Raw genomic sequence first — 57,013 nt, 5'->3', positions numbered from 1 at the left:
ACCAATGCCTTCCGCCTGCCCAGCGTCAACGAGATGGTGGCACGACTGGAACCGGCGGAACCGATGCACTGCATCCGCCCGGCCACGCTGCGCGCCACGGCCGGCCGCTTCATCGACCTGTTCGGCCAGGCCACGGGCGGCAAGGGCGATGTGCTGTATGCCGTGAAGTGCAATCCGGACCCGGCCTTCCTGCGCGGCCTGTATCATGGCGGCGTGCGCCATTTCGACTGCGCCTCGCCGGCGGAAATCCGCGTCGTGCGCCAGATGTTCTCCGATGCCGAAATCCATTACATGCACCCGGTGAAGAACCGCGCGGCCATCGCCAAGGCCTATGGCGAATATGGTGTGCGCGACTTCTCCCTGGACAGCATGGAAGAGCTGGAAAAGATCGTCGCCGTCACCGGCGGGGCCGATCTGGGCCTGTTCATCCGGCTGGCCATGCCCAAGGGCAAGGCCGCGTACGACCTGTCGGGCAAGTTCGGTGCCGGTTTCGACGATGCCGTCACCCTGCTGCGCCGCGCCCGCAATGTGGGCACCCGCGTCGGTCTGTGCTTCCATGTCGGCAGCCAGATGATGGAACCCGCCGCCTATGGCCGTGCCTTGGAACTGGCCGGCCGGGTGATCGCGGCGGCGGATGTTTCCATCGACGTGCTGGATGTCGGCGGCGGTTTCCCCGTGGCCTATCCGGACATGGACCCGCCCGACCTGACGCTGTACATGGACGAAATCGCCCGCGGCCTGAAGGCCCTGAACCTGCCCGCCACGACGCGCGTCTGGTGCGAGCCGGGCCGCGCCCTGGTGGCCGGCGGCGGGTCGGTGGTGGTGCAGGTGGAACGCCGTCGCGGGTCGGACGAGCTGTTCATCAATGACGGCGTCTATGGGAGCCTGTCGGATGCCGGCGTGCCGGGCTTCCTGTTCCCCTGCCGTCTGGTCCGCCGGTCCAGCGCGCCCCTGGCCGCGTTCAGCTTCTGGGGTCCCACCTGCGACAGTGCCGACCGCATGAAGGGCCCCTTCCTGCTGCCCGCCGATGTGCGCGAGGGTGACTGGATCGAGATCGGGCAGCTGGGGGCCTATGGCGCCACCCTGCGCACGGAATTCAACGGCTTCGATCAGGCGCATCTGGTGGAGGTCTGCGACGGCCCATTACTGGAGACGGCAGGACATGGCGTCAAGGCGCCCCTGTCCGTGGCGGTGGCCTGAACCAATCCGGTGTGGGCCGAAATATATCGCCGCCCACACCGGAAATAATGAATTCCGTGTCCGCAACGATCAGGGGCACTGCGCCGCGATCCCTAAATTCATGTGCCGCACCATGGAGATGATGCGGCAGCACGAGCAGGTGATGCGCTCGCAATTAACCAAACTGTTTCGGCGCAAGACACGAGTATTTCATAAGGATGCCATGGCGACGCATGGCACCAACGTGATACCTCTTGCTCACACCATCTTCACTAAACGCGATGCCTGATATAGCATTACGGTAGTGCCAAACCGGGCGCGGTCCCATGCGAATGGGCGGGACCGTGCCTTCAAGTTGTCCTGCATCTCGTCTGAAGCACGTCAACCCCACAAGCCATGAGGCCCCCATAGGCGGGTAATAGCCCCGGAGTTTCCACGAAAATGACCCAGTATCAGAAGCATTGTGCCCTTCCCGGGCGTCTTGTGATGGTAGGATTCGGCAGCATCGGACAAGGTGTCCTGCCGCTTATTCTGAGGCATATCGACATCAAGCCCCAGAACATCACCATCGTCACGGCGGACGAGCGCGGCCACGGTGAGGCTGACTATTTCGGCATCAAGTTCGTCAAGGAGCCGCTGACCCGGCAGAATTACCGGGCCATGCTGGAACCCCTGCTCTCCAAGGGCGATTTCCTATTGAACCTGTCGGTGGATGTCTCTTCCACCGCCCTGGTCGAGCTGTGCGCCGAACGCGGCGCGCTCTATCTCGACACCTGCATCGAGCCCTGGCCCGGTGGCTACACCGATCCCAACCTGTCGCCCAGCATGCGGTCCAACTACGCGCTGCGCGAACAGGCATTGGCCCTGCGGACCAAGCTGGGGACCAAGGGTCCCACGGCCGTGCTGACCCATGGCGCCAATCCCGGCCTGGTGTCGCATTTCGTCAAGCAGGCCCTGCTGAACATCGCGGAGGATACCGGCCGCGACGTGACCGACGTGCCGGCCGACCGCGCCGCCTGGGCCAAGCTGGCGCAGGAACTGGAGGTCAAGGTCATCCATGTCGCCGAGCGCGACACCCAGGTCTCCTCCATCCCCAAGAAGCGCGGGGAGTTCGTCAATACCTGGTCGATCGACGGCTTCATCTCCGAAGGCTGCCAGCCGGCGGAAATGGGCTGGGGCACGCATGAGGCGACGTTCCCGCCCGATGGCATCCGCCATACCTTCGGCGGTCAGGCCGGCATCATCCTGAACCGGCCCGGCGTGACCCAGCGCGTGCGTACCTGGACCCCGATGGAAGGCCCCTTCCACGGCTTCCTGATCACGCATAGCGAGGCTTTGTCGATCCCCGACTATCTGACGGTGCGCGACGATGCCGGCCAGGCGGTGTACCGCCCGACCTGCCACTACGCCTATCACCCGTGCGACGACGCCGTCAAATCGATCCACGAATTCGCCGGCAAGAACTTCGTGCAGCAGGAGACGCAGCGCCTGCTGATGAAGGAGATCATCGACGGCGTGGACGAGCTGGGCGTGCTGCTGGCCGGCCATGAGAAGGGCGCCTACTGGTACGGCTCGCAGCTGACCTGCTCGGAGGCCCGCCAGTTGGTGGAATTCAACAGCGCCACCAGCCTGCAGGTCACGGTCGCGGCATTGTCCGGCATGATCTGGGCCATCGAGAACCCCGACCGCGGCATCGTCGAAGCCGACGACATGGATTTTCAGCGCTGCCTGGATATCTGCATGCCGTATCTGGGGCCGGTGGTGGGGGCCTATACGGACTGGAACCCGCTGGAAGGGCGGAACAAGCTGTTCCCGGAGGACGTGGATACGACTGATCCGTGGCAGTTCAAGAATATTCGGGTGGTGTGAAGGCATGGGGTGTGAGGGGCGGGAGCCGAAAGGCTCCTGCTTCCATTTGCACTCAATTATGCTACATGATAGCTAAGTTAGACTATAATTTTCTTCGATGGGGAAGAGGACAGTAGACATGCCGATTAGGAATCGACGTGCAACAAAGCCCGTTAACCCTCTCACCAAATTGGACACATCAATAAAAGAAGCAATTAAGGCGCATGGACCAACAGCGATTTGTTTTTTCAATAATAAGGGCGGTGTCGGAAAGACGACATTGGTCGCAAATTTAGCCGCGGAATTGGCTCTAAATTTTGGCATGAAAGTTTTGGTCATTGATGCTGACCCACAATGTAATTTAACCCAATACGTTCTCGAAGAAGAAGAATCATTTGATATATATAGTGAGGTTAACGGTGATTTTGGCAGTATTTATAGTATTATACGACCGTTGGCTTTAGGAAAAGGATATGAAAGTGTACTACCCGTTCGCGGTTCGAAAAATTTTGGATTTGACGTCATAATCGGCGATCCTCGTCTTGCACTTCAAGAGGATTTACTTGCAAATGACTGGCGTGACGCCAAAGGCGGAGGGATGAGAGGAATCCGTACAACCTACGTCTTTGCTGATGTGGTTAACAAGGCGAAGGACATGGGATACGATTTCGTCTTCTTCGATATGGGACCGTCTTTAGGCGCGATTAATAGATCCATATTACTAGCCGTAGATTGTTTTGTTGTGCCTATGTCTATAGACATTTTTTCCCGTTGGGCTGTACGAAACATTGGCACTACTGTAGCCCATTGGCAGAAAGAGTTACGCACTGGGATTACGTTAGCAGAAGATCCATCTGAGCTTCCAGATTCCGGAAAATTGTCTTCGCTAAGATTCCTCGGCTACGTTACTCAACAGCACAAAGAAAGAGCCAAATTAGAGGAAGATATCACTTTTATCGAAACTGAAGAAAACGGCAAAACAGAGATTGAGGTTGAGTTTTCGAGCGTAAAAAAGAAAAGGATTGTACAGGCATATGAAGACATCAATGCTCAATTTCCCGCCGAAATTGCAGACAGCCTAAAGTCGTTCTATAAAAAGACTAAGATTAACCCTCATCTTGGAAATATCAGGCATCTTGGTTCCCTTGCCCCAATGTCACAAAGCCAACATACGCCAATGATCTCCATTCGAGGAAAAGGAAGCTACACACAGTTGCGAAAACAAGCACGCGATATATATAGAGAAATTGCCAGGAGATTTGGCCAGAACCTTATTGCAGATTAATCAAATGTCTATCCATAATTTCAATCAAGATTTGGTCGATGATCTTGCCAGAGGAAGAGTTGCACTCTTCCTTGGCGCAGGAGTTTCTGCCAGTGCCGTCACCACTACCGGAAATCGGATTTCTGGATGGACAGATTTTCTGGAGAAAGTTTGTACAAAGGCTCCTAAATCAATCCAGAAGACTGCGAAGAAACTAATAAAGTCAAATGATTTACTATTGGCGTGCGAATTACTCAAATCCTCTATGTCTGAAGAATGGGAATCCATTCTCATGGCGGAGTTTTCTCAAAATGCTGACCCCTCCCCATTGCATAAGTCTATCTTAGATCTTAATCAGAGAATAATAATAACAACAAACTTTGATAAACTCCTAGAGCGAGCATATGAAACTTTTAAAAATGATACTAGATTTTCTCTTATAACCCTACAATCAGTGGAAGAAGATGCTTTCCGAGCACTAAAAGATCATGATAGAAACTATATTATAAAACTACACGGAAGCATTGACCGATCCGAATCGATAATTTTTACAAAATCCGAATACATTGGGAAGGCAATATGGAATTTTCACTATAATTCTTTTTTAGAATCCATTCTATTAAATTTTACGGTTTTATTCATCGGATTTTCAATGAATGATCCGGCCGTCTCCTCCATACTTGAAATGTATGCAACGAAATACCCCAAATCTCGCCCACATTATTTGTTTACCCCAGAAAAATCAGACAAAAGTGTCGATTCCATAATGAAAAAACTCAGAAAGACTTCGATGATTTACTATGATGGCTCGGGAGGTCATGAAAAATTGCCAGCCGTCATCCAAGAACTCGCCAGAAAAATGACAGAGAGGAGAAAGGAAATATTAGCGGAAATGATTGCTCGATAACACGACGAGCCAAATCATATTAAGGATAATGTTTTGTATTTTACAACTAAATCTTGCAAAACTGATGGAAATGTAAGCGTCTCTGCTATCAGCGAATAGCCCCAAAATCCAAACAATCCCAACCCCTTCTTACCCACCAACCCCATTGCGCCCATCCCAGCCTCCTGTCACCCTCCTGCCCCAAACAAGCATCCATGCGGAGAAAAGCAAATGCGGGTCGCGGGTCGGACGATGATGAAGCGGGGACGTTTGGGGTTACTGGCGGCACTGGTGCTGCCGATGCTGGTGCCGGGGGCCCATGCGCAGACGGCGGCCACCGCTGCACCCGACATCCCCGCCTATATCAAGTCCGACGTGAAGGCGCTGGAGCCCAAGATCGTGGCCTGGCGGCGCGATATCCACCAGCATCCGGAGCTGGGCAACCGCGAGACCCGCACCGCCAAGCTGGTCGCCGACCATCTGAAGAAGCTGGGCATGGAGGTACAGACCGGAGTGGCCCATACCGGGGTCGTCGCCGTGCTGAAGGGGGCAAAGCCCGGTCCGGTCGTGGCGCTGCGCGCCGATATGGACGCGCTGCCGGTGACGGAACAGGTGGACCTGCCCTTCGCGTCGAAGGTGAAGTCCACCTATAATGGCCAGGATGTGGGCGTCATGCATGCCTGCGGCCATGACGGGCATGTCGCCATCCTGATGGGGGTGGCGGAGCTGCTGGCCAAGCGCAAGGGGGAGCTGCGGGGGACCGTCAAGTTCATCTTCCAGCCGGCCGAGGAAGGCCCGCCGGAAGGTGAGGAGGGCGGGGCCGAGCTGATGATCAAGGAAGGGGTGCTGACCAAGGACCCCAAGCCGGACGCCATTTTCGGCCTGCACCTGTTCTCCGCCGGGCGTGCCGGCACGCTGAGCTATCGTTCCGGGCCCGCCATGGCGGCGGCCGACAGTTTCCATATCAAGGTGAAGGGGCGGCAGACGCACGGCGCCTATCCCTGGGCCGGCACCGACCCGATCGTCACCGCGTCGCAGATCGTCACCGGCCTGCAGACCATCGTCAGCCGCAATGTCGAGTTGATCAAGGAGCCGGCGGTGGTGTCGGTCGGCGCCATCCATAGTGGCGTGCGCAACAACATCATCCCCGACAGCGCGGAGATGATCGGCACCATCCGCACCTTCGACCCCGCCATGCGCGAGCAGATCCACCGCCGCATCAAGGAGATCGCGGAGAATATCGCCGAAAGCCAGGGGGCGACGGCGGAGGTGAAGATCGAGCTGGGCTATCCGGTCACCGACAACAATCCCGACCTGACCGCCTGGGCCGCCCCGGTGCTGGAGAAGGTGGCCGGTGCTGCGAATGTCACGATCGGGCCCAAGGCCGGCGGGGCGGAGGATTTCAGCTATTTCCAGCAGAAGATCCCCGGCTTCTATTTCTGGGTCGGATCCACGGGGCCGGAGGTACCGCTGGACAAGGCGCCCAGCAACCATTCGCCGCTGTTCAAGGTGGATGAGGCATCGCTGCTGACCGGGGCGGAGGCGCTGGCCGCCGTCACCGTCGCCTATCTCAACAGCCATTGAGCGGAAGGGCGGCGATGCGCGGCAACCTGTGCGCGGGGGCGGCCCTGGCCGCCCTGCTGTTGACCGGCGGGGCGGGGGTGGCGGCCGAAGGGCCGACGATCCCGGCCTTCGTCAAGGGGGACGCCAAGGCGCTGGAAGACAGGATCATCGCCTGGCGGCGTGATATCCACCAGCATCCGGAGCTGGGCAACCGCGAGACGCGGACGGCCACGCTGGTCGCCGACCATCTGAAAAAGCTGGGGCTGGAGGTGCAGACCGGTGTCGCCCATACCGGCGTCGTCGCCGTGCTGCGCGGTGCCAAGCCCGGCCCGGTCGTTGCCCTGCGCGCCGATATGGATGCGCTGCCGGTGACGGAGAAGGTGGACCTGCCCTTCGCATCCAAGGTGCGCACCACCTATAATGGCCAGGAAGTGGGCGTCATGCATGCCTGCGGCCATGATACCCATGTCGCCATCTTGATGGGCGTGGCCGAACTGCTGGCCAAGCGCAAGGCGGAGATGGCCGGCACGGTGAAGTTCATCTTCCAGCCGGCCGAGGAAGGGGCGCCGGACGGGGAGGAAGGTGGGGCCGAGCTGATGGTCAGGCAGGGCGTGCTGTCCAGCGACCCCAAGCCGCAGGTGATCTTTGGCCTGCATGTCGGGTCGGATGCGCATGCGGGCGAGGTGTCGTACCGCCCCGGCCCGGCCATGGCCTCGTCCGACGAATTCAAGATCGTGGTGAAGGGGCGGCAGACGCACGGCGCCTATCCCTGGGCCGGGACCGACCCGATCGTGGCGGCGTCGGCCATCGTCAACGGCTTGCAGACCATCGTCAGCCGCAATGTCGAACTGATCAAGGAACCGGCCGTGGTGTCGGTCGGGGCCATGAATGGCGGGGTGCGCGACAATATCATTCCCGACAAGGTAGAGATGATCGGCACCATCCGCACCTTCGATGCCGGCATGCGTGCGCAGATCCACACCCGTGTGAAGGAGATCGCCACCGGCATCGCCGCTGCCCATGGGGCCACGGCCGAGGTGTCGGTCAATCTGGGCTATCCGGTCAGCGTCAATGACCCCACCCTGTCGGCCTGGGCTGTGCCCGTGCTGGAACAGGTGGCCGGCAAGGACAAGGTCAGCCTGGCGCCCAAGGCCGTGGCGGCGGAGGATTTCAGCTACTACCAGCAGCAGATCCCCGGCTTCTTCTTCTATATCGGCGTCACCGATCCGGCCACGCCGGTGGACAAGGCGGCATCCAACCATTCACCGCATTTCAAGGTGGATGAAAGCGGACTGCTGGTGGGTGCCGAATCCATGGCCGCGCTGACGCTGGCCTATCTCAATTCGCATTGACGGGGGCCGTGATGGCGGGCGTGACGAGGAAGTTGCTGCTGGGCGGTCTGGCGGTTTTGACCCTGCTGGCACCGGGGGCCGGCGCGGCGGACGTGCCGGCCTATGTGAAGGCGGACGTGAAGGCGCTGGAGCCCAAGATACTGGCTTGGCGGCGCGATATCCATCAGCACCCGGAGCTTGGCAACCGCGAGACGCGGACGGCCAAACTGGTGGCCGACCATCTGAAGAAGCTGGGGATGGAGGTGCAGACCGGGGTGGCCCATACCGGGGTCGTCGCCGTGCTGAAGGGGGCCAAGCCCGGCCCGGTCGTGGCGCTGCGCGCCGACATGGATGCCCTGCCGGTGACGGAGCAGGTGGACCTGCCCTTCGCGTCCAAGGTGAAGACTACCTATAATGGCCAGGAGGTGGGCGTCATGCATGCCTGCGGCCATGACGGGCATGTCGCCATCCTGATGGGCGTGGCGGAGCTGCTGGCCAAGCGCAGGGCGGAGCTGCCGGGCACGGTGAAGTTCATCTTCCAGCCGGCCGAGGAAGGCGCACCGGATGGCGAGGAGGGCGGGGCCGAACTGATGATCAAGCAGGGCGTGCTAGAGAGCGAGCCCAAGCCGCAGGCGATCTTCGGCCTGCATCTGGGCTCGGCCTATCATGCCGGCACCATCGCCTATCGCCCCGGTCCGGCCATGGCGGCGGCGGACACGTTCAAGATCATCGTGAAGGGGCGGCAGGCCCATGGCGGGCGGCCCTGGACGGGTGTCGATCCGCTGGTGACCTCCGCCCAGATCCTGGTGGGGCTGCAAACCATCGTCAGCCGCAATATGGAAGTGATCAAGGAACCGGCCGTGGTGACGGTGGGTGCGCTGAATGGCGGTGTGCGGTCCAACATCATCCCCGACAAGGCGGAGATGGTCGGCACCATCCGCACCTTCGACGAGGAGATGCGCAAAGAGGTCCATGCCCGCATCCGGCAGGTGGCCACCAACATCGCCGAAAGTGCCGGAGCCACGGCGGAGGTCAGCATCGAGACGGGATACCCCGTCACCGACAATGACCGCGACCTGACCGGCTGGGCCGCCCCCGTGCTGCAGCAGGTGGCGGGGCCGGGCAAGCTGGTGGTCGGCAGCAAGACGACGGGGGCGGAGGATTTCAGCTTCTTCCAGAAGAAGATCCCCGGCTTCTTCTTCTGGGTCGGGGCGACATCGCCGGATGTGGGGCTGGACAAGGTGCCGTCCAACCATTCGCCTCTGTTCAAGGTGGATGAGAGCAGCCTGACCATCGGGGCGGAGGCGCTGGCCAGCCTGACGGTGAGTTGGCTGGAAAGCCACTGACCATCAGGTCCGGTAGAAACTGAACCCCGCCAGCAACGCCACGGGCGTGCGGCTGGCGGCCCAGTCGGGCAGGGCCGCCCCTTCGTCCAGGAAACGATCGGCACCGGCCACGATCCGGTCCGGCCCCGCCACGGCGCGGCGCGCCACACGCAAGGCGGCGGCGAACCCCGCGTCGCCGGCTTCCACCGCCAGCATCGGGCCGTGGCGCGGGTCGGCCGGGTCCCAGGCGGCGAACAGGGCGGGATCGCGCGCTACCGACAGCAGCGACCGGCCCGGCGACCGGTGGCGGGCATTCACCGCCATGGCGGCCAGCGCCTCCATCGCGCGCACACCGCGATCATGGCCATGCGCCCAGATGGCGCGGGCCAGCGCGTCCAGTCCGGCATCGGGCGGCAAGGTCGCGGGGCGGTCGGGTTCGGGGACCAGTATTGGGCGGGTCATCAGTCATTCTCCATTCATGTCAGGGGATCGAAATCGGTCTGGGCCATCACCGGGCCGGCGCGGGTGGTGTGGTCGGGGCGCTGGCGCGCGCAGGCCGCAATGGCGCCGGCCAGGGCATCCAGCCCATCATCATGGCCCCGCCCGCGCGGCCGCCATTCCCGCATCTCCCGGCCCAGAGGACCGGCCACGACGCTGTCATGGGCGTAAAGCAGGCTGGCATGCAGGGGGGCGTCGATAGCACCCAGGATGCGGTCCACCTTGGGCCGGGTTGATCGTTCTTCGATCACCGAGACGCCGGATAGGCCCCGTTCCTTCAGGACCTTGCGCAGGGTTTCGGGCAGGAAGGCGCCGACGCCGTTGACCTCCAGATGGAGGATACCCACGCCCGTCTCTGCCACCATAATGGCCAGTTCCCGGCACTGCGCCTCTCCCGCCGCCAGTTCCGACCCTTTCGGCACGGTCAGGTACAGGGCGCGGTGGATGAAGAAGCGGCCTTCCCCATCCTCCCCCAGCAGCACCGCCACCGACCCGTCCCCGGCCCGGCGCCGCTTCTTGTCGCGCAGGCCAAGCGCCGGGTCCCACCAGACGCGCAAGGTCCGCAGCCGGTGGGGACCCAGGCGGAAGTCGGGCTTTGCCAGTTTCGGCCGTTCCAGCGCCCAGTCATAGGCAACCAGCTTGTCGGCATCCAGGCGCCCATCCTCCAGCGACACCGGCGTCAGCAGCATCTGGCTGATGAACTTGTTGACCGGGCTGCGCCGGCGGATGCGCTCGATCGCCTCCAGGGAAAACCGCTCGGGCCAGGCGCTGCTGCCATCGGGCTGATAGACCGGCTTTTCCAGCCGTTCGAACCCGTCCAGGAGGGGCGCCTCCTCCCCCTCCTCCACACAGGCGCGCAGGCTGTAAATCGACTGGAAACTGTGCGGCGTGCCGATATAGAGCTGTGTGCCGCCGGGGGAGAGGACATAGGCGATTTCCGCCAGACGCTCGCGCAGTTCCGACCGTTTCTCCGCCGTGTCGCAGGTATTGGGCACCTCGACATCGTCGCAGACGACGATATCGGCATGGCTGCCGGTGACGTTGGCGGTGATGCCCTTGGCCTGCATCGACGGATCGCGCCCCACCTTGTCGCGGGCAATGGCGAATTCCTCCGCCCCCCACAGTTCCGGCTTGGCGGGCTTCATGCCCAGGCAGAGCGGATGACGCTCCACGATGCGCTTGACCGTGCGCACCATCTTCTTGGCCAGATGGTTGTCGGCCGCCAGCACCATGACCCGCCGGTTGGCATCCAGATACAGCAGCCAGGCGCAGAACAGCCCGACCAGGGTGGATTTGCCGCTGTCGCGGAAGGCCAGCAGCAGCAGTTCCTTCGACCCCGCCCGCCAGCGCGCCTCCAGCCAGTCGGCCATATCCCTATGCAGGGCCGGCGTCGCCATCCCCTGTTCGGTGTTCCAGCGTTCCAGGAAGGCGATGAAGCCTTCCTTGTCATCGTCAACCACCATCAGGTGCGCCCGATAATGTGCCAGGCAGCGCCGTTGGACAGCAGGATCAACCCGTCGAACTGCGCGGCCAGCGCCTTGGGCCCACCATCGGGGCCGCCGCTGCCGTCACCGCTGGTCACATTGACGGCATTGGTGGACGGATCGGTCTTCTTCACCGACAGGCGCGTGCCGCTATTGGCAGCTGACGGGGCCGGCAGGCGCAGTTCCACCGGGCCGGCGAAGGATGAGACCAGATAATGCTCCGCCCCCAGGTCGGGCTGGAACAGGCCCGCCGCCTCGTGGAAATGGATGGTGGCCGGCGGGCGGCTGGATGCGGTCACCCACCAGCCCGACCCGTTGGAGAACACCGTCACCTGTTCATGCTGCTTGGCCAGCTGCCAGACACGGCCATCGGGGCCGGTGCCCGTGGCCGCCGTCACGGTGACCATGCCGTCGGAAGGATCGGATTTCTTGATGGTGACGCGCCGTCCCACGGCCTGGGTGGCGGACGGGCTGGGCAATCGCACCTCCACGGCCCCGTCCCCGCCGCTGACCAGATAGAGGTCCTTCATCAGGTCGGGTTCAAACAGCCCGCCCGCGTCCCGGAATTCGGCATTGCGCGGCTGGCCGGTGCGCGCCGTCACCCACCAGCCGGCGCCGTTGGACACGACACTCAGATGGTCGTAGCGCGAGGACAGGATCACCGGCCGGCCGTCCGGCCCCGGCCCGCCCAGTTCGGTGACGGTGACCGGGTGGGCGGAGCTGTCGGTCTTCTTCACCGTCAGCATGCGGCCATTGGCCGTGTCGGCCTTGGGCAGGCGGAATTCCACCGCCCCACCGAAGGCCGAGACCAGATGCGTGGTCGATGTCAGGTCGGCATCGACCATCCCGCCGTCGACTGGTTCGACATAGTTGGTATCGACGCTGAAACCTTCGACCCGCAGGTCGGTGACATGGGTTTCCTTCAGCAGGTTGCGCAGCGGATATCCCGCGTTGATGGTGGTATAGGCGCGGGCGGCAGAGGTGTCCCAGATCGGCTGGCCGCCCGTGGCGCTGAACAGGTTGACGATGCTGGTATTCTGGCTGCCATTGTCGATGCGGATGCCGGGCAGCGCACCCAGGCTCTCAGCATAGAAATTGACGATCAGGTTCTGGTCAGTCGCCGCCCCCAGCCGCAGACAGGCCTGGCCGCCCGGATGCAGGTTGGCCTCGCAATCGGTGAAGCTGTTGTTGAAGCGCCCGGCGGAGATGAAGAAGCCGCAGCCGCTGAGCGGGGCCGACAGGCTGTAGACGCGGACATCCTGGAACTTGTTGGCATTGGGCGTGTCGCCATCGCCCTCCACCGTCAGCAGCACGCCATGCGCCGCGGGACGGGCCACCAGCACGCGGGCGATGTGGTTCCAGTAGCAGGGGCGGTTGGTGTCGTCATAGCCATCCAGGACGATGCCGTTGACCGCATCCCAGATGGACAGGTTCTCCACGACATTCTTCACCGACGGCCCGTCGCGGCCATAGAGCTTCACGCCGGAGGCACCGCCGACGATGCGCAGGTCGCGCAGCGTGGCGTAGCCATCCACCAGTTCCACGGCGTTGAAAGCGCTGGGGTAGGTGGGCAGGTTCACGGGGTCGTAGGCGTCGGCGCGGGCCTGGATGACCGAACCCTCCCCCTCCCCATACAGGGTCTGGCCATAGCCCAGCGTGATGGGGGCCGAGGTGCGGTAGGTCCCGGCGGGCAGGAACACGGAGCGATGGGCGGCCAAGGCGGCCAGGATGGCGGCGGTATCGTCCGTCACCCCGTCCCCCACGGCACCGAAATCGCGCACTGTCACCAGATCGCGCAGCTTGTCCGCCACGGCACGGGTGACGGCACCGGCCCCGTGCGCGGCGACGGTGCCGGATGCGGGCAGGCTTTCCAGGGCCAGGGCCATGGGATTGCCCGCCGCATCGAAGCCCAGCGCCGCCCCTGCCCGCACCGCCCGGTCGGGCAGCAGACCCGACGCCGGCAGGTCGGTGGCCGAGGCCCGCAACATGCGGGCCTGGTCGGCGGCCAGCTGCTGCACCATGGCTGTCAGGCGGTTCAGCTGTTCATTCAGGCTCTTCGCCGCCAGCGGCCCGCTTTCCAGGAAATCCGCCTGCCTGTCCAGCGCCACGCGGCGTTCGATGGTGACGATGGTGCGGGCGGGCGGGGCGGTATCGAGTTGCACCGCCCCGCCCGCCGGATCGCCCAGCCCCTCCAGCGCATAACCGCTGGTCCAGGGGGCGGCATCCAGATGCAGCGACAGGTCGGACGGGCTGTAGATGGGAAAGGCGAAGGCGAAACGGCTGGCCACCCCATCGGCAACGAATTGCGCGCGGGGACTGGCCGCCGGGATGGGGGCGGTGGGCATGGGGGCCTCGTGGTGAATTGGTGAGGAGCCGTAGGTCAGGTCGAGGCGTCAGCCGAGCCCTGACAAGCGACGGTGCCGATGAATGTCAGGGCTCGCTTCGCTCGACCTGACCTACGGGAGGGGGCTGCTTTCACAAACCCCGCGCCAGCCGCTCCAGGCGCTGGCGTTCCTGCTGGCGGGTCAGGTCCAGCAGGTTGCGGCGTTTCAGGGCGGCTTCCTCGTCGGACAGGCCGGCCAGCTTCAAGGCGTCCAGCCGGGCCGCGTCCTGGCGGTCCTGTTCCGCCGCACGTTCCCGGCCCAACAGCACCGCCTCTCCGGAACCGTCGGCGGAACCGATGCCCTGGGCGCCCAGTTGGGCGCGGATCGACCCCGTCTCATTGCGCAGGGCGCGGCGGCGGTTGCGGTCGGTGATCTCGCCTTCGGCCTGGATGCGGTCGGCGGTGCGGGCGTTGCGCTGGCGCAGGTCGTCCAGGTCGGCCGTCTGACGCGCGGCAAGGTCGGCGCTGTCGGCCGCCTGTTCGGCGTCAAGAACCTCGCGCTCGCGTTTCTTGCGGCGGGAGCTGGTGATGCCCAGCAGATCCTCGGCCCGGCGACGATCTCTGTTGATGCCGGCCAAGCCGCCGATCAGGCTGGCGCCGGGGGCCGAGGCGCTGAGCAGGGTCAGCGCCGGGGTGGTGATGCCGCCCATTATTCGTTCACCTTCATCTCATGGGTTACGGACAGCAGCGTGAAGGGCAGCGGCCGTTCCTCCGCGATGCGCCAGGGCGGACCGGCGCGGCTGGCGGCCCAGCCCAGGCTGGTCAGCCGCCGGTCGCCGGTGAAGGCGGGGGCGGGATCGTCGGCCAGCGCGGGGCCGGCGGCGCGCCGAAGCGGCACGTCCACCGGCCCCTGCCCCAGGTCGGCGCGCAACGCGGGCGTATCCTTCAGCCGGAAGGTCACCGCCAGCAGGCGCGCACGCCGTCCCTGTCCCTCAGCCGCCAGCAGGTTGGGCGGCATGGGTTCGATGGCATGGGTGTAGGAAAGGCCGGCCTGCACCGTCGTCGCCGGTCGGGCTAGACGGATGCGGCCGGCGGCCACGGGGGCCGTCTGGGTGATGGCGCCATCGGCCAGCACCGCCACCTGCCGCCCATCCAGATGATCCAGGCCGGCCCAGCGGCTGGTGCCGCCCTCGACAGAGCCCGACAGGCCGGCATCGACATGCAGGGCGTCGTCCCAGACCTCCACGCCCGTGCGACCGTCGCGGTCCACCAGCCAGTAGAGATGCCGGCCGACATGGACCACGGACAGGATGCGTCCCGCCGTTTCCAGCCTGGTCCAGGCGCGGATCTGTTCGTTGCGATAGAGCGTCAGCACGGCCAGTGTGCCGTCCGACTGCACGGCCAGCAGCAGGCGGCGGCTTCGGTCATACTCCAGTTCCACAGTGCCCGGCAGGATGGGGCGCGTGGTCAGGGTCAAGTCGGCGGCTGAATAGGATTGTTCCAGATCGGTCCACAGGAAATCGCGGATCGACCCGTCGCCGGCGGCGAACAGGGTGCCGCCATCGATCTCCTGCGGCGGAATATTGCGGTCCGGAACGCTGCCGATGCGGGTCTGGCGGTCCAGGCGGATGGCGGTGGGGGTCAAAGGCTGGCCCGTCACCGCCCATTCCCCGCCGGTGGTGAAGACCTGCAAATGACGGCCGGAATAGACGGCACGGATCGGGTTCACCTCATCCGACAGGATGGCGAATTCGATGGCGCTGTCATCCTCCCCCTCGCCCAGGTCGAAATTGAACAGGTCACCCGATTTCGACAGCCAGAGCCGGTTGGGCAGATCGCGCGACCCGCCCACCACCAGCCGGTCCTGATGAAAGGCCACGGAGGTGGGCCAGCCGCGCTGCGGGCTGAAGGCCGCCTCGTCCCAATCCGGGGTCGGGTTGGTGTGGGGCAGGCTGTCGGCCAGATCGATCTCGGCCTCTGTCGTGGAGCGCACCGCCGCGATGCGGCCCGGCTTGCGATGGATGCGCAAGGGGGCGCCCTCATGGTCGGGCGTGAAGACCGGGGCCGATGCGCGCAGCCGTACCCGGCCGGTGACGCCCGAGGGGGTCAGCGTGATGGCAGGGTCGGCGAAGCGGTAGAAGGGGATGCGCGGCCGCCCCTCCTCCTCCGCGAACACCCAGGGCTCCAGCGTCCATTGGCCGGGTCCGCGCCGGCTGACGCGGCGTGGTTCGACATCGGGATGGCAGACCAGCAGCACGTCGCCGCTCTGCGCCCAGTTCAGGTTGGAAAGCTGGTCCAGGGTCCAGGGCGTGGGCAGCGTTGCCTGCAGTTGGTCATTGCCGAAGACCGACAGCAGCCGGTCGGTCAGCACCAGCAGATGCGTCTGTTCGGTGTTGAAGATGAAGGGGATCAGGCGGCCCGGCCCCGGCACATGCGCGATGAAGCCCGTGCCCGGCCGGCGGGTGATGCCGCCCGTGGGTTCGATCAGCACATTGGTCAGGGTAAGCGCCCCATTCTCGAACGCGGCCAGATCGCCGCGGCCCAGCAGGTCGGGGCTGACGCAGCCGCCGGTGAAACTGGTCTTCACACTTTTCAGGCGGGTCATGACAGGCGGGCCTCGATCAGGGTGAAATCCTCCAGGCCGGGCTGGCTGTCCTGCGACACGTCGGTCAGACGCGCTCGGCGGAACTCGGCCTCCGCCTGCTTCAGCAGGGTTTCGGCGCGGCCCGTGTTCTCCGTCAGCGGCACGCAGAACTCGGCCGCCAGCCGGGCGATCAGGGCCGCGTCGAAGAAGGCGGGAAACGCCCCTTCAGCCACACGGGCCACATAGGTCAGGGTGACATCGGGCGCGTCGGCCAGCAGGCCGGTGCCCTGGATACGGTAGGACAAGCCCCGCCCCCGCCCACCGGTGCCCAGCGACAGTGCCCGCAGGAAATCATCCGGCAGGGCGAAAGCATGGGCGAAGTCGGCGGGCGGGGGTGCTGCCAGCCGCACCAGGGCGGTCTGCTTCGTGGCGAAGCTCCAACCATATGCTGCCAGCAACGCATCACGGGTGGGGGCATAGAGCGCGGCAGCCAGTTCCGCTTCGGCCGTGCCGTCCTGGAAGGAAGTGATCGGGTTGGCCCCGATCTTCAAAAGCGCACGGGCGCACAGCCCGACAGCGGAATAGGCCATGAATCTGCTCCCTTCTCAGAGACGCTAGATGTGGTAAAATTAAAGAACTCAGTAGCTAGGTTTTGGAGATTTTCTATGCCTGGTAGCCGTGAAACCTCTCCTTCGCTGACCCAACTCGCAGCGAAGACTCTGTCTCAATCAACTGCCTCCGCAGACGCCAAGCGATTGGCGGGGTCTGCACTAACTCAGGCGCACAGCCCAAAAGAGCAATCATCAACTGCTCTTGCTAGTTTGGCGGGCAAAGTGCTGGCAGACTCGCGAACAACCGTTACCTCAAAGCAATTGGCGGGAACTGTCTTGAGTCAGTCGAAGCGCAAGTAAGAGGAAGCCACGCAGGACACACCGGAATGCTGCGCCTGTGTGGCTCACCTAACTCAATCCGTATCCGCCGCCCCCACCTGGGTCAGGTCGGCGGTATCGACCGACCCGCCCGCATTGGCGTTGACCAGCAGGATGCCCGCGACGGCCGTGCCGCCGACGCCGGTATTGGCCAGGATCATGTCGCCCAGGCGCAGCATGTGGCTGGCCGCGTTGAAATAACCGGTCGCCCGCACGGCGGTGTGCGCGTCCGGCGTGGTGTAGTGCCAGAGCGTGAAGCCGTTGGCATAGGCAAGGACCGACAGGTCCCGGGACAGATAGGACATGGGCCTCACTCCTTGCAGCGCAGGGTGATGACGCCGGCGGCGTCGATCAGAGCGGCACCCTGGGACATCATGTTGTTGACGAAATGCGCGGCGCGATCGCCGTGCCAGGTGATGTCGCTGGCCACGTCGGACCCGCTGGCATGGCCGACGGCATTCTTGTGGTACCAATGGCAGAGGCGGACATTGCCGGCCCCCAGCGTCAGGCCGGAATGCGGCATCCACAGCGTGCCCAGCCAGCGCTTGGCCTGGGTGCCGCGCCAGGGCAGCTCACCGTCACCGACATATTCGGCGCTGGCGAATTCCTCGATGCCCAGCAGCTGGCTCCATTGCTTCCAGCCGACCACGGCATAGCGCTGGCCGTCATCGGGCACGTCCGCCCCGCCCAGCAGTTCGAACGCCGCCAGCACCTTGTCGCGGGTCAGGCCGTCCGTGTCGGCACCGGCATAGGTAGTGGCCGTGTCCAGACGGGTGATGATCAGCTCATCCGTCTTGCGGCCCAGCGCGTAGGCGCCGGCATTGGCGATCACCGCGCGCTCGTCGATATTGGTCTTCAGCTCGTCCAGCTTGTCGACCCAGTCGCCGGCATAGTAATCGGCCAGCGCGCATTCGACCGTGCCATGGTCCAGGTTCATCACCGGGACATTGCCATGGCGCGACTTGGTGCTGGCGATGCCCTTGCCGACCTTCTGGAAGACCGTGCTGGCACCCTTCACATTGTTCTTCGACCGCACCGTGGCGCGCAGCTTGGAACCCAGCCGCTGATACGCCTCATGCACCTCGCGTTCGTACTGCTTCACGAACGATTTCTCGATGTCGGTGGACATCCTGGGACCTCATTCCTGTCGTGGGCGCAGCCGTCGCGGTTGCCGGACCCGGGGGTCCGGCCGCATGTCGGGCGGCAATGGGGGATGCCTGAAAAAGCACGGGCCCCGGCCGCCGGCCGTTGGGTATCAACGGTTACCGGCGCCAGGACCCGTGGTCAGGCGATGGGAGGGGACGATGGTGCCAGGCCCGCCGCCGACCTTTCGGTCTGGACGCGGCTATGGCCTTGGCAAGGACAGATATAGGATTATTTTCTGATATCCGTCAAACAAAAAATGACTGAATACAATTATATGAAAGTATTCACATATAATTCTATGCCGGGAACCGCAATTCCACCTTCAACCCCGGCGCCTCCCCATCCTCGCGCGCGTCCGACAGGGCCAGGTCGGCGCCGTGCAGCCGCGCAACCGCCGCGACCAGCGACAGGCCCAGCCCATGGCCCGGCGTGCCGCGATGCGCCTCCAGCCGGACGAACCGTTCCAGCACCTTGTCGCGTTGATCGACGGGGATGCCCGGCCCCTGGTCGGCCACCGACAGGGCGGGACGGCCACCATCGATCCCCGCCGACACGATGACATGGCCGTGATCGGGGCTGTATTTCACCGCATTCTCGATCAGGTTGCTGACCAGCTGGGCCAGAAGCTGGCGGCTGCCGCTGACGCTGACCGGCTCCGGCGCCGACACATCCATGGACAGGCCGCGTTCCTCCGCCAGCGGCGCGTAAAGCTCCGCCACCTCCGCCGCCAATGCTGCCAGATCCACCGGTTCGAAATCGGTACGCGCCCGGCCGGTTTCCGCCGCCGCGATGGTCAGAATGGCGTTGAAAACGCCCAGCAGCCGGTCGATATCGGCGATGGCCTGTTCCAGGGTGGCGAACTGCGCATCCGACAGGCTCTCATCCCGCTGCGCCAGCTCCAGCCTTGCACGCAGGCGCGACAAGGGTGTGCGCAGGTCGTGGGCGACATTGTCGGTGACCTGCCGCATGCCCAGCATCAGCCGGCCGATCTCGTCCAGCATGCGGTTCAGCTTCATCACCAGCCGGTCGATCTCGTCGCCCGACCCGGTCACCTGCATCCGATCAGCGAAGGCGCCGGCGGTGATGCGGTCGATGGTGCGGTTGATGCTCTCGATCCGTTCCGCCACCCGCCGGCTCATATAGACAGCACCCAGCATGCCCACGGCCAGCGCCAGCGACACGGCCCAAATCAGGCCGGTCAGCAATTGCCCGCGCAGCAGGTAGCGGTCGGTCATGTCGTGCCCGACCAGCAGCCAGCCGATGCCCTCGATCGGCAGGATGATGGCCACGGCTTGGCGCTTGCGACCCGGTTCCTTGCGGCTCTTGATGTCGAATTCCACCCATCCCGGCCCCGGATCGCCCGACGGCCAGTTGGCCAGGTTGCCGGCGATGATGTCATGGGCGGGCGTGGTCAGGGCATAGATCATGTCGGTGCGCCCGTCGCCCGCCCGTTCCGACACGATGCGCAGCAGGCCCATGCGGCCCCGGTCGTTCAGCGCGTCGGTCAGCTCGCTCACCTCCCGCAGCACGGTTTCCTCCGTGTGGCGGTTGATGAAGCCGGCAGTGAACCAATAGACCACCCCCAGCACCACCATGACCGAGAGCGTGAACAGCGCCAGATGGAAGGCGGCCAGCCGGAAGCTGGTGGTGCGCAGGAAGTTAAGCCGGCTCACGGATCACGTACCCCGCCCCGCGGACGGTATGGATCAGGGCCGCCGGATGATCCTTGTCGATCTTCTGGCGCAGCCGGGCGATATGCACGTCGATGACATTGGTCTGCGGATCGAAATGATAGTCCCAGACATTTTCCAGCAGCATGGTACGCGTCACCACATTGCCGGCATTGCGGATCAGGTACTCCAGCAACTGGAACTCGCGCGGCAGCAGGTCGACCGGCTTGCCGGCGCGCTTCACCGTGCGGGCCAGCAAATCCATCTCAAGATCGGCGATCTGAAGCTTGGTGACGGGGGCGGACCCGCCGCCCTTCGACCGGCGCTGCATCACCTCCAGCCGTGCCAGCAGTTCGGCAAAGGCGAACGGCTTGGTCAGGTAATCATCGGCCCCGGCGCGCAGCCCCTTGACCCGATCATCGACGCTGCCCAGCGCCGACAGGACCAGGGCCGGCGTGTCATTGCCCGTGGTGCGCAGCACCTCCAGCAGCGATAGCCCGTCGCGGCCGGGCAGCATGCGGTCCACGACCAGCGTGTCATAGGGTTCGGACGCCGCCAGGAACAGCCCGTCGCGGCCATTGTCGGCATGATCGACCACATGGCCGGCCTCTTTCAGGCCCTTGACCAGATAATCGGCGGTGGCACGGTCGTCTTCGATGACAAGGATCTTCATGATGGGCGCATCCTAAACCCGGACGGGTTCGCTTGGAAATACCGGCTCAACGAATTGGGGCAGCGGTGCGAACCGCTGCAGGCCGGCGACCGCCGGCCCGGGACCGCGTGGTCGTGTAAGCCAAGCCGACGGATGTCGGCGCCCGGCGCCTGAGGGGACAAAAAAGATATGGCCGGGCGGTGGGGGCCGCCCGGCCACAGGGGACGAGAGAGACTTACGATGTACGAACTGTCGCAGGTGAGGCGGCGGCGGGGACCGGAGAGTGGGGAAGCGGTCCCCGCCGACCTCACTAATGGACCGAGGGGGCGGGGGGGTGTGGGGCTCAGGTGCCCCGTCGATTCATGTCTGCACCCTAATCCAGGCCCGCTGACAGGTACCTTACGGGAAGATGAACAAAGTTTCATGTGACGGCGCTTGAAAGCGGACCGATCCGAACCCACCCTCGATCCCGGATCGGATGACAGAATTTTCATCCGCCTGTCAGCCGCCTGTCGGCAGACCCCTGGCAGGCTGCAACCATCAACAGCGCCGCCGGATATGAACGAGCGGTGCTGAGGTAGAGAAAAAGAATGGAGACCATGATGTCGCTTCCCACCACCCGGGCCTTCCGCCGCAACCTGGCCATGGCCCTGCTTGCCGGTACCGCCCTGCTGGGTCCTGCGACCATCGAGACCGCCCGCGCCGCGCCCGCAGAGGTGCTGGCCGCCGGCGGCGTGGCTGATCTGGTGGAGCGGGTGTCGCCCGCCGTGGTGACCATCACCGCCGCCCAGACCGCACCCGCCCGCACCAATGCCCGCAATCTGCCGCCGGAGTTCGAGGAATTCCTGCGCCGCTTCGGCATGCCGGGCCTGCCGGGCCAGGGCGGCCGCGGTGAGGGCCGTGGGGCGCCTGTGGCCCGCGCGCTGGGTTCCGGCTTCGTGTTCGACAGCACCGGTTATGTGGTGACCAACCGCCATGTCATCGCCGATGCCGATCAGGTGACGGTGGCCTTCAGCGACGGGACGGAGCGCGAGGCCGAGGTGATCGGCGAGGATGAGCGCACCGATCTGGCTGTGCTGAAGGTCAAAACCGACAAGCCCCTGCCCGCCTTGAAATTCGCCGACAGCGACAAGGTGCGCGTGGGCGATGTGGCGGTGGCCGTGGGCAACCCGTTCGGCCTGGGTGGCACGGTGACCGCCGGCATCGTGTCGGCCCGGTCACGCGATATCGGCTCTGGCCCCTATGACGACTATATCCAGCTGGATGCCTCGATCAATTCCGGCAATTCCGGCGGCCCGACCTTCAACATGGCCGGCGACGTGATCGGCATCAACACCGCCATCTTCACCCCCAATGGCGGGTCGGTGGGCATCGGCTTCGCCATCCCGTCCAACCTGGCCAAGCCGGTGGTCGAGGCACTGAAGCGCGACGGCAAGGTGGAGCGCGGCTGGCTGGGCGTGAATTTGCAGGGTGTCACCAAGGAACTGGCCGATGGGCTGGGGCTGGCCAAGGAGGGCGGTGCCCTGATCGCCGCCGTGGAACCCAAGAGCCCGGCGGAAAAGGCCGGCTTGAAGCCGGGTGACGTCGTGCTGTCGGCCGGCGGCAAGCCGGTCAAGGATACCCGCGATCTGGCCCGCCATGTCGGTCAGGTGAAGCCGGGTGCCAAACTGGATCTGGCCGTCTGGCGCGACGGCAAGGAAAAGACAATCCCCGTGACGGTCGAACAGGCCCCCGGCCAGCCGCAGCAGCGCCTGGCCAAGGCCGAAGCCCAGAAGCAGGATGGCGAGGAAGTCGCCGGCCTGAAACTGTCCGGCCTGACCGACCAGTGGCGCCAGCGCCTGCGCCTGCCCACCGATGCCAGCGGCGTGGTCGTGCTGGATGTGGGCGATGGGGTGGAAGGTCTGCGCCCCGGCGACCTGATCACCTCCGTCAACAATGCCCCGGTGGCCCAGCCGGCCGACGTGGCGACGCAGGTGAAAGCGGCCACCAAGGCGGGCCGCAAGAACGCGCTGGTCCAGGTCCGCCGCGGCGAGACGACGGCCTTCCTGACCATCCCGGTGGATGCCGGCTGACGGCATCGGACGGGTTGAGCGCGAAAAGGGGGGAAGCGGTCGCCCGCTTCCCCCCTTTTTTTGACTTTCGTCCTCGCCCGCACGGCGAGACCTCAGGGAAACTCTCGGGCACCCTCGTGACAGCTCCCTTCTACCGTCATCCTCGCGAAAGCGGGGATCCAGCATGAGCGGCGTCTGCCGTGATATGACTCATACCGTCGGCATAAATGATTGCCCTTTGGTCAATCATTTATGCCCCTCAGTCGCCGGCGCCACATCCGTGGGCTTGGCTACGCGGCACGTGCCGCGCGGCGGCAGTCGCCGCCGTACCAATTCCCGATGAGTCCAAATCATCGGGAATTGGTATCATACCGGCGCTGACCGCGCCTCACGCTGGATTCCCGCGTGCGCGGGAATGACGGTTGAAATCACCGAACCCAAGTAACCCAAACTCAGCCGAACCTTCACAGCCCCTCCAGCTCCGTGATGAAGCTGTCCAGCAGGCCCAGGCCCTTGTTCCAGAAGGACGGGTCCTTCAGGTCCAGGCCGAACGGGGCCAGCAGGTCGCCATGGTGCAGGGTGCCGGCGGCCGACAGCATTTCCATGTATTTGTCGGCGAACTCCGCGCCCTGGCCCTTGGCCGCCGCCTCCTGGTACGCCGCATACAGGCTGTTCACCAGGCAATCCCCGAAGGCATAGGCGTAGACATAGAAGGGCGAATGCACGAAATGCCCGATATAGGTCCAGTAGGGGCGATAGCTGTCCTCCCACCGGAAGGCCGGGCCCAGGCTTTCCGTCTGCACCTCCATCCAGATATCGGCGATGCGCTCGGCCGACAGCTCGCCCTCACGCCGCTCCGTGTGCAGCTTGCGCTCGAACTGGTAGAAGGCGATCTGGCGGATGACGGTGTTGATCATGTCCTCCACCTTGCCGGCCAGCAGCGCCTTGCGCTTCTTCGGGTCGGTGGTGGCGTCCAGCAGGCTGCGGAAGGTTAGCATCTCCCCGAACACCGAGGCGGTTTCAGCCAGCGTCAGCGGGGTCGAGGCCTGCAAATGCCCCTGGGCGCGGCACAGATACTGATGCACGCCATGGCCCAGCTCATGCGCGAGCGTCATCACGTCGCGCGTGCGGCCCATATAGTTGACCAGCAGGTAAGGATGGGCCGACGGCACCACCGGATGGGCGAAGGCGCCGGGGTTCTTGCCGGGCCGCGGCGGTACGTCGATCCACGGCTTGTCGAAGAATTCCTGGCCGATCTCCGCCATGCGCGGGCTGAACCGGGCATAGGCGTCGGCCACGATGCGCTTGGCGTCGGTCCAGGGGATCTTGCGGTCGTCATCGCCGGGCAGCGGCGCGTTGCGGTCCCAGTAATCCAGCTTGTCCTGCCCGAACCATTTGGCCTTCAGGCTGTAATAGCGGTGGGCCAGGCGCGGATAGGCTGACCGGACCGACGACAGCAGCGCATCCACCACTTCATCCTCCACCTGGTTGGCCAGGTTGCGGGACGACCAGGGGTTGGCATAGTTGCGCCAGCGATCCTCGATCTCCTTGTCCTTGATCAGGGTGTTGGTGATATGGGCGAAGGTGCGCTGGTTCTTGCCCAGCACCTCGCCCAACACCTGGGCGGCTTCCTTGCGCAAGGATTGGTCGGTGGAGGACAGCAGGTTCAGCGCCTGGGCCGACGTCAACTCCTCCCCCCGCACAGTGAAGCGCAGTTCCGCCAGATGTTCATCGAACAGGCGGGTCCAGGCGGCGCGGCCGGCCACATGCTTTTCATGAAGCAGCTTCTCCACCTCGTCCGACAGCTGGTGCGGACGGAAGATGCGGGTATCGCGCAGGAAGGGGCCATAGGCGGCCAGATCCGGGTGGGCCAACTTGGCCTCCAGGGCCGCATCCTCCAGCCGGTTGATCTCCAGCGTGAAGAACAGCAGATGCACGGAGATGACCGTCACCCGCTCGCTCATGCCCTGATAGAAGCGGCCGATATTGGGATCGGCCATGTTGGAGGCATAGAGCAGGCCGGCGAAGGACATGATCTTCGACAGCACCTCGTCCAGCATCTCATATTCGGCGATGGCGGCAGCCAGCTCTGCACCGGTCAATCCCGCCAGTTGGCCCTGATAGCGGCCGGCAAAGGCGGCGGCGTCCTTTTCCGCCTTGTCCAGATCGCCCGACAGCACAGGGCTGTCGGGGCCGGCATAAAGGTCGGACAGGTCCCAGGCGGGCAACTCGCCCAGGTCGGCATGGTTCAGGCTGTCGGGCACTTCTAACCCCTCCGGCATTGCAATCTCGGCCGATTGCATATGGCACGCCGGAAGCGGCAGTTCAATCGGACGGGGAAATCACTCCGCCCGGATACCGCGCGAAAGCTCAGGCCGCGGAGAATACCGTGGCCGGTTTGCCGCAATCGTTGCTGGCGATACGGCCGGCAGTCACGCGGACGATGCGCAGCACATCTTCCGGGGCCACACCGTCACGATCCATCAGCAACAGGGCGATGGGGTCGGAGAGCAATTCACCGAGGCTGGCTTCGCCCAGCAGCTCCTCATCAAGGTCGAGGATGAGAGTATTGTTTTCCATTGGCATTTCCTCCTGTCCGGGCCTTGCGGCGGGCATCTGCGGGTCCACGAGGCAACGATCTGATCATGCGCCGGTTCCATGACATTTCAAAGGCACGCATGACCGATTTCCCCGACCCTATCCATTATTGTTGGCCACCGCCGTGACGGCCGTCACCCGGACTATGAAAAGCGCGGAAATCCGCCTGTCTTACGGTCTAATCCTTCTGGCGGAAGGATAAGAAAAAGACCGCCCCGGTTGCCCGGCGGCGGCGCTTTTCACAATGAGAATAATACCTTTATACCAAGCTGTAATGAGTGCAGCTCATTACAGCTTGGTTGGCGCGTTGAGCGCCCGCGGGCACATGCCCGCGTAGCCAAGCCGCCGGATGGCGGCGCCCGGCGCCTGAGGGCGCCTTACTGGTTCATGCTGTCGAAGAAGTCGTTGTTGGTCTTCGACTGCTTCAGCTTGTCGACCAGGAATTCGACCGCGTCCTGCGGGCCCATCGGGTTCAGGATGCGGCGCAGAATCCACATCTTGGCCATCGCACCCTTGTCGACCAGCAGGTCTTCCTTGCGGGTACCGGACTTCTGGATGTCCAGCGCCGGGAAGATGCGCTTGTCGGACAGCTTGCGGTCCAGGACGATTTCGCTGTTACCCGTGCCCTTGAACTCTTCGAAGATCACCTCGTCCATGCGGCTGCCCGTATCGATCAGGGCCGTGGCGATGATGGTCAGCGAGCCGCCTTCCTCGATATTGCGGGCGGCACCGAAGAAGCGCTTGGGGCGCTGCAGGGCGTTGGCGTCCACACCACCGGTCAGCACCTTGCCCGACGAGGGAACCACGGTGTTGTAGGCGCGGCCCAGGCGGGTGATGCTGTCCAGCAGGATGACCACGTCGCGCTTGTGCTCGACCAGGCGCTTGGCCTTCTCCAGCACCATCTCCGTCACCTGCACATGGCGGGTCGCCGGCTCGTCGAAGGTGGACGACACCACCTCGCCGCGCACGGAACGGGCCATGTCAGTCACTTCTTCCGGACGCTCGTCGATCAACAGGACGATCAGATAGACTTCCGGATGATTGGTGGCGATGGAATGGGCGATGTTCTGCAGCATCACCGTCTTACCGGTGCGCGGCGGCGCCACGATCAGGGCGCGCTGGCCCTTGCCCAGCGGGGCAACAAGGTCGATGACGCGGGTGGTCATGTCCTTGCGGCCCTTGCCGGTATTGTCGACCTCGACCTCCAGCTTCAGCCGCTCGTCCGGGTACAGCGGGGTCAGATTGTCGAAGTTAATACGGTGACGCACCTTGTCCGGGTGGTCGAAATTGATGGTGTTGACCTTCAGCAGGGCGAAATACCGCTCGCCATCCTTGGGCGCGCGGATCTGGCCTTCCACCGTGTCGCCGGTGCGCAGGCCGAAGCGCTTCACCTGGCTGGGCGAGATATAGATGTCGTCCGGGCCGGGCAGATAGTTGGCTTCCGGGCTGCGCAGGAAGCCGAACCCGTCGGGCAGCACTTCCAGCACGCCCTCGCCATAGATCGGCACGTCATTGTCGGCCAGCTGCTTGAGGATCGCGAACATCATGTCCTGCTTGCGCAGGGTGCCGGCATTCTCGATCTGCAGCTCTTCGGCAAAGGCGAGCAGCTCGGCGGGGGTCTTGGCCTTGAGTTCCTGGAGATTCATCGGGTTCTGGCTTCGGTCGGCCGGGAGGCCGGTTGCGGGACGGGGGCAGAGCCCCCTGGGATGAAGTGGGGGCAGAGCCCCCTGGGATGAAGTGGGGGCGGAGCCCCTGGGGCGAAAGGGGGGCGGAGCCCCCTGGGATGAAAGGGGGGCGGAGCCCCCTGGGATGAAGCGGGGATGGGTCCCCCTCATGGATGCGCCCCGATTGGGGCGGGATCACGGCCAACTGTTCGGATCGGATGGAATCAGAACGGGGACCGGCAGCACGGGACTTCGCGACGGACTGACCTGGACATTAGAAGATGGGGAAGAAGCGGTGGCAGGACAGATCGGGGAGATCGGTCCCGGCGATGGCCACATGGGAAGCTAAGGTCCGACAAACCCGCTTCCGGTGATTCGCCCCAGCCCACCAAGCAGCAGGCCGGACAAAGCGGAATGCACCAGGGCATCCCGGCGAATGGCATCACCTTTCACCTCCGCGCATGGTTAGCCCAGGCACCATCCCAAGTCAAAGCAAAAGAGAGATACTCCCGATCGGGCCAACGAAATCTGCCAAACGGCATAGGCCCTAGGCCTTCCTTCCGGTGAGTGCTTAAACAGGGGCTATGCGCAATCGCCCGTTGCTGTAATATACTGGCTAGAACCCGATCACATTGGGCAAAAATCATGCGCCTGTTGATTGCCGATGACCATGACCTGCTGCGTGACGCCCTGCGCTCGCATTTCGAGCGGGAAGCCCCCGGCACTTTCGTGCAAGGCGTGGGCACGGTGAGCGAGGCGTTGAAGGTGCTGGACGATGGCCAGCCCTTCGAGATTCTGCTGCTCGACCTGCGGATGCCCGGCATGAACGGCCTGAACGGCCTTGTCCGTCTGCGCGAACGCTATCCCTCGCTGAAGATCGCCCTGATGTCGGGCGAGGCGAAGAACGAGGATATCCGCCTGGCCATGGCCCATGGCGCCGTGGGCTTCCTGCCCAAGACGCTTCCCGGCTCCATCCTGCTGCAAGCCGTGCAGCGCATGGCGGCCGGCGAAGTGTTCATGCCGGAGAACCTGCCCGAAAGCGCCATGGCGACGGACGGCAACGCGCTGAACAGCACCTTCACCCGGCGCGAGCGCGAGGTGCTGGACTTCCTGCTGAAGGGCCAGTCCAACAAGGAAATCGCCCGCGCGCTCGACCTGGAGGAGGTGACGGTGAAGCTGCATATCCGCGGCCTCTGCCGCAAGCTGGGCGCCAAGAACCGTACCCAGGCCGCCATGCGCGCCGTGGAGCTGGGCCTTGCCCGCTGATCCGGCCCCGGTGCCGCCCGCGTTGGACGCCAACGGGCTTCCGCGCGGGTTGCGCCATGACTTGGTCAATGCCCTGAACGCGCTGCTGGGCTTCGCCTCCTTCCTGGAGGAGGACCTGCCCGACGGGCCTCAGCGCGACTTCGCCCGCCGCATCCAGGATGCCGGCCGTCAGGCCATGGTGCTGGCCGAGCGCATTCCGTCCTCCACCCGTACCGCCGCCGTGCATGTGCTGATGGTATCGTCGGCCGCCGACGCCGATCCGGTGATCCTGGAACTGGACGGCTATGGCTGCGAGGTGACGCTGGTTTCCACCCCGGCCCGCGCCGTGCAGGTGCTGCGCAAGGCGCCCGACGCCTGGGACGTGATCCTGGCCGATTTCCCCGGTCCCGTCGAGCATGCCGGCCTGGCCGAGGCGGCGGGTGATATCCGGATCATCCCCCGCCTGGGAGACAGTACCGTGGCCGGTCTGGCCGTGGCCCTGCGTGCGGCCGGCGTCAAACCCTGATCTTTATGACAGGGTGCCCCGAACCGGGATTATGACCTTTTGGTGTGATTTACACCCTGTCCTGGTACCGGCTTTCATGCGACTCTTTGCTTGAAGCATGGCCCCGCGCGGCCGTTGCCAGTCTCTTGGGCCAGTCTCTGGCGGGTGTCCGCAAATGTCCTTGAAATCCTGGTTCATCGCCCTGACCGCCCTGTTGCTGGCCGGCCCCGCTTCCGCGGTCACCTGCACCTTGCCGCGCATCGATGGCGGGATCCAGAGCGGTCAGGCCGACCGTATCGACAGCGACCGCACCGCCCTTCTCAGCTATGAGGCCTGCCTGACCGAGCAGGAGGAGTTGGAGTCCGCCTTCAACAGCCCCGCCGCCGGCCGCACGGCCCTGCAGCGGGAGGCCGCGGCCAATCTGCGCCGCACGCTGGACGCCTGGCAGCGCACCCGCCGCGCCGCCGACGCCACGCCCGTGGACAAGAAGCGCTCCTGACCCCCTCCCCTTGCCAATCTTCCTGCCACCGGCCCCCGCCCATGCGGGCGCCGTTTCATGTTGTCGCGCAGCATGGGCGCATCTGCCATTCGGATAATGATGGCAGGCACGTTAATCAAATTGATCCAAGTCAGGGAAGGCCTCGACCAAGGCTTCTATAAGTCAATCCTGTAAACGACGCGTGAAACGGCGTCCAGGAGCCGGCGGAAATATTCGCCCGGCACATGATATAGGAGCCTTGTTCCCATGAAGAAGTTCGCTGTGCCGGCGCTTGCCGCCGCGTTGACGATTGGTGCCGCCGCCGCTGTGCCGGCCCTTGCGGAAAAGGCCGCCGGTGACCTGCTGGTCCGTGGCCGCATCATCCATGTGAAGCCCGACGAGAGCAGCGACCTGAAGCTGGGCACCACCGGGATCGCCGGCCATGCCGCCGTCAGCAACTCCACCGTGCCGGAACTGGATTTCAGCTATTTCTTCACCGACAACATCGCCGCCGAACTGATCCTGGGCACCACGCACCATGATGTGGCCGCCAAGGGCTCGCCGCTGGGCGCCTCGGTCGATCTGGGCGATGTCTGGCTGCTGCCGCCGACGGTGACTGTGCAGTACCATTTCAACCCCAAGGGCAAGGTCAGCCCCTATATCGGCGCTGGTGTGAACTACACCATTTTCTACGGCGACGATCCCGGTGCGGCACTCGGCATCGACTATGACAATTCCTTCGGCCTCGCGGCCCAGGCCGGTGTCGATTTCGCGCTGACCGACAAATGGTCGCTGAACCTGGACGTCAAGAAGCTGTGGCTGAACACCGACGTCAAGGTCAATGCCGGCCTGGTCAGCCCGGTCAATGCCAAGGTCGACCTTGATCCGTGGATCTTCGGCGTCGGCGTCGGCTATCGGTTTTGATTGACGTGCCCTCAGGCATCAACGGCATGGATATGTAACTCCATGCCGTTGGCCTCTTGATCGAACGGTTCAACCCCACCGTTCCCTGAAACCGGGGGCGGCCATGTCGGGAATTGGCTTGGCCTCGGGCATCGTCCGGGGGTAAACAGGCCCCTTTCCAACGTGGCCGCCCCCGGACCATTTCCGGGCCGGCCAGAGCTTGCAGATCGGAGCATGCCATGCGTGCCGAAATCCAGGCGGTGTCCGAGGCTGTGGAACAGTCCTTGGGCCTGCTGAGGAGGCATCTTTGACTGGGAGAAATCCCTGTTCCGCCTCGACGAACTGACCGCACTGACCGAAGACCCGAACCTGTGGAATGACAGCGACCGGGCCCAGAAGCTTCTGCGCGAGAAGAACCAGCTGGAATCGTCCCTGAACGGGACCAGGCAGCTGGAACGCGATCTGAAGGACAATCTGGAACTTCTGGAAATGGCGGAGATGGAAGGCGATCAGGACATGATCGCCGAGGCCGAGAAGGCCGTCTTCGCCTTGAAGGACCGCGCCGCCACCATGGAGCTGGAAAGCCTGCTTTCCGGCGAGGCCGACGCCAACGACGCCTTCCTGGAAGTCAATGCCGGCGCCGGCGGCACGGAGGCCCAGGACTGGGCCCTGATCCTCCTGCGCATGTATACGCGCTGGGCCGAACAGCACGACTACAAGGTCGAACTGCTGGACGAGACCAACGGCGAAGAGGCCGGCATCAAGTCCGCAACCATCCAGATCAAGGGCCACAATGCCTATGGCTGGCTGAAGTCGGAGACGGGCGTGCACCGCCTGGTGCGCATCAGCCCGTTCGACAGCCAGGCGCGGCGCCACACCTCCTTCTCCTCGGTCTCCGTGACCCCGGTGATCGACGACAAGATCAATGTCGAGATCAATGAGAAGGACGTGAAGGTCGATACGTTCCGCGCCAGCGGCGCCGGCGGCCAGCACGTGAACAAGACCGATTCCGCCGTGCGCTTCACCCACATCCCCACCGGGATCGTGGTCTCGTGCCAGCAGGAACGCAGCCAGCACAAGAACCGGGCCAAGGCCTGGGACATGTTGCGCGCCCGCATCTATGAGATGGAGCTGCGCAAGCGCGAGGAAGCGGCCAACGCCCTGGAAGCCACCAAGACCGATATCGGCTGGGGCCACCAGATCCGTTCCTACGTCCTGCAGCCCTACCAGATGGTGAAGGACCTGCGCACCAATGTCGAAACGTCGGACAGCGGCGGCGTGCTGGATGGCGACCTAGATAAGTTCCTCCAGGCGGCCCTGGCCCAGCGCCTGAACGGCCATGGCGACGCGGCCACCAGCTGACCCCGCGACGTTTCGTCAAATATGGCGTCCAATAGCCGGGGCCCGGCAACATTCTGTTGCCGGGCCCCTTTTTTTCATCCAGAAAGGATCAACCGGGCCGGTGGCGTATGTAACGCGTCGACCCTTTCCCATTTTTCCAAATGGCGGATGCCCCGGCGTCGGTGGGACGCGATCAGGCATCATATGGGGTTGCCTGATGGTCGCGTCGGATACGACGGCGTTGGATATGTCTGCCGGAGGACTCGCGGGGGCCGATCCCCTCTTCTCCTCCTATTTCAACAGTACCTCGCTGGGTCTGGTGCTGCTGGACGGTGACGGCACGGTGCGCGCCGCCAACCGCGCCGCCCTGCGCGTGGGTGACTTCGCCCCTGCCCAGGTTCTGGGCCTGACGCTTTGGGATACGCCCTGGTGGCGGGGTGCGCCGGGCCTGCGTGAGCGGCTGATCTCCGCCGTACAAGCGGCGGGCCAGGGCGCCACCATCCGCTTCGATGCCGCCACCGGCCCGGAGACGGGCGCCCCCCTGGTCTTCGACCTGTCCGTCACCCCCATCGATCCCGGGCCCGATGGAGCGGCCCGCCTGATGGTGGAGGCGCGCGACGTGACGGAGGCGCGCGACATCGAACAGGCGCTGCGCGCCAATGAACAGCGCCTGCGCGACATGGTGGAAGGCTCCGTCCAGGGCATCGTCGTCCATTCCGGCAAGCGCATCCTGTTCTGCAACCCGGCCTATGCCCAGATGCTGGATTACGCCTCGGTGCTGGACGTGATGTCGATCAGTCTGGACGACATCATTCCCGAGCCGGGCCGCGACCAGGCCAACCGGGCCTGGTCCATCCTGCTGGCAGGCGGCAAGCTACCCATCATCCGCTCCGCGCCCAATGTGAAGCGCGACGGATCGCTGATCCATGTCGATGTGCTGGCCCGCCGCATCGTCTGGGACGGGCATTATGCCATCCAGGCCACCGTGGTGGACGTGACGGCCCAGGCCAAGGCTGCGGCGGCGGAAGCCGCCCGTCTGGCCGCGGAGGAGGCCTCGCAGACCAAGTCCGCCTTCATCGCGACCATGAGCCATGAGCTGCGCACGCCCCTGAACGCCATCCTGGGCTTTGCCGGCATGATCGCCAGCGGGGAACGCGACGGCACCCCGCCCGACCCGCGCCATGTCGAATATGCTGGCGACATCACGGTCGCGGCCAAGCACCTGCTCTCGGTCATCAACGACATGCTGCATCTGTCGAAGATCGAGGCGGGGCGCCTGACGCTGGAACCCTGCTGGATCCCGCTGGAGGGCGAATTGCGGCAGATCCAGCGCATCGCCCAGGGCCTTGCCCAGAACAAGCACCTGTCCATCGGTGTCGAACTGCCGACAGGCGAACCGCTGCTGCTGCTGGCCGACGAGCGGGCCCTGCGCCAGCTGCTGCTGAACATTGTCGGCAATGCCGTGAAGTTCACCCCCGATGGCGGCGACATCCGGCTGGCGGCGGAATTCGATCGCGCCGACGGGCGGCTCGTCCTGTCCGTCACCGACACGGGCGTCGGCATCCCCGAAGGCGATCTGGAACGCATCTGGCGGCCGTTCGAACAGGTGGGACGGGTGCAGGACCACCAGAACGGCACCGGCCTGGGCCTGTCCATCGCCCGCGCCCTGGCGGAACTGCACGGCGCCGTGGTCTCGGTCGACAGCGTGCTGGGCCGCGGAACCGTGTTCCGCTTCCGCTTCCCGGCCGATCATGTCGCCCGCGGCACCGCCCCCCGTCCCGCCGCCTCCAACGACCAGCCGGGCGAATCCGCCGCCATGCGCGCCGGACGGTAGGCCCCCCCCCCGCAACCTCGCGGGGTAAAAATGCCGGCTGGTAACGGAAATATAACCGTTTGGGGTTACCCCTGTTGCAACCGGTCTCCTCGCCGGTGAAAAATAGTCATTTCGACATACGCTTGCATGTTGGAGGGGCTCAAATACAGGAACTTACACCCTTTCGGAATACAACCAACGCCAGAATTCGCGTCGGCGATTATCAGGTTTGGTCATATGACCCAACCAAATAACCCCTGTCCGGCTGCAACCGACTTTGACAAGCGGGCGCCTTTTCAGTCACCATCCATTTCAATCGAACGGATGGAGACTACATACGGCATCCGCGCCGTCCCAAAGACAGTTCCATATCAGAATACAGGGACACCTCGATCTTGCTGTCGGGGCTGCTATTTCCGCGCCTTCTGCCACCGGCTCATTCAGCCGAACTGCAATGTCGCAGAAACCGGAAAAATGCCGGCCCATTTATTTCGTGTGCCGGCTTCCGTTTCATTTTGCAAAGGCTCAACCTCTTGAAAACGAGTTTACGCATCGAAAAACGGGAATTCAACGATAATCCACCGTCAATTGGCGTCCTCCGGCAGTGGCCGCCCCATGGAATATCGGAACCCGGAGTTGCATACAGCAGGATGCGATCTCGTATCCTCTGCTGGCCCGGCCCGCACCCACATCATGATTGGGTCACTGAACCAATTTCCCCCGCATATTCTGGCCGATCCTTCCATGGTGGGGGCGGGGCATGAACAGCGCCATTGCACAGCGCTTGCGGGAATTGCGCAAGCGACTCGGTTTTGACCGACGGTCGGACATGGCACAACATCTGGGCCTGCCCAACTCCACCTACAGCGCCTATGAGGGGGATGCCGGTCCGCCCAAGGTGGAATGGCTGGTGGAGCTGGCGCATCGCGGCGTGAACCTGAACTGGCTGCTGACCGGCGAGGGGGAGATGATGCTGCCCCCGCACATGGTCGCCATCGCCGCCACGCCCGCCACCGGCAGGCGCGCGGAGGCTGCCGACCTGCGCGGGTCCGAACTGAACACCTATCTCCTGGCCGCCATGATCCACCATGTGGAGCGCGATGCCCAGGAACGCGGCCAGCCCCTGACGCCCATGGAAAAGGGCGAACGCGCGGCCCGCCTCTACGCGGCCTCGGCCCGCGTGGCGGAAAGCGAGTTGGCCAGCCAGCCGCCGACATGGGCGGCGGACGGGTCGGAGCGGTAGGGCTGAGAATACCAAACAAAAACCCCGCCGGAGCGATCCGGCGGGGTTTTCTACTCACACGCTCCAGGCCGATAGATCAGCCCAGCGCCTTCACCATGGTCGAACCCAGGCTGGCCGGGCTTTCGGACACATGAATACCGGCGGCGCGCATCGCCTCCACCTTGAACTCGGCGGTGTCGTTACCGCCGGAGATCACGGCACCGGCATGGCCCATGCGGCGCCCCGGAGGGGCCGTGCGACCGGCGATGAAGCCGACGACAGGCTTCTTCAGGCCCGACGCCTTAATGTATTCGGCGCCGTTCACCTCAGCGTCACCACCGATCTCGCCGATCATGATGATGCCTTCGGTTTCCGGATCCTTGGCGAACATCTCCAGCGCGTCCACGAAGTTCGTGCCGTTGACCGGATCGCCGCCGATGCCGATGCAGGTGGTCTGACCCAGGCCGGCGGCCGTGGTCTGAGCAACCGCTTCGTAGGTCAGCGTGCCGGAGCGGCTGACGATGCCGATCTTGCCGCGCTTGTGGATGTGGCCGGGCATGATGCCGATCTTGCACTCATCCGGGGTGATGACGCCGGGGCAGTTCGGGCCGATCAGGCGGGTGCCGCTGTTGGCGAGCGCGCGCTTGACGCGGACCATGTCCAGCACCGGGATGCCTTCGGTGATGCAGACCACCAGCGGCAGTTCGGCATCGATGGCTTCCAGGATGGCGTCGGCCGCGAAGGGCGGCGGCACATAGATGACCGAGGCATTGGCGCCGGTCTTCAGCACCGCGTCGGCCACGGTGTCGAACACCGGCAGGTCGAGATGCTTGGAACCGCCCTTACCGGGCGTGACGCCGCCGACCATCTTGGTGCCATAGGCGATGGCCTGTTCGGAATGGAAGGTCCCCTGCGCGCCGGTGAAGCCCTGGCAGATGACCTTGGTGTCCTTGTTGACGAGAACGGCCATGTTACGCGGCCTCCTTCACGGCCTTGACGATCTTTTCCGCGGCGTCGGCCAGGTTGTCGGCCGACAGGATCGGCAGGCCGCTGTCGGCCAGGATCTTCTTGCCCAGATCGACGTTGGTGCCTTCCAGGCGGACAACCAGCGGAACGTGCAGGGACACTTCACGCGCGGCGGCGACAACGCCCTCCGCGATGACGTCGCAGCGCATGATGCCGCCGAAGATGTTGACCAGGATGCCTTCGACATTCGGATCGGACAGGATCAGCTTGAAGGCGATCGTGACGCGTTCCTTGGTGGCACCGCCGCCGACATCCAGGAAGTTGGCCGGCTCGCCGCCATACAGCTTGATGATGTCCATGGTGGCCATGGCCAAGCCGGCGCCGTTGACCATGCAGCCGATGTTGCCATCCAGCTTCACATAGTTCAGGCCATGCTTGGTAGCTTCCGTCTCCGAGGCTTCTTCCTCCGTCGGGTCGCGCAGCTCTTCCACGTCCGGGTGACGGTAGAGCGCGTTGTCGTCGAAGTTGACCTTGGCATCCAAGGCAATGACGTCACCGGCACCGGTCACGACCAGCGGGTTGATCTCGACCATGCTCATGTCCAGGTCCACGAAGGCCTTGTACATGGCGGCCATGAACTTGGCGGCCGCACCGACCTGCTTGCCTTCCAGGCCCAGGGCGAAGGCGACCTTGCGGGCGTGATAGCCCTGCAGGCCTTCGACCGGGTCGATGGCAACCTTGGTGATCTTTTCCGGATGGCTGTGCGCCACTTCCTCGATCTCCATGCCGCCCTCGGTGGAGGCGACGATGGTGACGCGCGAGGAACCGCGGTCCAGCAGCATCGACAGATACAGCTCGCGCTTGATGTCCGCACCTTCCTCGATATAGAGGCGGCCGACTTCCTTGCCCGCTTCACCGGTCTGCTTGGTGACCAGCACCTGGTTCAGCATGGCGGCGGCGTTGGACTTCACATCGTCCACGCTCTTGACGACGCGCACACCGCCCTTGCCGTTGGGGTCGTTCTTGAAACGACCGGCACCACGGCCGCCGGCATGGATCTGCGACTTGACCACCCAGACGGGACCACCCAGTTCGGTGGCAACCTTGGCGGCTTCGTCCGGCGTGTAAGCGACGCCGCCGCGCGGCACCGCGACGCCGTATTTCTTCAGCAGGCTCTTGGCCTGGTACTCATGGATATTCATCGGTCAGCCGTCTTGCTCTGGATGGGAGACGGGCCGGTCCGGCAGGGGGTCCGCCGGGCCGCACACGGGGGTCCTCCCCACGCGGGCGGCACTTTAGCACTATGGGAACCGGGATCAACCATCCAAAGGTCCCCGCTCATGTCCGCACGCCCGTGGAATTTTGCATGAGCGTACGGACGTGCCGGCGACAGAAAATGGCGTAAACCCTTGCATCGCAATACGACCATGCCGCATGTGCGGAATGGTTGAGCGTAGCGCGCAAGGGTGCCATGTAACGGTGACAGGACCACTACGCAATCTGGCGGGTAATTGGCCTTGCGCGTTCCGGCCCCCCATCGGCCGGAACGTGGCACATGGCAGGGGGCGCCGCCGGAGCGGCTTCCGGTTACCCGAAAACCGCTCCCGTCCGGATCAGCCGCCGCGGCTCTTGAAAGCCTTCAACTGCTTGTTGAAGTTCGCCGCCAGCTTTTCCATACGTTCCGTGGACTTGTTATAGCTTTCCACGTCCATCTTGCCGCGCTTGCCCTCCATGGTCAGGCAGGCCTGATATTCCTCGGTCGAGGCGATATAGGCCTTCACGGCCTTCACGGCGTCGGCCATTTCCGCTTCCGATGCTGCCGAGCCATCGGGCAGGGCCGGCGGGTCCCCCTGCTCGCAGCCGGCATAGGCCGCACCGGTCAGAAAAAACAGGGAGAGGACGGTACTCAGGATTGCTTTCTTCATGATATGGGCACCCCTTGAACAATAAAATTTTAGGCAATAAAGCATCCGTACGTGCCGCCACGACGGTTGCTTTATTTCCCCGGTTTTATTGGGTGCCAAGTTATCCCCAACTGACTGACTATTAGGCTTTGAAGCCATTATCTCCCTAAACTTGGGGATAAGGATAAAATCATCTTAGGGGGTACGTCAATTCCGCCTGGGGCGGGACGGAATGGTAAATTCATGCACGAATGCAGGTACCGTGACGGCAGTGGCCCCGCGCCAAGGGTCACGGATCCGCCCCGGCGGCCAGCCGGCGGCCCTGGCCGCGGCCAGCATGCGCCGGGCAATCAGGTCCGGGGAGGGCAGCAACCAAACCGTGCCGCCGAATCCGGTGATCGCGTCGGGGGACAGGATCATCCGGCCTTCGAGCCGGCGACCGGCCTGCAACAGGTCGAACAGGGTCAGGCGCCCCGCCGACACCATGTCGGCCAATGGCGGATGGAGCCCGGCCATGCGGGCATAATCCATGCCCAGCCCCCAGAGCCCCACGGTCCCGCCGGCTTCGACCTCCGCCACGATGGTCCGGGCGATGGCGTGGCGCCGCGCGGCCAGGATATCCAGGCTGAAAGCGACGCTGCGGGCGGCATCGGTGCTGTCGACACGGCGGACCAGGGTACGCAGCACCCCGCGCCGGGCATCCGCCCGCACCAATGCCAACCCGCAGGACCGCAGCAGCGCCGTCAGATTATCGAGCGTGAAATAATGCAGATGCTGGGGCACGACCAGAGGATGGACGCAGGCCAGCCGAGCATCGACCGCACCAAAGTCCGGCACCTCTATATAGGCGTGGCCACCGGGGGCCAGCATGGTGCGAAGGGAGCGCAGGAAGCCTCTGGGCTCCCGCACATGTTCCAGCACATGGGTGCAGAACAGCATTCCGGCCCCCAGTTCCCCCTCCGGTCCCGACGGCAAGCGATTCAGGTCCACAGGCCGGAACGGTATCCCCTCGGGCAGCAGGCGCTGGAAATCCAGCCCCATCAGGCGTTCGACAGGCACGCCATGGCCATCGCGCAGCAGCCGCAGGATCTCCCCCCGCCCGCAGCCGACATCCAGGATCGGGCCGGTCGCCGCGAACACCTCTTCCTGGCAGAAGGCCAGCGTATCCTCACCACCGCAGATCGGCTGATCACTGCCGATGACCCGGTCGGAACTGTAGAGATTGGCCAGGAAGGCGTCGTCATACTGCACCCCCAGCCGCACATGGCCGCAGGTTCGGCAGGCGATCAGGGGGATGGAGCGGTCCTGACGGACCAGGCTGTCTTCGGGATCAGCCAGCCAGCCGCCGCTCTGCATGGTGCCGACAGGATCGGCCTCCAGATCCGCACAGATGGGGCAATCTGCCGGTGCATCCTGCCATTCAATCACGCCATATACCCCCGTCACGCATCGGAAGGCAGCATAGCATGGGCCAAAATATGGAAAAACCTGTGCCGGTTTCCCAGCACAGGTTTCTCGTCAAACAGCCTGCCCGACGGAGATGACGGGCGGCCGAAGATGTCGCAGCGACCGATCAGCCGTTGCGGGCCTTGAAGGTCTTCAGCTGCTTGTTGAAATCGGCGGCCAGCGCTTCCATGCGGGCGGCCGACTTGTTGTAGGCGTCCAGATCCATCTTGCCACCCTTGCCGGCGGCTTCCAGGCACGCCTGGTATTCTTCGGTGGCCACGATATAAGCCTTCACCGCCTTCATCGTCTCACCCATCTGCTCCTGGGTGGCCGTGGCGCCATCCACCAGCGACGGCGGAGCACCCTGCTCGCAGCCGGCGGCGAAGGCGGAGGTGGCGGACAGGGACAGCAGGGCGGTGGCGAACAGCAGGGCGGTCTTCATGGTGTGTCCAATTCCTTATGATGGCGAGGTTCGGTTCAACGACGGTGGCGGGACGTGCCAGTGGAATACCGCCAGCGTCAACAACATTCGCACCCGGGCGGGGGTGCCATGCCATCGGTGGCGACACTTTACTGACCTTGTGACGCGACCCCCTCTTCAGGACTTGGCCACGCCAGACAATTAACTAGACACTTCATGGAAACATCGCGGCATCGGCGCTCAAGGGCACTTTTTACTCGCGACGTCCGTTTGATGGGGCGGACTATACGGGCGACCCGTAACTGAATGGTTAAAAAACTGGTGGAAACCTATCCTTTCGGCACGCGTGAATGCAGATCAGTTTTGCGCGTGAAGCAAAGATACAGCGTCAAGTCATGCGTAATCTTGATGGATATTTGTATTGTATTTTATGCAATTGCCGATGAACAGTTCACCCGCGACATGTTCTGGCCGATTTCGGTTCTTATCAGGCAACAAAAAACCCCGTGTGAGCTCCACACGGGGTTTTCATTACGGGTGGAGGCCGGAGCCCCCATCCGTTAACGAGCGGTCAAGGATCAGCCTTCGGCCGAGACCTTGGCGGTGACTTCCACCAGGACCTTAACAGCGTCGACCGACTTGTCGAAATTGGCCTTCTCGTCGGCCGACAGCTCGATCTCGATGATCTTTTCCACGCCCTTGGAACCGATGACGGTGGGCACGCCGATATAGAGGCCGTCCACGCCATACTGACCGGTCAGCTTGGCGGCGACCGGCAGGACACGCTTCTTGTCGCGCAGGTAGCTTTCGGCCATGGCGATGGCGGAAGCGGCCGGGGCGTAGAAGGCGGAACCGGTCTTCAGCAGGCCGACGATCTCCGCACCGCCGTCACGGGTGCGCTGCACGATCTTGTCCAGCTTCTCCTGCGTGGTCCAGCCCATCTTCACCAGGTCGGGCAGCGGGATGCCGGCGACGGTGGAATAGCGGACCGACGGGACCATGGTGTCGCCATGGCCGCCCAGCACGAAGGCCGTCACGTCCTCGACCGACACACCAAACTCTTCGGCCAGGAACCAGCGGAAGCGGGCGCTGTCCAGCACGCCGGCCATGCCGACCACCTTCTCCGGCGGCAGGCCGCTCTCCTGCTGGAACAGGCCGACCATGGCGTCCAGCGGGTTGGTGATGACGATGACGAAGGCGTTCGGGGCGTGGGCCTTCACGCCGGCGGCGACAACCTTGATGACCTTGGCATTGATGCCGACCAGATCGTCACGGCTCATGCCCGGCTTGCGCGGCACGCCGGCGGTGATGATCACCACGTCGGCGCCGGCGATGTCGGCATAGTCGGAGGTGCCCGCGTAACCGGCGTCGAAACCGGCGACCGGCGACAGCTCGGCGATATCCAGCGCCTTGCCCTTGGCAACGCCCGCGAAGTCGGGAATGTCGAGCAGGATGATGTCGCCCAGCTCCTTCTGGCCGGCCAACAGGGCCAGCGTGCCACCGATCTGGCCAGCGCCGACAAGCGCGATCTTCTTGCGTGCCATGGGAATTTCCCTTCGATTTGGTTCGGGTCAGGAAACAAGATTACGTTTGGAACATCCGGCAGCACCTTTCATTAGCTGCAATGCGGGATGACCCTGGGCGGCGTGATTAGCCTGAAACAGCCGTTCGGGCAAGCCGACAAGGGTCGTGGGCGCGGGGTGGCTGGTCAGCGCCTGACGCAAGGCGTGTATGCAGCAGCGTTCGGAAGCGGAATTTCCGGCGGCGGATACCTGCGCTGAAGGCAGAAATACGCGTCAGCCCTGCTTCTTCGGCTGCCACATGGCGTTGACGATCACCCAGCGATCGCCGAACCGGCCCATATGGAAATAATCCACGAACCAGGGCGTCTCCACCCGCGCCACGGCGACATTGCCGGTGACGTCCAGCACCCGCACCGACCGGTCCCATTTCTCCTTCGGCGTCTTCAGCACGCCCTGGCGCGTCAGTTCCACCAGTTCATCCTTGCTCATCCGGCGCAGGCCCAGCACCTCGTCCTTGTCGGGCGTGGCACGGACGGCGCGCTTGGCCAGATCGGGATGCAGCGCACGCGCCACGCGGGCGGCATCGCCCTCCAGCTGGCCATCGACATAATCATAGGCCGTGGCCTCGATCGCCTTGATGGTGGCCGGATCGGTTTCGGCCTGCGCCGGCAGGGCCAGGGCGAGCAGGAGAAGGGCGGTCGCGGGCAGGCGCATGGTGACGGGCTTTCATCGGATGACGGGAAGCCGTGGACTGTATCGGATGGAAACAGGGGTGCAATGGCGGGTTGGGACTGGCCCCAGGGCCGGGGCGGCACTTGGCCCCAAGCACACATGCCATCAGGGCCGGCCACGCCAGCGCAACTCGCCTCCGGTGCGGCGGCGGGTGACCCAGAGCAGCAGAAGCGTGGCCGGGACCACGACCATGAGGGTGATGGCGACATGCCAGAGCGTTTCCCCCACCGGAAGCAGGAAGGGAAGGCCCCAGATCAGCAACAATATAAGGGCACTGTAGGCAAAGTTGACCGCCCAGCCTTCCCAACTGGCGGGAACCGCGCCATAGCCGTGGGTCTTGGGCCGGAACCAGTAACGGTTGGCCATGGTCAGCTCCGGCCGCCCCAGCGCCACCGCACCTCGCCCTCCGTCCTCGACCGGGCGATGAGGAAGAAGATGCCGCCGCTGATCGCGGCCCAGGCCAGCGGGATGATGGCCCGCCACGGGCCGGGCGGCACGTCGGCATAATGCTGGATGGCCCTGATGCCACCCACCAGGATCAGGATGAAGGAAGCCGTGACCAGCCAGCCTTCCCAGCCGGCGGGGGAATAGCCGATGCCATGTTGCTTGGGCACGAACCAGGCGCGCTTGGCCATCTTCCCCTCCATCCACCAGAGATGGTCAATCCTATCCGGTGTGGGGAAAGCGGGCAATCACAACCGGCCGGAATCGCTGCCCACCAGCAGCTTCACATCGATGCCCAGCAGGGTGACAGTCTCCGTCCGCGCCCCCAGCGCCCGATAGAACAGGCCGGCGCGGACATTGACCGGCCGGGCGTGCCAGCAGACCCAGGACAGGCCCTCGTCCAGCGCCATCCGTCCCACCGCCGCCATCAGGGCGCGGCCGATGCCCAGCCGGCGCGATCCCGGCTCGACATAGATATTTTCCATCATCAGGCCGCCGGTGGCCGACTGGCTGTCATAACCGCCGGTCAGCAGCACCATGCCGGCCAGCCGCCCGTCCCGCTCCGCCACTAGGCAGCGGAACATCGGGTTCGGCCCGAAGCACTGGTTGCGGAACAGGATCGGGGTCAGGGCAGGCCGGTCCATGCCTTCCTCCGCCGACAGGGCGGCGACGAAGGCACAGACAAGAACGGCGTCCGCAGGGGTGGCCCCACGGACGCCGATCTCTTTAGGCGGGATCAAGGCCACAGGGTCGCTCAGGCCGCGACGGTCTTGTCCATCTCGCGCAGGATGCTGTCGGCCATGACGGAGGTCGACACCTTGGCCATGCCCGGCTGCATGATGTCGCCGGTGCGCAGACCGGTGGACAGCACGTTCTCCACGGCCTTCTCCAGGATGTCGGCCTCTTCCTGCAGGTCGAAAGACCAGCGGAGCGCCATGGCGAAGGACAGGAACATGGCGATCGGGTTGGCCAGATCGCGGCCGGCAATGTCCGGGGCCGAACCATGCACCGGCTCGTACAGGGCCTTGCGCTTGCCATTGGCGTCGGCCGCACCCAGCGAGGCGCTGGGCAGCATGCCGATGGAACCGGTCAGCATCGACGCCTCGTCCGACAGGATGTCACCGAACAGGTTGTCGGTGACGATCACGTCGAACTGCTTGGGATTGCGCACCAGCTGCATGGCGGCAGCGTCGGCCAGCATGTGGGACAGTTCCACATCCGGATATTCGGCCTTGTGCAGGGCGATGACCTCCTGCTTCCACAGCAATCCTGCTTCCATCACGTTACTCTTTTCCGACGAGCACAGCTTGTTGCCGCGCTTGCGGGCCAGCTCGAACGCCACGCGGGCCACGCGATGGATCTCGTGCGTGTCATAGACCTGGGTGTTGATGCCACGGCGCTCGCCGTTCGGCAGGTCGATGATGCCGCGCGGCTCACCGAAATACACACCACCGGTCAGTTCGCGGACGATCATGATGTCCAGGCCGCGCACGATCTCCGGCTTCAGCGAGGAGGCATCGACCAGCGCGTCGAACACCTTGGCCGGGCGCAGGTTGGCGAACAGCTGCATCTCCTTGCGCAGGCGCAGGAGACCGGCTTCCGGACGCTTGTCAAAGCCCAGATTGTCCCATTTCGGACCGCCCACGGCGGCCAGCAGCACGGCGTCCACGGCGAGCGCGCGGGCCATGGTCTCGTCCGTCAGCGGCGTGCCATGCGCGTCATAGGAGGAACCGCCGACCAGACCTTCCTCCAGCTGGAACTCAAGGCCGCGCTTGCGGGTATACCAGTCGATGACGCGACGGACCTGACGCATGACCTCGGGACCGATCCCGTCGCCCGGCAGCAAAAGGAGCGAACGCTTCGTCGACATTGGAATACCTCTGTATGTTTGCTTTGGCATTGGCAGCGAGTCTGCGCCGCGGCTGGATTCATAGACCTTCCCGGTCACGCCGCCAAGGGGCGGCGCGCTGCAAACGGGGCGCAGGTCAGCTCAAGGCGATCAGGAGGCCCACATCCAGGGCTGACCGCTCTTGGCCTTGGCTTCGAAAGCGTCGATCGACGCTTCCTCGCGCAGGGTCAGACCGATATCGTCCCAGCCGTTCAGCAGGCACTGGCGGCGGAACGGTTCCACGTCGAAGCCGATCGTCTCCCCATCCGGCAGGGTGATCTGCTGGGCTTCCAGATCGACGGTGAAGGTGGCGTTGGCGCCATTGTCGGCGGCGGCCATCAGCTTGTCCACCATTTCGGTCGGCATGCGGATCGGCAGGATGCCGTTCTTGAAGCAATTATTGAAGAAGATGTCGGCGAAGCTGGGGGCGATGATGCAGCGGATACCGAAATCGGCCAGCGCCCAGGGTGCATGCTCGCGGCTTGAACCGCAGCCGAAATTGTCGCCGGCGATCAGAATCTTGGACTGGCGGTAGGCCGGCTTGTTCAGCACGAAGTCCGCAACCTCCTGGCCATCCTTCAGACGCATGGAGGCGAACAGGCCAGTACCCAAGCCGGTGCGCTTGATCGTCTTCAGATAGTCGGCGGGAATGATCATGTCCGTATCGACATTCATGAGACGCAGCGGGGCGGCGACACCGGTGAGCTGGACGAACTTTTCCATGAGGGCTTTACCCGACGACATAGGGGATGAAACGGCCCCTGTTTTGCCATGCGGCCTGTGTGCGGCGCAATACATGATCGCTGGAAGGCTGCCCTGCGACAGATGCTTGCGTGGGATGTGACCAAACGTCCCTTTGAACGGGCCCTGCCCTTGGTCGGGATGGTGTGAACGGGTGGGCGGCACTATCTTGAAGGGAAGAAGAGCAGAACTGTTCAGCGGAGGGTCGGCGCCATGCGTGTGTTCCGTATCATCCTTCCCGTCGCGTCCATCGAGGAAGCGGCCGGTTTCTACGCGGCACTTCTGGCCCAGCCGGGACAGCGCGTCTCCCCCGGCCGGCATTATTTCGATCTGGGCCAGTTGATCCTGGCCTGCTACGACCCGGCGGCCGACGGGGATGGAGGGCCGGTACGCCCCCTGCCCGAACCCGTCTATTTCGCCGTCCACGGCCTGGATGATTTCCATGCCCGGGCGCAAGGTGCCGGGGCGGTGATGGAAGGCGGGGTCGAGACCCGGGCCTGGGGCGAACACAGCTTCTATTGCCGCGACCCGTTCGGCAACCCGCTCTGCTTCGTGGAGGCCGGCACCGAATTCACAGGGTGATGTTCAGCATGCCATGGTAGGAAAAAGGCATCGTTCGCCCCTGTCAGCGAGGATGCCATGCGCGGCCTGTCGGATGCGATATTCCGGGCCATCGACCCGATGGAGATCCTGGATCTGACCCGTGCCCGCCGGTTCCGCCATGTGCCGGGTGCCGTCCCTGGCATTGCCGACATCTTCGACTGGTCGCTGCTGGAGGTGCTGGTCGCGCGCGATCTGGAGACGGACAACCGCTTCAACTGGAATGGCCGCCCCCTGCCCCGCGAACAGATGATCTTCATCGACGAGAAGGGGCGGTTCGACGCCGACGCCTTCCAGGCACTGGTCCAGGACGGCGTCTCCATCATCTTCAACAAGCTGGAACAGCGCTCCACCGACGCCTGGCGCGAAGCGGCGAAGCTGGAGCAGGCCTTGCAGGCCGTGGTGGAGGTCGGGATCATCGCATCCTTTGGTGAAGGCCGCGCCCTGGACGTGCATTACGATCCGATGGACCTGATCGTGGTGCAACTGGCCGGCAGCAAACGCTGGCATTTCCACGGACAGCCGGTTCCCGGCCCCACCATCATGCGCAAGGAACTGGATCCCGGCCCGGTGACGGCGGAACTGACATTGCAAGCCGGCGACGTGCTGTTCGTGCCGGCCGGCCTGCATCACCAATGCCTGCCGCTGGACAATTCGTTGCATGCCGGCTTCATGCTGCGCCGGCCCGACGGCCGCACCTTCATGCGCCGCATCCTGGACCAGATACGCGACAATCACGCCATGGGCACGCAAATCCCCGCCTTCGAGGATGCGGAGATGCTGAAACGCTGGGAGACGGGGTTGAAGGAGGAGATGATCGCCCTGATCCGGGCAGGCAACATGTCCGACTTCCTGGTCGACTGGTACAAGGATTGGCGTAAGCCGGACCGGCGGGGATTGTTCGAAACGGAATGCTGATCACGCCGCCTTGTTGGCATGTTCCTTGACCCCGCCGGCCATCAGGAAGGCAAGGCAGGCATTGCGCTGGGTGCGATAGACGCCGGGCGTCACGCCCACGGCGCGCCCGAAGATCCCCGTCAGATGCGCCTGGGAGGAGAAACCGGCTGCCGCCGCGATCTCCGCCAGCGGCATCTCCGTCTCCAGCAGCAGGCGCTTGGCACCGTTGACGCGGCGCGCCAGCACATAGCGGTGCGGCGCCTCGCCCAGGGCCGCCTTGAAGCGGCGAGCGAAATGGCTGGGACTCAGCCCCGCCACGGCGGCCAGGGTCGCCAATGACAGATCATCGTCCAGGTTCTGTTCCACGAAGACCAGGACGCGGCGCAGTTGCAGCAATGACAGCGCGTTGGTGCCATCGCCCGCGCCATCATGGTGACGCGCCAGGATAGCCTCCACACTCTCGGTCTCCGCCGCGACACAGGCGGCGATCTGCGGCAGGTGAAGGTCGGACAGCGCAACGGACATGGCGACTCCCCCGTCAGGTCGACATCCGCTCCGGAAGCGGAAAAGCCGGCCAACAACATGGATCGCCACGGAGCCGACGCCGGGATCATCGCACCGCTGCATGGGAACAGGGACGAGAGGCCGGGACGGACGTGGCGGAATGGGTTGGTAAGACCGGCAGGTGAGAAGGGTAGCCCCCGGAACCGGCCCTGACCACATGATTAAGCGGCCGACCCTTCCCAACACTGTGCGCGCCGTCACTCGCTCATAAAAATGACAGGCCCGCCGCCACTGACATCGATATCCAGGAGAGGCCGGACCATGGGTACATACGAAAGCGGTTCCATGCATTTCCCCGCCATCAGCCCTGGACATGCGCCGCCATAGACCGCACATAGACGCGGGGTGTTGTATCGGTGCAGTTGGAGCTTGAAATCATGCGTATCGCGCGTCACATCGCGCCGGCCGCCATCGCGGCCTTCGCCACCCTTTCCCTGGTGGCCGGCGGTGCCGTCCCGGCCGTGGCCGAGATGGTGCTCAACCGCGGCAACCAGGCGGAGCCGACGTCGCTGGACCCGCAGAAGGGCACGGATGTGCAGTCGGCCCGCATCGGCTACGACCTGTTCGAAGGCCTGCTGACCTTCGGTCCCGATGGCAAGACCATCCCTGGCGTCGCGGAAAAGTGGGAAATCAGCGCCGACGGCCTGACCTATATCTTCCATCTGCGCGCCGATGCCAAATGGTCGGACGGAACGCCGGTGACGGCGGCCGACTTCGTCTTCTCCTGGCGCCGGGTGGTCGATCCCAAGACCGCCTCGGACTATGCCTATTTCCTGTGGCCGGTGAAGAATGGCGAGGCGATCAGCAATGGCAAGGCGGCCCTCGACACGCTGGGCGCCGTCGCCGTCGATGCCCGCACCCTGAAGGTGACGCTGGAACAGCCCACGGGCTATTTCCTGTCCTCGCTGGTCCACCGCATGACCTATCCGGTGTCCAAGGCCAATGTGGAGAAGTTCGGCGCGGAATTCGCCAAGCCGGGCAACATGGTCTCCAACGGCGCCTACAAGCTGACGGAATACCTGCCCCAGTCCTATGTGAAGGCGGTGAAGAACCCGTTCTTCCGCGAATCCGGGTCAGTGAAGGTGGATACCGTCGTCTTCCACCATACCGACAGCCCGGAGACGGAATTGCGCCGCTTCCGCGCCGGTGAGCTGGATATCGTGCAGATGGCCCCGGTCACCCAGGTCGACTGGCTGCGCCAGAACATGCCGGAGACGATGAAGTTCTATCCGGTGCTGGGCACCCAGTATCTGGCCGTCAACATGACCAAGGAGCCGCTGGCGTCGAATCCCAAGTTGCGCCAGGCGCTGTCGCTGGCCGTCGACCGCCAGATCATCGTCGACAAGATCACCAAGTCGGGCGACACCCCGGCCTATACGCTGACCGCACCCGGTGTGCCGGGCTATACCCTGCCCGACGCCAACATGGCCAAGGCCAGCCAAGCCGAACGCGACGCCATGGCCAAGAAGCTGGTGGCCGAAGCCGGCTACGGCCCGGGCGGCAAGCTGCTGACCGTGGAAATCCTGCACAATACCAACGAGAGCACGCGCAAGATCGCCGTGGGCGTGGCCTCCATGTGGCAGTCCAAGCTGGGCGCCAAGGTCAGCCTGAACAACCAGGAATGGAAGGTCGTCCTGCAGAATGCCGGCGAGAAGAGCTACACCGGCACGGTGGCGCTGGGCTGGATCGCCGACTTCCCCGACCCCTACACCTTCCTGAAGCTGTTCCTGGGCGACGTGGGCAAGATGAACCGCGCCGGCTATAACAACCCGGCCTTCGACGCCAAGCTGAAGGAAGCCAACGTGATCACCGATCCGGCCAAGCGCCTGGCCATGATCGCCGAGGGCGAGGCCCTGATGCTGGCCGATGCGCCCATGATCCCGCTGTACCACCAGGCCTATCGCAACCTTGTGCATCCGCGCGTCAAGGGCTGGTTCGAAAGCGCCATGGGCGTGCAGCCCACCCGTTACCTCGAAGTCGCCGGTCACTGAAAGGCGGCCGGATACAACCGGGTCATCAAAAGCAAACCCGGAAAAAGCCAGGCGGTTCGCATCCATACATGAAGGAACAGGAGAAGATCGGGCATGTCGTCAATCTGGAGAACCATGCGCGGCATCATCGCCGCCACGGCTTTGCTTGCTACGGGCCTGGGCACCGTCGCCCTGCCGGCCCAGGCGCAGAAGGTCCTGCATCGCGGCAACGGGGCGGAGCCGGAAACCCTTGATCCTGCCAAATCCAGCGGCGTGCCCGAAAGCTGGCTTCAGTACGACCTGTTCGACGGGCTGATCATGCCCGACGGCAAGGGCGGCTTTTTCCCCGCCGCGGCCGAGAAATGGGATATCAGCCCCGATGGCCGCGTCTATACGTTCCATCTGCGCCGCAATGCCAAATGGTCGGACGGCACGCCCGTCACGGCGCAGGACTGGGTGTTTTCCTGGCGCCGTCTGGTCGATCCCAGGACCATGGCCGACTACGCCTATTTCCTGTGGCAGGTGAAGAACGCCCAGGACATCACCCTGGGCCGCAAGGCGCCCGACACGATGGGCGTGCGCGCGGTGGATGATTACACGTTCGAGGTCACGCTGGCCTCCCCCACCCCGCATTTCGTCACCATGCTGCACCACCATTCCACCTATGCCCTGTCCAAGGCGAATGTGGAAAAGTTCGGCGCCGACTTCGTGAAGCCGGGCAATCTGGTGACCAACGGCGCCTACATGCTGGCCGAAGCGGTGCCGCAGAGCCACATCAAGATGGTGAAGAACCCCCACCATTACGACGCGGCCAATACCAGGATCGACACGGTCTTCTATTACCCGACCGAGAACCAGGAAGCCGAGTTGAAGCGGTTCCGCGCCGGGGAACTGCATTTCACCTATGAGGTGCCCGTCAGCCAGATGCAGTGGCTGCGCGAGAACATGCCGGCGGAGCTGCACACGGCCCCCTATTTCGGCACCTACTACTATGCGCCCAACCTGACGCGTGAACCGTGGAAGTCCAGCAAGGACCTGCGCCTGGCCCTGAACCTGGCGGTTGACCGCGACATCCTGGTGGACAAGATCAACCAGCGCGGCGAAATCCCCGCCTACAGCTTCGTGCCGCCCAATACCACCAACTACACCCAGCAGATCCCCGACTATGCCAGGTGGACGCAAGCCCAGCGCGACGCCAAGGCCAAGGAACTGTTCGCCAAGGCCGGTTACGGGCCTGGGGGCAAGCCCCTGGAACTGGAGATCCTGTACAACACGCAGGAGAACCACCGGAAGGTGGCCATCGCCGTGGCATCGATGTGGCAGCAGAAGCTGGGCATCAAGGTGACCCTGAACAATCAGGAATGGAAGGTGTTCCTGTCCACCCGCGACGAGAAGAAGTTCAAGGACATCACCCGTCACGGCTGGATCGGCGACTATAACGACGCCAACAATTTCCTGGAGCTGCTGCGCGGCGATATCGGCAAGCAGAACCCGTCCGCCTTCGCCGACCCGCAGTTCGACCTGCTGATGGCGGAAGCCAACACCACGTCCGACACCGCCAAGCGCGCCACCCTGCTGCAGCAGGCCGAGCGGCTGATGATCGAGGAGATGGCGGTGATGCCGCTGCATTTCTACAGCTCCCGCCACATGGTCAGCCCCAAGCTGATCGGCTGGGTCGACAATCTCCAGGACCACCATCCCTCGCGCTTCCTGGATGTGAAGCCATAGAGTGTGATCGGTTTAAATGAAATCATTTAAACCGTGAATCACACGATAAAACAAAAACTTAGAGTCTATCTGGCGCTCATAGAAGCGCCAGATAGACTCTAAGGCCCAAGCAAAGGCGAAACCCCGGCGGACCCACCCACCGGGGTTTTTCTTTGCCCGCGTTCCGGCCCGGTCTATCCTGCGGCCCTTCGGGTCTTGGATGGATGGGGGACATCCGTGCGTTTTCTGGCGACATGCTTTCTGCTGCTCTTCGCCCTGCTGACGGTGACCCCGTCGCGGGCGGAAATGGTGCTGCACCGGGGCAACGGGTCGGAACCAGAGACGCTGGACCCGCACAAATCGACCGGCGAGGGCGAAAGCTGGATCGAGATGGACCTGTTCGAAGGGCTGGTGACCGCCGACGCCCTGGGCCGCGTCATCCCCGGTGCCGCCCAGCGCTGGACCATCAGCGAGGATCGGCTGACCTACACCTTCCACCTGCGCCCGGACGGGAAATGGTCGGACGGAAGCAAGGTCACGGCCGGCGATTTCGTCTTCTCCTGGCGCAGGCTGGTCGCCCCGGCCACCCGTTCCCGCTATGCCTTCTTCCTGTGGCCCGTCAAGAATGCCGAAGCGGTGTCCAAGGGCCAGATGCCGCCCACCGCCATGGGGGTGGAAGCCGTCGACGATCTGACACTGCGTGTCACGCTGGAGGCGCCGACCTCCTATTTCGTCTCCTCTCTCCAGCACCATTCCACCTTCGCCGTGTCCCAGGCCAATGTGAAGAAGCACGGGGACGAGTTCGTCCGGCCGGGCAAGCTGGTCTCCAACGGCGCCTATATGCTGGCCGAGGCCGTGCCGCAGGGCCATGTGAAGCTGGTGCGCAACCGGTATTTCCATGCGGCGGACGAGGTGGCGCTGGACGCCGTCTATTTCTATCCCACGGAAAATCGCGAAGCAGAGTTGAAGCGCTTCCGCGCCGGAGAGCTGGACGTCACCTACGACCTGCCCGACGGGCAGATCGCCTGGGTGCGCCAGAACATGCCGGCCGACCTGCGGCTGGCGCCGTTCTTTTCCAGCTACTGGTTCTGCATCAACCTGCGCAACGAGCCGTGGAAATCCAATCCCGACCTGCGGGCCGCCCTGTCGCTTTCCATCGACCGGCAGCTGATCGTGGACAAGATCACCCAGGCAGGCGAAATCCCCGCCTATTCCATCACCCCGCCGGGCACAGAGAATTACGTCTCCCCCCTGCCGGAATGGGCCCGCTGGACGCAAGCCGAGCGTGATGCCAAGGCCAGGGAACTGCTGGCCAAGGCCGGCTATGGGCCCGGCGGCAAGCCGCTGGAGGTGGAGATCCTGTTCAACACCTCGGAAAACCACCGCAAGATCGCCATCGCCATCGACAGCATGTGGCGCCAGAAGCTCGGTGTGCGCGCCAGGCTGGCCAACCAGGAATGGAAGGTGCTGTTGCAGGCCCGCGCGGAGGGCAAATACCAGGATATCGTCCGCGGCGGCTGGATCGGCGACTACAACGACGCCTATTCCTTCCTGTCGCTGTTCCTGTCCGACGTGCAGGGCCAGAACCACAGCGGCTATCGCAACCCCGACTATGACCGTCTGGTCCGCGCCGCCGCATCGGAGGTGGACCCGACGGCACGGCGGCAGTTGATGCAGCGGGCCGAAGCCATGCTGCTGGCCGACCACCCGATCATCCCCATCTACACCCATGTGACCACGCACATGGTGTCAGCCCGGGTCAGCGGCTGGCAGGACAATATCCGCAACCTGCATCTATCACGCTACCTGTCGGTGACGCGGTAGGCTCACCCCTCCGGCCCACAGATGTCGGCAGGCATGGCGAGCTCACCATTCATGTATAAGATATTTGACATTTCGCTCTACGGATGCACGTGATGTTAAATAAATATAACATCATGTTCGAGGTGATTGACATGTCGTTTCGGGAAAAGCTGACTTGGCTGCAGCTGCTGGCCCTTCTTGGCTTCGGGGGTGCCTATTTCATACCGGTCTTCGGCTCCTACCTGGGCTGGGGCCTGCTCCCGGGCGGACAATTCATGTGGATGGTCTATTGCCTTATGACCCTGATCGTCGGCCAGATCGTCGTGGCGGTCGGCCTGGCGATACTGACCGCCATCCGCAATCCGCGAGAGGCACGCAGCCCCAGGGACGAGCGCGACCGGCAGGTCGGACTGCTGGGAACGCGCACCGGCTTCTATGTGCTGGTGGTGGGCGCCATCGGTGCCATGCTGACCAGCCATCTTGGCATCGACAAGCGGCTGCTGGTGAATTTCATGTTCTTCGCCCTGCTGCTGGCCGAGCTTTCGCGCCTGGGCACGCAGGTCTTCATGTACCGCCGGGGCTGGTGAGCCATGGTGCCCTTCACCAACCATGTCCGCCGGCTGCGGTTCGAGGCGGGGGAGATGACCCAGATCGAACTGGCCGAACGGATCGGGGTCACTCGCCAGACCATCGCCGCCATCGAACAGGGCAAATATTCGCCCAGCCTGGAAGCCGCCTTCCGCATCGCCCAGGTCTTCAAGGTACCGCTGGAAAGCGTGTTCCAGTGGCAGGGCGACAGTGCCAATGCCGAATGACAAAGGGGGCGCCGGTTGCCCGACGCCCCCTTCTACAATTCTGCCTCGAAGCCTCAACCCTCCAGGCTGCTGACCGGATTGCCGATCATGGCCAGGAACTCGCGCCGCGTCTTCTCATCCTCGCGGAAGGCACCCAGCATGCGGCTGGTGACCATGGTGACGCCGGGCTTGTGGATGCCGCGGGTGGTCATGCACTGGTGCGTCGCCTCGATCACCACCGCCACGCCCAGGGGCTCCAGCACCTCCTCGATGGTGTTGGCGATCTGGGCGGTCATCTTCTCCTGGATCTGCAGGCGCTTGGCATAGACTTCGACCACGCGCGCCAGCTTGGAGATGCCGACGACACGGCTGCGCGGCAGATAGGCGATATGGGCCTTGCCGATGATCGGCACCATATGGTGCTCGCAATAGCTCTCCAGGCGGATATTGCGCAGGACGACCATTTCGTCATAGCCGTCCGTCTCCTCGAAAGTACGGGCCAGCAGATCGACCGGGTCCACGCCATAGCCGGCGAAGAATTCCTCGTACGAGCGCGCCACGCGGTCGGGCGTACCCACCAGCCCCTCGCGGTCCGGATCGTCGCCGGCCCAGCGGATCAGGGTACGCACGGCAGCCTCCGCCTCCTCCTTGGAAGGACGGACCAGATTGGGATTGGTGGCGGCGGGGCCGGCACGGCGGCCATGCACGGGACCCTGCACGACCTTGTCGGCACTGTTCTTGGGCACGCTCACGGGGATGCACTCCTCATTTCGTTGGTTCGGCTTGTTCGCACCCCCGGCGGGGCGCGGGCCGGTTCCCCCGATCCAGCCCACCGGATCACCCTTTTGGAGAATGGTGTCCGGCAGAACAGCAGATGGCTTGTTCGCCGAATGTTTCAAGCGCGGAATTCGGATATCGCCCCAGCGGTATGGGCTGATGCGGGCTGTGCATCATACTCAATCCCCTCAGGCGCCGGGCGCTGCCTCCGGCAGCTTGGCTTACGCGCCACGTGGCGCGGGCCGGCAGTCGCCGGCCTGAGTTCCACCGGTATGGTCATGAAGCCCCATCAATTCAGCCGCCGCGCCTGGTGAGGGCTGTCCAGGGAGAAGGCGGGGATGGCGATGTCGAACGCCTCGCCATCAGTATTCTCCATGCCATAGCTGCCGACCATGATCCCGGACGGGGTGGAAAGCGGTGTGCCGCTGGTATAGGTGAATTCCTCACCCGGGCGCAGCAGCGGCTGTTCGCCCACCACGCCCGGCCCCTTCACCTCCATCAGCCGCCCCAGCGCGTCGGTGATCTTCCAGTGCCGGGTGCGCAGGCGCACCGTCTCCGGCCCCAGATTCTCGATCCGCACCTGATAGGCCCAGACATAGTGGCTTTCGGTCGGCTGCGACTGGTCGGGCAGGTATCGCGGTTCCACCGTCACCCGGATTTCACGCGTCGTGTCGCTGTACATGGCGCCCCTTCCCATTTCCCATCCGATGATCTGATCCCGGATTTCATCATGGCGGCCAAGCCCTTGGGCCCGCAAAGCGCCATTATAGGCCGCTTGCGCCCCCGCACAATCCCGGGCGGTTCCCTCACCCGATGGTCAGGTGGCGCTTCGTCATGAAAACGCCGCTTGCGTCGGGGGCTCGATAGCCTCATATAGCGAACACGTTCAACTGTTCATGAGCCGCGCGATGTTGCGCTTCACGCCCCTGCGACGACGAAAGACCTCCGTCCCCTTCGGACGGCTGGTGCTTGTGCACGGGACCTGACGCATCGCTCGCGTGGGGGTCCCGGCCAGACGCTTCTTCAGTGTCTCCCCCACATTTCATTTTGCCGGGAAACCCCAATCGTATGAACATCACGCTTGAGCAGCCGGTTCACGCCGCCGCCATCGAAAAGCTTCTCGACAATTCCTTCGGCCCCAAGCGCCACACCAAGACCGTCTATCGCCTGCGCAAGAATGTCGCCCCCGTGGCCGACCTGTGCTTTGTCGCGACCGACACCGATGAAGATGGCAACGAGGTGCTGGTCGGCACCATCCGTTACTGGCCGGTGATGCTGGGCGGCAATGTCCAGGCCATCATGCTGGGCCCCATCGCCATCGCCGAAAATCTGCGCAGCGGCGGCATCGGGGGCAAGCTGATCCGCCACAGCCTGGAGGCCGCCAAGGCCCTGGGCCATCGCGTCGTCATCCTGGTGGGCGACGCCCCTTATTATGTGCGCTTCGGTTTCAACCGGGAGGTCGTGGCCGGCCTGTCCCTGCCGGGCCCGGTCGATCCGGCCCGGTTCCAGGGCCTGGAACTGGTGGATGGCGCGCTGTCCGGCGTGACCGGCATGGTGGGTCGCGCTGCGCCGCCCAAGACCCGCACCGCCACCCCCGGCCTGCGTCCCGTCGCTAAGGTCACCACCCTACCGCTTTTCGCTGCCGTCATGGACGCTTCGGCCGTGGAAGCGGGGACGGAGCTGCCGGTGTCCCGACGTCGCCCGCGGCGCGCGGCGCGCTGATCCGGGCGTGCCGGGAAGGCCGGGCGCGGGGGACGATTAGCCCCTTGATCCGGCACCCGGAACCCCATATAAGGACGGTCCCGGCGCGGGTGTAGCTCAATGGTAGAGCAGAAGCTTCCCAAGCTTACGACGAGGGTTCGATTCCCTTCACCCGCTCCAACGACTTTCCAGTAAAATCAAGCACTTAAGGCTCGGCACGAGATGCCGGAAGGTGCCTTGTTGTGCCCGAATCTGCCCGATGCTAGCTTACATACGGACTTACATGGCCGGCTCGTAAGCAGAATCGCGGATACGGTACGAATCACCCCCGCCCCTGCTTACAAAGCCCTCAGCCCTGTAAGCCGATAGAGAGCGCGTTGGGGGTGACCCATGTCCAGGGTACGGCTGACCAAGACCCTTGTTGATGAAATGCCGCCGCCTGAGAAGGGGCAGAGCTTTATCTGGGACACAGATGTCCCAGGACTGGCCGTGCGCCTGACACCCACCGGGGCCAAGGCGTGGGTAGTGCAGATGCGGGTGCGCGGCGGCAAGGAACGCCGCATGACCATCGGCTATTGCAACAAGGTGCCGCTGGATATGGCCCGGAAGGAGGCGCGGAAGGTCATCGCCACCGCCGACCTTGGCCGCGATCCCGCCCAGGAGCGCAAGGAAGCGCGCGAGGTGAAGCCGGACACCAATCCGCTGTTCGGGGAGTTTGCCGAACGGTGGCTGACCGAGGTGGCGGGACGACGGAACCGACCCGGCACCTTGAAGAACCGCCGCCTGCTGTTGAAGAACCACATCCTGCCGATCCTGGCACAAAAGCGGCTGACCGATATCCAGCGCCGGGATATAGAAGACCTGCACCATCGCGTGTCGCAGAAATTCCCCGTGGCTGCTAACCGCGCCGTCTCCCTATGTTCCGCCATCTTCTCCGCCGCCGAGCGCTGGGGGATGCTGACGGAGAACCCCGCCACCAAGATCGAGCGGAACAGTGAGGAGGGGCGGGAACGCTACCTGACCCCGGAGGAGATCGGGCGACTGCAACAGGCACTCGACCAGAGTCAGGCTCAGGATTCCGCCGACGTTGTTCGCCTGTTGCTGCTGACAGGCGCGCGGGTGGGGGAGGTGTTGGCGATGCAATGGGAGCATCTGAACCTTGATGCCGGTGTCTGGGTGAAGCCTGCCGCCACGACCAAACAGAACAAGCTGCACCGAGTTCCGCTGTCAGCGGAGGCGGTGGCTGTGCTGGACAAGCGACGGCAGCAGCAGGCAGACGCCCGCCGACGCGCCACAGCGCCCGCAGGATGGGTTTTCCCCGGCGATGGGGCCAACGGCCACATGACGACGATCCGCACCTTCTGGGCCGCTGTATGCCGCCGCGCCGGCATAGACGGCGTCAGGGTCCACGATGTCCGCCACACCTTCGCCAGCCTGTTGGTGTCCTCTGGCGAAAGCCTGCCGGTCGTGGGGGCGCTGTTGGGCCACACCCAGGCCAAGACCACCAGCCGATACGCGCATTTGCTGGATAGCGCCTTGCGGGGAGCTGCGGACCGGGTGGCCATTTTGACCAAGCCGAAGAATGAGCAGGTTTGAGAGGGTAATGCAGCATGTCATTAGGCGTCGAGTGCGC

Annotated in this window: 52 protein-coding genes and 1 tRNA gene (1 of these 53 cut by a window edge); 25 read left to right on the top strand and 28 right to left on the bottom strand. The window is 64.1% G+C overall.

Going from position 1 to position 57,013, the window contains the following annotated elements; translation table 11 throughout:
- The 7 genes from ACM9HJ_RS18985 to ACM9HJ_RS18955 form a co-directional block, all read left to right on the top strand.
- Positions 1–1,200 carry the 3' portion of a type III PLP-dependent enzyme gene (locus ACM9HJ_RS18985; RefSeq protein WP_416573333.1) on the top strand. Its footprint begins 75 nt before the window's first position, so the window shows 1,200 of its 1,275 coding nt (coding positions 76–1,275); the start codon falls outside the window, past its left edge; its stop codon occupies positions 1,198–1,200.
- A gap of 420 nt (positions 1,201–1,620) precedes the next feature.
- Complete coding sequence (locus ACM9HJ_RS18980; protein WP_416573332.1) at positions 1,621–3,048, top strand: homospermidine synthase; 1,428 nt, start codon at positions 1,621–1,623, stop codon at positions 3,046–3,048.
- Between the two features lie 118 nt (positions 3,049–3,166).
- A complete protein-coding gene (locus tag ACM9HJ_RS18975; protein ID WP_416573331.1) occupies positions 3,167–4,312 on the top strand; it encodes a ParA family protein in 1,146 nt (381 codons plus the stop codon).
- Between the two features lie 4 nt (positions 4,313–4,316).
- Positions 4,317–5,198 (top strand): SIR2 family protein, encoded by an 882-nt coding sequence (locus ACM9HJ_RS18970; protein ID WP_416573330.1) that lies wholly within the window; start codon positions 4,317–4,319, stop codon positions 5,196–5,198.
- Positions 5,199–5,408: 210 nt separating this feature from the next.
- Entirely contained in the window at positions 5,409–6,761 is a 1,353-nt protein-coding gene (locus ACM9HJ_RS18965; RefSeq protein WP_416573329.1) for an amidohydrolase, read from the top strand.
- Positions 6,762–6,775: 14 nt separating this feature from the next.
- Positions 6,776–8,092 (top strand): amidohydrolase, encoded by a 1,317-nt coding sequence (locus tag ACM9HJ_RS18960; RefSeq protein ID WP_416573328.1) that lies wholly within the window; start codon positions 6,776–6,778, stop codon positions 8,090–8,092.
- Positions 8,093–8,112: 20 nt separating this feature from the next.
- A complete protein-coding gene (locus tag ACM9HJ_RS18955; protein WP_416573327.1) occupies positions 8,113–9,417 on the top strand; it encodes an amidohydrolase in 1,305 nt (434 codons plus the stop codon).
- A gap of 3 nt (positions 9,418–9,420) precedes the next feature.
- On the opposite strand, the gene ACM9HJ_RS18950 is transcribed toward ACM9HJ_RS18955, so the two are convergent.
- From ACM9HJ_RS18950 to ACM9HJ_RS18905, 10 genes are all read right to left on the bottom strand, one after another.
- Entirely contained in the window at positions 9,421–9,858 is a 438-nt protein-coding gene (locus ACM9HJ_RS18950) for a cell wall hydrolase (protein WP_416573326.1), read from the bottom strand.
- Between the two features lie 14 nt (positions 9,859–9,872).
- Positions 9,873–11,357, bottom strand: coding sequence for a phage terminase large subunit (gene terL, locus ACM9HJ_RS18945; protein ID WP_416573325.1), 1,485 nt, complete (start codon positions 11,355–11,357; stop codon positions 9,873–9,875).
- Positions 11,357–13,723 (bottom strand): glycosyl hydrolase family 28-related protein, encoded by a 2,367-nt coding sequence (locus ACM9HJ_RS18940; protein WP_416573324.1) that lies wholly within the window; start codon positions 13,721–13,723, stop codon positions 11,357–11,359. Before ACM9HJ_RS18940 ends, terL begins: the two co-directional genes overlap by 1 nt.
- A gap of 130 nt (positions 13,724–13,853) precedes the next feature.
- The gene (locus ACM9HJ_RS18935) at positions 13,854–14,411 is read right to left on the bottom strand and encodes a hypothetical protein (RefSeq protein WP_416573323.1); all 558 of its coding nucleotides are present in this window, start codon (positions 14,409–14,411) and stop codon (positions 13,854–13,856) included.
- Complete coding sequence (locus tag ACM9HJ_RS18930; RefSeq protein ID WP_416573322.1) at positions 14,411–16,306, bottom strand: hypothetical protein; 1,896 nt, start codon at positions 16,304–16,306, stop codon at positions 14,411–14,413. Before ACM9HJ_RS18930 ends, ACM9HJ_RS18935 begins: the two co-directional genes overlap by 1 nt.
- Entirely contained in the window at positions 16,303–16,875 is a 573-nt protein-coding gene (locus ACM9HJ_RS18925; RefSeq protein WP_416573321.1) for a hypothetical protein, read from the bottom strand. The genes ACM9HJ_RS18930 and ACM9HJ_RS18925 overlap by 4 nt, the downstream gene beginning before the upstream one ends.
- Positions 16,876–17,249: 374 nt before the next feature.
- Positions 17,250–17,519 carry a hypothetical protein gene (locus tag ACM9HJ_RS18920; protein WP_416573320.1) on the bottom strand — a complete coding sequence of 90 codons (270 nt, stop codon included), beginning with the start codon at positions 17,517–17,519 and terminating at the stop codon, positions 17,250–17,252.
- A 5-nt stretch (positions 17,520–17,524) separates the two neighbouring features.
- The gene (locus ACM9HJ_RS18915; protein ID WP_416573319.1) at positions 17,525–18,343 is read right to left on the bottom strand and encodes a phage capsid protein; all 819 of its coding nucleotides are present in this window, start codon (positions 18,341–18,343) and stop codon (positions 17,525–17,527) included.
- A 313-nt stretch (positions 18,344–18,656) separates the two neighbouring features.
- A complete protein-coding gene (locus ACM9HJ_RS18910; protein ID WP_416573318.1) occupies positions 18,657–20,033 on the bottom strand; it encodes a sensor histidine kinase in 1,377 nt (458 codons plus the stop codon).
- Entirely contained in the window at positions 20,020–20,703 is a 684-nt protein-coding gene (locus tag ACM9HJ_RS18905) for a winged helix-turn-helix domain-containing protein (protein ID WP_416573317.1), read from the bottom strand. Before ACM9HJ_RS18905 ends, ACM9HJ_RS18910 begins: the two co-directional genes overlap by 14 nt.
- A gap of 578 nt (positions 20,704–21,281) precedes the next feature.
- Here ACM9HJ_RS18905 and ACM9HJ_RS18900 point away from each other — a divergent pair.
- Positions 21,282–22,754 carry a Do family serine endopeptidase gene (locus ACM9HJ_RS18900; RefSeq protein ID WP_416573316.1) on the top strand — a complete coding sequence of 491 codons (1,473 nt, stop codon included), beginning with the start codon at positions 21,282–21,284 and terminating at the stop codon, positions 22,752–22,754.
- A gap of 443 nt (positions 22,755–23,197) precedes the next feature.
- Here ACM9HJ_RS18900 and ACM9HJ_RS18895 read toward each other — a convergent pair whose 3' ends face one another.
- The 3 genes from ACM9HJ_RS18895 to rho all read right to left on the bottom strand — a co-directional run bounded on the left by ACM9HJ_RS18895 (position 23,198) and on the right by rho (position 26,977).
- A complete protein-coding gene (locus ACM9HJ_RS18895) occupies positions 23,198–25,015 on the bottom strand; it encodes a M3 family oligoendopeptidase (RefSeq protein ID WP_416573315.1) in 1,818 nt (605 codons plus the stop codon).
- Between the two features lie 88 nt (positions 25,016–25,103).
- The gene (locus ACM9HJ_RS18890) at positions 25,104–25,313 is read right to left on the bottom strand and encodes a hypothetical protein (protein WP_416573314.1); all 210 of its coding nucleotides are present in this window, start codon (positions 25,311–25,313) and stop codon (positions 25,104–25,106) included.
- Between the two features lie 395 nt (positions 25,314–25,708).
- On the bottom strand, positions 25,709–26,977 hold the full coding sequence (rho, locus tag ACM9HJ_RS18885; RefSeq protein WP_054168533.1) for a transcription termination factor Rho: 1,269 nt from the start codon (positions 26,975–26,977) through the stop codon (positions 25,709–25,711).
- Positions 26,978–27,640: 663 nt separating this feature from the next.
- Between rho and ACM9HJ_RS18880 the strand changes: the two genes are divergently transcribed.
- The 7 genes from ACM9HJ_RS18880 (at position 27,641) to ACM9HJ_RS18850 (ending at position 34,523) form a co-directional block, all read left to right on the top strand.
- Complete coding sequence (locus tag ACM9HJ_RS18880) at positions 27,641–28,261, top strand: response regulator (protein ID WP_416573313.1); 621 nt, start codon at positions 27,641–27,643, stop codon at positions 28,259–28,261.
- Entirely contained in the window at positions 28,251–28,766 is a 516-nt protein-coding gene (locus tag ACM9HJ_RS18875; RefSeq protein WP_416573312.1) for a hypothetical protein, read from the top strand. Before ACM9HJ_RS18880 ends, ACM9HJ_RS18875 begins: the two co-directional genes overlap by 11 nt.
- A gap of 154 nt (positions 28,767–28,920) precedes the next feature.
- A complete protein-coding gene (locus tag ACM9HJ_RS18870) occupies positions 28,921–29,244 on the top strand; it encodes a hypothetical protein (RefSeq protein WP_416573311.1) in 324 nt (107 codons plus the stop codon).
- 246 nt (positions 29,245–29,490) lie between these two features.
- Positions 29,491–30,147: an OmpW/AlkL family protein gene (locus tag ACM9HJ_RS18865; RefSeq protein ID WP_416573310.1), complete on the top strand. Its 657-nt coding sequence runs from the start codon at positions 29,491–29,493 to the stop codon at positions 30,145–30,147.
- 218 nt (positions 30,148–30,365) lie between these two features.
- A protein-coding gene (gene prfB / locus ACM9HJ_RS18860) for a peptide chain release factor 2 (protein ID WP_416573309.1) occupies positions 30,366–31,488 on the top strand; the annotation gives its coding sequence in 2 pieces (ribosomal slippage) (positions 30,366–30,434 and positions 30,436–31,488; 1,122 coding nt in all).
- Between the two features lie 226 nt (positions 31,489–31,714).
- Positions 31,715–33,301: an ATP-binding protein gene (locus tag ACM9HJ_RS18855; protein WP_416573308.1), complete on the top strand. Its 1,587-nt coding sequence runs from the start codon at positions 31,715–31,717 to the stop codon at positions 33,299–33,301.
- Between the two features lie 739 nt (positions 33,302–34,040).
- On the top strand, positions 34,041–34,523 hold the full coding sequence (locus tag ACM9HJ_RS18850; RefSeq protein ID WP_416573307.1) for a helix-turn-helix domain-containing protein: 483 nt from the start codon (positions 34,041–34,043) through the stop codon (positions 34,521–34,523).
- 76 nt (positions 34,524–34,599) lie between these two features.
- On the opposite strand, the gene sucD is transcribed toward ACM9HJ_RS18850, so the two are convergent.
- From sucD to leuD, 12 genes are all read right to left on the bottom strand, one after another.
- Entirely contained in the window at positions 34,600–35,472 is an 873-nt protein-coding gene (gene sucD / locus ACM9HJ_RS18845) for a succinate--CoA ligase subunit alpha (protein WP_416573306.1), read from the bottom strand.
- A gap of 1 nt (position 35,473) precedes the next feature.
- Positions 35,474–36,670 (bottom strand): ADP-forming succinate--CoA ligase subunit beta, encoded by a 1,197-nt coding sequence (sucC, locus tag ACM9HJ_RS18840; protein WP_416573305.1) that lies wholly within the window; start codon positions 36,668–36,670, stop codon positions 35,474–35,476.
- A gap of 411 nt (positions 36,671–37,081) precedes the next feature.
- On the bottom strand, positions 37,082–37,393 hold the full coding sequence (locus tag ACM9HJ_RS18835) for a hypothetical protein (RefSeq protein ID WP_416573304.1): 312 nt from the start codon (positions 37,391–37,393) through the stop codon (positions 37,082–37,084).
- A 186-nt stretch (positions 37,394–37,579) separates the two neighbouring features.
- The gene (locus tag ACM9HJ_RS18830) at positions 37,580–38,800 is read right to left on the bottom strand and encodes a class I SAM-dependent methyltransferase (RefSeq protein ID WP_416573303.1); all 1,221 of its coding nucleotides are present in this window, start codon (positions 38,798–38,800) and stop codon (positions 37,580–37,582) included.
- Between the two features lie 145 nt (positions 38,801–38,945).
- Entirely contained in the window at positions 38,946–39,260 is a 315-nt protein-coding gene (locus tag ACM9HJ_RS18825; RefSeq protein WP_416573302.1) for a hypothetical protein, read from the bottom strand.
- Between the two features lie 557 nt (positions 39,261–39,817).
- Positions 39,818–40,783 (bottom strand): malate dehydrogenase, encoded by a 966-nt coding sequence (gene mdh / locus ACM9HJ_RS18820; RefSeq protein ID WP_416573301.1) that lies wholly within the window; start codon positions 40,781–40,783, stop codon positions 39,818–39,820.
- 252 nt (positions 40,784–41,035) lie between these two features.
- Positions 41,036–41,476: a nuclear transport factor 2 family protein gene (locus tag ACM9HJ_RS18815; RefSeq protein ID WP_416573300.1), complete on the bottom strand. Its 441-nt coding sequence runs from the start codon at positions 41,474–41,476 to the stop codon at positions 41,036–41,038.
- 123 nt (positions 41,477–41,599) lie between these two features.
- Complete coding sequence (locus ACM9HJ_RS18810) at positions 41,600–41,860, bottom strand: hypothetical protein (RefSeq protein WP_416573299.1); 261 nt, start codon at positions 41,858–41,860, stop codon at positions 41,600–41,602.
- Positions 41,861–41,862: 2 nt separating this feature from the next.
- Positions 41,863–42,129, bottom strand: coding sequence for a hypothetical protein (locus ACM9HJ_RS18805; RefSeq protein ID WP_416573298.1), 267 nt, complete (start codon positions 42,127–42,129; stop codon positions 41,863–41,865).
- Positions 42,130–42,186: 57 nt separating this feature from the next.
- The gene (locus tag ACM9HJ_RS18800; RefSeq protein ID WP_416573297.1) at positions 42,187–42,678 is read right to left on the bottom strand and encodes a GNAT family N-acetyltransferase; all 492 of its coding nucleotides are present in this window, start codon (positions 42,676–42,678) and stop codon (positions 42,187–42,189) included.
- 14 nt (positions 42,679–42,692) lie between these two features.
- Positions 42,693–43,808, bottom strand: a complete 1,116-nt coding sequence (leuB, locus tag ACM9HJ_RS18795) for a 3-isopropylmalate dehydrogenase (protein WP_416573296.1) — start codon at positions 43,806–43,808, stop codon at positions 42,693–42,695.
- 129 nt (positions 43,809–43,937) lie between these two features.
- On the bottom strand, positions 43,938–44,549 hold the full coding sequence (gene leuD, locus ACM9HJ_RS18790) for a 3-isopropylmalate dehydratase small subunit (RefSeq protein WP_416573295.1): 612 nt from the start codon (positions 44,547–44,549) through the stop codon (positions 43,938–43,940).
- 231 nt (positions 44,550–44,780) lie between these two features.
- On the opposite strand from leuD, the gene ACM9HJ_RS18785 reads away from it, so the two are divergent.
- Together ACM9HJ_RS18785 and ACM9HJ_RS18780 are read left to right on the top strand one after the other, a co-directional pair.
- Positions 44,781–45,149, top strand: coding sequence for a VOC family protein (locus ACM9HJ_RS18785; RefSeq protein WP_416573294.1), 369 nt, complete (start codon positions 44,781–44,783; stop codon positions 45,147–45,149).
- Positions 45,150–45,206: 57 nt separating this feature from the next.
- Positions 45,207–46,085: a JmjC domain-containing protein gene (locus tag ACM9HJ_RS18780; RefSeq protein WP_416573293.1), complete on the top strand. Its 879-nt coding sequence runs from the start codon at positions 45,207–45,209 to the stop codon at positions 46,083–46,085.
- Here the strand turns inward: ACM9HJ_RS18780 and ACM9HJ_RS18775 are convergent, their stop codons facing one another.
- Positions 46,086–46,589, bottom strand: coding sequence for a helix-turn-helix domain-containing protein (locus tag ACM9HJ_RS18775; RefSeq protein WP_416573292.1), 504 nt, complete (start codon positions 46,587–46,589; stop codon positions 46,086–46,088).
- A gap of 416 nt (positions 46,590–47,005) precedes the next feature.
- Here ACM9HJ_RS18775 and ACM9HJ_RS18770 point away from each other — a divergent pair, with 416 nt between their 5' ends.
- The 5 genes from ACM9HJ_RS18770 (at position 47,006) to ACM9HJ_RS18750 (ending at position 52,923) form a co-directional block, all read left to right on the top strand.
- Entirely contained in the window at positions 47,006–48,619 is a 1,614-nt protein-coding gene (locus ACM9HJ_RS18770) for a peptide ABC transporter substrate-binding protein (RefSeq protein WP_416573291.1), read from the top strand.
- Positions 48,620–48,712: 93 nt separating this feature from the next.
- On the top strand, positions 48,713–50,326 hold the full coding sequence (locus ACM9HJ_RS18765) for a peptide ABC transporter substrate-binding protein (protein ID WP_416573290.1): 1,614 nt from the start codon (positions 48,713–48,715) through the stop codon (positions 50,324–50,326).
- Positions 50,327–50,542: 216 nt separating this feature from the next.
- Entirely contained in the window at positions 50,543–52,129 is a 1,587-nt protein-coding gene (locus ACM9HJ_RS18760) for a peptide ABC transporter substrate-binding protein (protein ID WP_416573289.1), read from the top strand.
- Positions 52,130–52,260: 131 nt separating this feature from the next.
- On the top strand, positions 52,261–52,695 hold the full coding sequence (locus ACM9HJ_RS18755) for a hypothetical protein (protein WP_416573288.1): 435 nt from the start codon (positions 52,261–52,263) through the stop codon (positions 52,693–52,695).
- A 3-nt stretch (positions 52,696–52,698) separates the two neighbouring features.
- Positions 52,699–52,923 carry a helix-turn-helix transcriptional regulator gene (locus tag ACM9HJ_RS18750; protein ID WP_416573287.1) on the top strand — a complete coding sequence of 75 codons (225 nt, stop codon included), beginning with the start codon at positions 52,699–52,701 and terminating at the stop codon, positions 52,921–52,923.
- Positions 52,924–52,976: 53 nt separating this feature from the next.
- Here the strand turns inward: ACM9HJ_RS18750 and folE are convergent, their stop codons facing one another.
- Positions 52,977–53,609, bottom strand: coding sequence for a GTP cyclohydrolase I FolE (gene folE, locus ACM9HJ_RS18745; protein ID WP_416573462.1), 633 nt, complete (start codon positions 53,607–53,609; stop codon positions 52,977–52,979).
- A 359-nt stretch (positions 53,610–53,968) separates the two neighbouring features.
- Positions 53,969–54,361: a Co2+/Mg2+ efflux protein ApaG gene (apaG, locus tag ACM9HJ_RS18740; RefSeq protein ID WP_416573286.1), complete on the bottom strand. Its 393-nt coding sequence runs from the start codon at positions 54,359–54,361 to the stop codon at positions 53,969–53,971.
- Between the two features lie 386 nt (positions 54,362–54,747).
- Between apaG and ACM9HJ_RS18735 the strand changes: the two genes are divergently transcribed.
- From ACM9HJ_RS18735 to ACM9HJ_RS18725, 3 genes are all read left to right on the top strand, one after another.
- Positions 54,748–55,401 (top strand): GNAT family N-acetyltransferase, encoded by a 654-nt coding sequence (locus ACM9HJ_RS18735; RefSeq protein WP_416573285.1) that lies wholly within the window; start codon positions 54,748–54,750, stop codon positions 55,399–55,401.
- Between the two features lie 85 nt (positions 55,402–55,486).
- Positions 55,487–55,560 (top strand) — tRNA-Gly (locus ACM9HJ_RS18730).
- Between the two features lie 210 nt (positions 55,561–55,770).
- A complete protein-coding gene (locus ACM9HJ_RS18725; protein WP_416573284.1) occupies positions 55,771–56,976 on the top strand; it encodes a tyrosine-type recombinase/integrase in 1,206 nt (401 codons plus the stop codon).
- Positions 56,977–57,013: the final 37 nt, after the last annotated feature.

The organism is Niveispirillum sp. KHB5.9 (assembly GCF_048066115.1).
GTDB lineage: Bacteria > Pseudomonadota > Alphaproteobacteria > Azospirillales > Azospirillaceae > Niveispirillum.
This window is presented reverse-complemented; position numbering and strand designations above follow the sequence as displayed.

Excerpts from the sequence above, each read along its gene's own strand:
- ACM9HJ_RS18725 (WP_416573284.1), top strand. The coding sequence starts at position 55,771 with ATGTCCAGGGTACGGCTGACCAAGACCCTTGTTGATGAAATGCCGCCG.
- ACM9HJ_RS18960 (WP_416573328.1), top strand. The coding sequence starts at position 6,776 with ATGCGCGGCAACCTGTGCGCGGGGGCGGCCCTGGCCGCCCTGCTGTTG.
- sucC (WP_416573305.1), bottom strand. The coding sequence starts at position 36,670 with ATGAATATCCATGAGTACCAGGCCAAGAGCCTGCTGAAGAAATACGGC.
- ACM9HJ_RS18925 (WP_416573321.1), bottom strand. The coding sequence starts at position 16,875 with ATGGCCTATTCCGCTGTCGGGCTGTGCGCCCGTGCGCTTTTGAAGATC.
- leuB (WP_416573296.1), bottom strand. The coding sequence starts at position 43,808 with ATGTCGACGAAGCGTTCGCTCCTTTTGCTGCCGGGCGACGGGATCGGT.
- ACM9HJ_RS18815 (WP_416573300.1), bottom strand. The coding sequence starts at position 41,476 with ATGCGCCTGCCCGCGACCGCCCTTCTCCTGCTCGCCCTGGCCCTGCCG.
- ACM9HJ_RS18970 (WP_416573330.1), top strand. The coding sequence starts at position 4,317 with ATGTCTATCCATAATTTCAATCAAGATTTGGTCGATGATCTTGCCAGA.
- ACM9HJ_RS18915 (WP_416573319.1), bottom strand. The coding sequence starts at position 18,343 with ATGTCCACCGACATCGAGAAATCGTTCGTGAAGCAGTACGAACGCGAG.
- ACM9HJ_RS18900 (WP_416573316.1), top strand. The coding sequence starts at position 21,282 with ATGATGTCGCTTCCCACCACCCGGGCCTTCCGCCGCAACCTGGCCATG.
- ACM9HJ_RS18805 (WP_416573298.1), bottom strand. The coding sequence starts at position 42,129 with ATGGCCAAGCGCGCCTGGTTCGTGCCCAAGCAACATGGCATCGGCTAT.
- ACM9HJ_RS18825 (WP_416573302.1), bottom strand. The coding sequence starts at position 39,260 with ATGAAGACCGCCCTGCTGTTCGCCACCGCCCTGCTGTCCCTGTCCGCC.
- ACM9HJ_RS18975 (WP_416573331.1), top strand. The coding sequence starts at position 3,167 with ATGCCGATTAGGAATCGACGTGCAACAAAGCCCGTTAACCCTCTCACC.
- ACM9HJ_RS18775 (WP_416573292.1), bottom strand. The coding sequence starts at position 46,589 with ATGTCCGTTGCGCTGTCCGACCTTCACCTGCCGCAGATCGCCGCCTGT.
- ACM9HJ_RS18765 (WP_416573290.1), top strand. The coding sequence starts at position 48,713 with ATGTCGTCAATCTGGAGAACCATGCGCGGCATCATCGCCGCCACGGCT.
- mdh (WP_416573301.1), bottom strand. The coding sequence starts at position 40,783 with ATGGCACGCAAGAAGATCGCGCTTGTCGGCGCTGGCCAGATCGGTGGC.
- ACM9HJ_RS18785 (WP_416573294.1), top strand. The coding sequence starts at position 44,781 with ATGCGTGTGTTCCGTATCATCCTTCCCGTCGCGTCCATCGAGGAAGCG.
- ACM9HJ_RS18865 (WP_416573310.1), top strand. The coding sequence starts at position 29,491 with ATGAAGAAGTTCGCTGTGCCGGCGCTTGCCGCCGCGTTGACGATTGGT.
- ACM9HJ_RS18920 (WP_416573320.1), bottom strand. The coding sequence starts at position 17,519 with ATGTCCTATCTGTCCCGGGACCTGTCGGTCCTTGCCTATGCCAACGGC.
- ACM9HJ_RS18950 (WP_416573326.1), bottom strand. The coding sequence starts at position 9,858 with ATGACCCGCCCAATACTGGTCCCCGAACCCGACCGCCCCGCGACCTTG.
- ACM9HJ_RS18940 (WP_416573324.1), bottom strand. The coding sequence starts at position 13,723 with ATGCCCACCGCCCCCATCCCGGCGGCCAGTCCCCGCGCGCAATTCGTT.
- ACM9HJ_RS18905 (WP_416573317.1), bottom strand. The coding sequence starts at position 20,703 with ATGAAGATCCTTGTCATCGAAGACGACCGTGCCACCGCCGATTATCTG.
- ACM9HJ_RS18855 (WP_416573308.1), top strand. The coding sequence starts at position 31,715 with ATGTCTGCCGGAGGACTCGCGGGGGCCGATCCCCTCTTCTCCTCCTAT.
- ACM9HJ_RS18930 (WP_416573322.1), bottom strand. The coding sequence starts at position 16,306 with ATGACCCGCCTGAAAAGTGTGAAGACCAGTTTCACCGGCGGCTGCGTC.
- ACM9HJ_RS18750 (WP_416573287.1), top strand. The coding sequence starts at position 52,699 with ATGGTGCCCTTCACCAACCATGTCCGCCGGCTGCGGTTCGAGGCGGGG.
- ACM9HJ_RS18755 (WP_416573288.1), top strand. The coding sequence starts at position 52,261 with ATGTCGTTTCGGGAAAAGCTGACTTGGCTGCAGCTGCTGGCCCTTCTT.
- ACM9HJ_RS18880 (WP_416573313.1), top strand. The coding sequence starts at position 27,641 with ATGCGCCTGTTGATTGCCGATGACCATGACCTGCTGCGTGACGCCCTG.
- rho (WP_054168533.1), bottom strand. The coding sequence starts at position 26,977 with ATGAATCTCCAGGAACTCAAGGCCAAGACCCCCGCCGAGCTGCTCGCC.
- ACM9HJ_RS18870 (WP_416573311.1), top strand. The coding sequence starts at position 28,921 with ATGTCCTTGAAATCCTGGTTCATCGCCCTGACCGCCCTGTTGCTGGCC.
- ACM9HJ_RS18835 (WP_416573304.1), bottom strand. The coding sequence starts at position 37,393 with ATGAAGAAAGCAATCCTGAGTACCGTCCTCTCCCTGTTTTTTCTGACC.
- ACM9HJ_RS18965 (WP_416573329.1), top strand. The coding sequence starts at position 5,409 with ATGCGGGTCGCGGGTCGGACGATGATGAAGCGGGGACGTTTGGGGTTA.
- ACM9HJ_RS18780 (WP_416573293.1), top strand. The coding sequence starts at position 45,207 with ATGCGCGGCCTGTCGGATGCGATATTCCGGGCCATCGACCCGATGGAG.
- sucD (WP_416573306.1), bottom strand. The coding sequence starts at position 35,472 with ATGGCCGTTCTCGTCAACAAGGACACCAAGGTCATCTGCCAGGGCTTC.
- apaG (WP_416573286.1), bottom strand. The coding sequence starts at position 54,361 with ATGTACAGCGACACGACGCGTGAAATCCGGGTGACGGTGGAACCGCGA.
- ACM9HJ_RS18850 (WP_416573307.1), top strand. The coding sequence starts at position 34,041 with ATGAACAGCGCCATTGCACAGCGCTTGCGGGAATTGCGCAAGCGACTC.
- ACM9HJ_RS18895 (WP_416573315.1), bottom strand. The coding sequence starts at position 25,015 with ATGCCGGAGGGGTTAGAAGTGCCCGACAGCCTGAACCATGCCGACCTG.
- ACM9HJ_RS18810 (WP_416573299.1), bottom strand. The coding sequence starts at position 41,860 with ATGGCCAACCGTTACTGGTTCCGGCCCAAGACCCACGGCTATGGCGCG.
- ACM9HJ_RS18935 (WP_416573323.1), bottom strand. The coding sequence starts at position 14,411 with ATGGGCGGCATCACCACCCCGGCGCTGACCCTGCTCAGCGCCTCGGCC.
- ACM9HJ_RS18735 (WP_416573285.1), top strand. The coding sequence starts at position 54,748 with ATGAACATCACGCTTGAGCAGCCGGTTCACGCCGCCGCCATCGAAAAG.
- ACM9HJ_RS18980 (WP_416573332.1), top strand. The coding sequence starts at position 1,621 with ATGACCCAGTATCAGAAGCATTGTGCCCTTCCCGGGCGTCTTGTGATG.
- ACM9HJ_RS18890 (WP_416573314.1), bottom strand. The coding sequence starts at position 25,313 with ATGGAAAACAATACTCTCATCCTCGACCTTGATGAGGAGCTGCTGGGC.
- terL (WP_416573325.1), bottom strand. The coding sequence starts at position 11,357 with ATGGTGGTTGACGATGACAAGGAAGGCTTCATCGCCTTCCTGGAACGC.
- leuD (WP_416573295.1), bottom strand. The coding sequence starts at position 44,549 with ATGGAAAAGTTCGTCCAGCTCACCGGTGTCGCCGCCCCGCTGCGTCTC.
- ACM9HJ_RS18770 (WP_416573291.1), top strand. The coding sequence starts at position 47,006 with ATGCGTATCGCGCGTCACATCGCGCCGGCCGCCATCGCGGCCTTCGCC.